At 36.2% G+C, this 57,671-nt stretch carries 59 protein-coding genes (1 of these 59 running past the window's edge); 19 read left to right on the top strand and 40 right to left on the bottom strand.

Annotated elements, in window-relative coordinates; all coding sequences use genetic code 11:
* The 3 genes from ACILP5_RS06765 to ACILP5_RS06755 form a co-directional block, all read right to left on the bottom strand.
* Nucleotides 1-710: the beginning of a DUF6259 domain-containing protein gene (locus ACILP5_RS06765; protein WP_395617898.1), read on the bottom strand. The gene continues 1,417 nt to the left of window position 1, outside the view; 710 of the gene's 2,127 nt are visible here — the first part of the coding sequence; the start codon lies at nt 708-710; its stop codon lies beyond the left edge, outside the window.
* A gap of 107 nt (nt 711-817) precedes the next feature.
* Nucleotides 818-2,290: a RagB/SusD family nutrient uptake outer membrane protein gene (locus ACILP5_RS06760; protein ID WP_395617897.1), complete on the bottom strand. Its 1,473-nt coding sequence runs from the start codon at nt 2,288-2,290 to the stop codon at nt 818-820.
* A 27-nt stretch (nt 2,291-2,317) separates the two neighbouring features.
* Nucleotides 2,318-5,392, bottom strand: coding sequence for a SusC/RagA family TonB-linked outer membrane protein (locus tag ACILP5_RS06755; RefSeq protein WP_395617896.1), 3,075 nt, complete (start codon nt 5,390-5,392; stop codon nt 2,318-2,320).
* Nucleotides 5,393-5,525: 133 nt separating this feature from the next.
* Here ACILP5_RS06755 and ACILP5_RS06750 point away from each other — a divergent pair, with 133 nt between their 5' ends.
* A complete protein-coding gene (locus ACILP5_RS06750; RefSeq protein WP_395617895.1) occupies nt 5,526-6,623 on the top strand; it encodes a LacI family DNA-binding transcriptional regulator in 1,098 nt (365 codons plus the stop codon).
* Between the two features lie 28 nt (nt 6,624-6,651).
* Here ACILP5_RS06750 and ACILP5_RS06745 read toward each other — a convergent pair whose 3' ends face one another.
* A complete protein-coding gene (locus tag ACILP5_RS06745; RefSeq protein ID WP_395617894.1) occupies nt 6,652-7,509 on the bottom strand; it encodes an AraC family transcriptional regulator in 858 nt (285 codons plus the stop codon).
* A gap of 132 nt (nt 7,510-7,641) precedes the next feature.
* Between ACILP5_RS06745 and ACILP5_RS06740 the strand changes: the two genes are divergently transcribed.
* The gene (locus ACILP5_RS06740) at nt 7,642-8,217 is read left to right on the top strand and encodes an RNA polymerase sigma factor (protein ID WP_395617893.1); all 576 of its coding nucleotides are present in this window, start codon (nt 7,642-7,644) and stop codon (nt 8,215-8,217) included.
* 55 nt (nt 8,218-8,272) lie between these two features.
* On the opposite strand, the gene ACILP5_RS06735 is transcribed toward ACILP5_RS06740, so the two are convergent.
* The 9 genes from ACILP5_RS06735 to ACILP5_RS06695 all read right to left on the bottom strand — a co-directional run bounded on the left by ACILP5_RS06735 (nt 8,273) and on the right by ACILP5_RS06695 (nt 17,125).
* Nucleotides 8,273-8,938 carry a hypothetical protein gene (locus ACILP5_RS06735; protein WP_395617892.1) on the bottom strand — a complete coding sequence of 222 codons (666 nt, stop codon included), beginning with the start codon at nt 8,936-8,938 and terminating at the stop codon, nt 8,273-8,275.
* A gap of 132 nt (nt 8,939-9,070) precedes the next feature.
* The gene (locus tag ACILP5_RS06730; RefSeq protein WP_395617891.1) at nt 9,071-10,480 is read right to left on the bottom strand and encodes a DUF3987 domain-containing protein; all 1,410 of its coding nucleotides are present in this window, start codon (nt 10,478-10,480) and stop codon (nt 9,071-9,073) included.
* 6 nt (nt 10,481-10,486) lie between these two features.
* Nucleotides 10,487-10,714 carry a helix-turn-helix domain-containing protein gene (locus tag ACILP5_RS06725; protein ID WP_395617890.1) on the bottom strand — a complete coding sequence of 76 codons (228 nt, stop codon included), beginning with the start codon at nt 10,712-10,714 and terminating at the stop codon, nt 10,487-10,489.
* A 303-nt stretch (nt 10,715-11,017) separates the two neighbouring features.
* A complete protein-coding gene (locus ACILP5_RS06720) occupies nt 11,018-12,232 on the bottom strand; it encodes a tyrosine-type recombinase/integrase (protein WP_395617889.1) in 1,215 nt (404 codons plus the stop codon).
* Between the two features lie 241 nt (nt 12,233-12,473).
* A complete protein-coding gene (locus tag ACILP5_RS06715; RefSeq protein ID WP_395617888.1) occupies nt 12,474-15,374 on the bottom strand; it encodes a DUF3427 domain-containing protein in 2,901 nt (966 codons plus the stop codon).
* The gene (locus ACILP5_RS06710) at nt 15,367-15,771 is read right to left on the bottom strand and encodes a (deoxy)nucleoside triphosphate pyrophosphohydrolase (protein WP_395617887.1); all 405 of its coding nucleotides are present in this window, start codon (nt 15,769-15,771) and stop codon (nt 15,367-15,369) included. The genes ACILP5_RS06715 and ACILP5_RS06710 overlap by 8 nt, the downstream gene beginning before the upstream one ends.
* A gap of 105 nt (nt 15,772-15,876) precedes the next feature.
* On the bottom strand, nt 15,877-16,047 hold the full coding sequence (locus ACILP5_RS06705; protein WP_395617886.1) for a hypothetical protein: 171 nt from the start codon (nt 16,045-16,047) through the stop codon (nt 15,877-15,879).
* A gap of 522 nt (nt 16,048-16,569) precedes the next feature.
* Entirely contained in the window at nt 16,570-16,905 is a 336-nt protein-coding gene (locus tag ACILP5_RS06700; RefSeq protein ID WP_395617885.1) for a type II toxin-antitoxin system PemK/MazF family toxin, read from the bottom strand.
* Nucleotides 16,895-17,125, bottom strand: coding sequence for a hypothetical protein (locus ACILP5_RS06695; RefSeq protein ID WP_395617884.1), 231 nt, complete (start codon nt 17,123-17,125; stop codon nt 16,895-16,897). The genes ACILP5_RS06700 and ACILP5_RS06695 overlap by 11 nt, the downstream gene beginning before the upstream one ends.
* 231 nt (nt 17,126-17,356) lie before the next feature.
* On the opposite strand from ACILP5_RS06695, the gene ACILP5_RS06690 reads away from it, so the two are divergent.
* Complete coding sequence (locus ACILP5_RS06690; RefSeq protein ID WP_395617883.1) at nt 17,357-18,703, top strand: Gfo/Idh/MocA family protein; 1,347 nt, start codon at nt 17,357-17,359, stop codon at nt 18,701-18,703.
* A 158-nt stretch (nt 18,704-18,861) separates the two neighbouring features.
* The gene (locus tag ACILP5_RS06685; protein ID WP_395617882.1) at nt 18,862-20,157 is read left to right on the top strand and encodes a carboxypeptidase-like regulatory domain-containing protein; all 1,296 of its coding nucleotides are present in this window, start codon (nt 18,862-18,864) and stop codon (nt 20,155-20,157) included.
* 1 nt (nt 20,158) lies between these two features.
* On the opposite strand, the gene ACILP5_RS06680 is transcribed toward ACILP5_RS06685, so the two are convergent.
* Nucleotides 20,159-20,755 carry an SOUL family heme-binding protein gene (locus ACILP5_RS06680; RefSeq protein WP_395617881.1) on the bottom strand — a complete coding sequence of 199 codons (597 nt, stop codon included), beginning with the start codon at nt 20,753-20,755 and terminating at the stop codon, nt 20,159-20,161.
* 132 nt (nt 20,756-20,887) lie between these two features.
* Between ACILP5_RS06680 and ACILP5_RS06675 the strand changes: the two genes are divergently transcribed.
* The 4 genes from ACILP5_RS06675 to ACILP5_RS06660 all read left to right on the top strand — a co-directional run bounded on the left by ACILP5_RS06675 (nt 20,888) and on the right by ACILP5_RS06660 (nt 24,893).
* Complete coding sequence (locus ACILP5_RS06675; protein WP_395617880.1) at nt 20,888-21,667, top strand: DUF1080 domain-containing protein; 780 nt, start codon at nt 20,888-20,890, stop codon at nt 21,665-21,667.
* Nucleotides 21,668-21,761: 94 nt separating this feature from the next.
* Nucleotides 21,762-22,682: an FAD:protein FMN transferase gene (locus ACILP5_RS06670; protein WP_395617879.1), complete on the top strand. Its 921-nt coding sequence runs from the start codon at nt 21,762-21,764 to the stop codon at nt 22,680-22,682.
* Nucleotides 22,660-23,538 (top strand): formylglycine-generating enzyme family protein, encoded by an 879-nt coding sequence (locus ACILP5_RS06665; protein WP_395617878.1) that lies wholly within the window; start codon nt 22,660-22,662, stop codon nt 23,536-23,538. Before ACILP5_RS06670 ends, ACILP5_RS06665 begins: the two co-directional genes overlap by 23 nt.
* 14 nt (nt 23,539-23,552) lie before the next feature.
* Nucleotides 23,553-24,893, top strand: coding sequence for a Gfo/Idh/MocA family protein (locus ACILP5_RS06660; protein WP_395617877.1), 1,341 nt, complete (start codon nt 23,553-23,555; stop codon nt 24,891-24,893).
* A gap of 47 nt (nt 24,894-24,940) precedes the next feature.
* On the opposite strand, the gene ACILP5_RS06655 is transcribed toward ACILP5_RS06660, so the two are convergent.
* The 5 genes from ACILP5_RS06655 to ACILP5_RS06635 form a co-directional block, all read right to left on the bottom strand.
* On the bottom strand, nt 24,941-25,423 hold the full coding sequence (locus ACILP5_RS06655; protein WP_395617876.1) for a hypothetical protein: 483 nt from the start codon (nt 25,421-25,423) through the stop codon (nt 24,941-24,943).
* Nucleotides 25,424-25,447: 24 nt separating this feature from the next.
* Nucleotides 25,448-26,728 (bottom strand): serine hydrolase domain-containing protein, encoded by a 1,281-nt coding sequence (locus ACILP5_RS06650; RefSeq protein WP_395617875.1) that lies wholly within the window; start codon nt 26,726-26,728, stop codon nt 25,448-25,450.
* Between the two features lie 126 nt (nt 26,729-26,854).
* Nucleotides 26,855-27,364 (bottom strand): fasciclin domain-containing protein, encoded by a 510-nt coding sequence (locus tag ACILP5_RS06645; RefSeq protein ID WP_395617874.1) that lies wholly within the window; start codon nt 27,362-27,364, stop codon nt 26,855-26,857.
* An 80-nt stretch (nt 27,365-27,444) separates the two neighbouring features.
* A complete protein-coding gene (locus ACILP5_RS06640; RefSeq protein ID WP_395617873.1) occupies nt 27,445-28,347 on the bottom strand; it encodes a histone deacetylase in 903 nt (300 codons plus the stop codon).
* A gap of 2 nt (nt 28,348-28,349) precedes the next feature.
* Complete coding sequence (locus tag ACILP5_RS06635) at nt 28,350-29,564, bottom strand: serine hydrolase domain-containing protein (RefSeq protein WP_395617872.1); 1,215 nt, start codon at nt 29,562-29,564, stop codon at nt 28,350-28,352.
* Between the two features lie 134 nt (nt 29,565-29,698).
* Here ACILP5_RS06635 and ACILP5_RS06630 point away from each other — a divergent pair, with 134 nt between their 5' ends.
* Nucleotides 29,699-30,079 (top strand): PH domain-containing protein, encoded by a 381-nt coding sequence (locus ACILP5_RS06630; RefSeq protein WP_395617871.1) that lies wholly within the window; start codon nt 29,699-29,701, stop codon nt 30,077-30,079.
* 43 nt (nt 30,080-30,122) lie between these two features.
* Here ACILP5_RS06630 and ACILP5_RS06625 read toward each other — a convergent pair whose 3' ends face one another.
* The 6 genes from ACILP5_RS06625 to ACILP5_RS06600 all read right to left on the bottom strand — a co-directional run bounded on the left by ACILP5_RS06625 (nt 30,123) and on the right by ACILP5_RS06600 (nt 32,194).
* Entirely contained in the window at nt 30,123-30,404 is a 282-nt protein-coding gene (locus tag ACILP5_RS06625) for an addiction module antidote protein (protein ID WP_395617870.1), read from the bottom strand.
* Between the two features lie 5 nt (nt 30,405-30,409).
* A complete protein-coding gene (locus tag ACILP5_RS06620) occupies nt 30,410-30,634 on the bottom strand; it encodes a type II toxin-antitoxin system RelE/ParE family toxin (protein WP_395617909.1) in 225 nt (74 codons plus the stop codon).
* A gap of 169 nt (nt 30,635-30,803) precedes the next feature.
* On the bottom strand, nt 30,804-31,241 hold the full coding sequence (locus tag ACILP5_RS06615) for a hypothetical protein (RefSeq protein WP_395617869.1): 438 nt from the start codon (nt 31,239-31,241) through the stop codon (nt 30,804-30,806).
* Entirely contained in the window at nt 31,238-31,480 is a 243-nt protein-coding gene (locus tag ACILP5_RS06610) for a 4a-hydroxytetrahydrobiopterin dehydratase (RefSeq protein ID WP_395617868.1), read from the bottom strand. The genes ACILP5_RS06615 and ACILP5_RS06610 overlap by 4 nt, the downstream gene beginning before the upstream one ends.
* 1 nt (nt 31,481) lies before the next feature.
* On the bottom strand, nt 31,482-31,649 hold the full coding sequence (locus ACILP5_RS06605) for a hypothetical protein (protein ID WP_395617867.1): 168 nt from the start codon (nt 31,647-31,649) through the stop codon (nt 31,482-31,484).
* The gene (locus ACILP5_RS06600) at nt 31,622-32,194 is read right to left on the bottom strand and encodes a zeta toxin family protein (RefSeq protein WP_395617866.1); all 573 of its coding nucleotides are present in this window, start codon (nt 32,192-32,194) and stop codon (nt 31,622-31,624) included. Before ACILP5_RS06600 ends, ACILP5_RS06605 begins: the two co-directional genes overlap by 28 nt.
* A 73-nt stretch (nt 32,195-32,267) precedes the next feature.
* On the opposite strand from ACILP5_RS06600, the gene ACILP5_RS06595 reads away from it, so the two are divergent.
* A complete protein-coding gene (locus tag ACILP5_RS06595; RefSeq protein ID WP_395617865.1) occupies nt 32,268-33,413 on the top strand; it encodes a dipeptidase in 1,146 nt (381 codons plus the stop codon).
* A 904-nt stretch (nt 33,414-34,317) separates the two neighbouring features.
* On the opposite strand, the gene ACILP5_RS06590 is transcribed toward ACILP5_RS06595, so the two are convergent.
* The 6 genes from ACILP5_RS06590 to ACILP5_RS06565 all read right to left on the bottom strand — a co-directional run bounded on the left by ACILP5_RS06590 (nt 34,318) and on the right by ACILP5_RS06565 (nt 37,889).
* Nucleotides 34,318-34,674, bottom strand: a complete 357-nt coding sequence (locus tag ACILP5_RS06590; RefSeq protein ID WP_395617864.1) for a hypothetical protein — start codon at nt 34,672-34,674, stop codon at nt 34,318-34,320.
* Complete coding sequence (locus ACILP5_RS06585) at nt 34,674-34,853, bottom strand: hypothetical protein (RefSeq protein WP_395617863.1); 180 nt, start codon at nt 34,851-34,853, stop codon at nt 34,674-34,676. Before ACILP5_RS06585 ends, ACILP5_RS06590 begins: the two co-directional genes overlap by 1 nt.
* A 119-nt stretch (nt 34,854-34,972) precedes the next feature.
* Nucleotides 34,973-35,707, bottom strand: coding sequence for a hypothetical protein (locus ACILP5_RS06580; protein ID WP_395617862.1), 735 nt, complete (start codon nt 35,705-35,707; stop codon nt 34,973-34,975).
* Entirely contained in the window at nt 35,707-36,330 is a 624-nt protein-coding gene (locus ACILP5_RS06575) for a glycosyltransferase family 2 protein (protein ID WP_395617861.1), read from the bottom strand. Before ACILP5_RS06575 ends, ACILP5_RS06580 begins: the two co-directional genes overlap by 1 nt.
* A 109-nt stretch (nt 36,331-36,439) precedes the next feature.
* Nucleotides 36,440-37,234: an FISUMP domain-containing protein gene (locus ACILP5_RS06570; RefSeq protein ID WP_395617860.1), complete on the bottom strand. Its 795-nt coding sequence runs from the start codon at nt 37,232-37,234 to the stop codon at nt 36,440-36,442.
* Nucleotides 37,235-37,268: 34 nt separating this feature from the next.
* Nucleotides 37,269-37,889: a hypothetical protein gene (locus ACILP5_RS06565; RefSeq protein WP_395617859.1), complete on the bottom strand. Its 621-nt coding sequence runs from the start codon at nt 37,887-37,889 to the stop codon at nt 37,269-37,271.
* Nucleotides 37,890-38,225: 336 nt separating this feature from the next.
* Here ACILP5_RS06565 and ACILP5_RS06560 point away from each other — a divergent pair, with 336 nt between their 5' ends.
* The 4 genes from ACILP5_RS06560 to ACILP5_RS06545 all read left to right on the top strand — a co-directional run bounded on the left by ACILP5_RS06560 (nt 38,226) and on the right by ACILP5_RS06545 (nt 42,710).
* The gene (locus ACILP5_RS06560) at nt 38,226-40,034 is read left to right on the top strand and encodes an ankyrin repeat domain-containing protein (RefSeq protein WP_395617858.1); all 1,809 of its coding nucleotides are present in this window, start codon (nt 38,226-38,228) and stop codon (nt 40,032-40,034) included.
* 76 nt (nt 40,035-40,110) lie between these two features.
* Nucleotides 40,111-41,139 carry a hypothetical protein gene (locus ACILP5_RS06555; protein ID WP_395617857.1) on the top strand — a complete coding sequence of 343 codons (1,029 nt, stop codon included), beginning with the start codon at nt 40,111-40,113 and terminating at the stop codon, nt 41,137-41,139.
* Entirely contained in the window at nt 41,139-42,161 is a 1,023-nt protein-coding gene (locus ACILP5_RS06550) for a heparan-alpha-glucosaminide N-acetyltransferase domain-containing protein (protein WP_395617856.1), read from the top strand. The genes ACILP5_RS06555 and ACILP5_RS06550 overlap by 1 nt, the downstream gene beginning before the upstream one ends.
* Before the next feature lie 30 nt (nt 42,162-42,191).
* Entirely contained in the window at nt 42,192-42,710 is a 519-nt protein-coding gene (locus ACILP5_RS06545; protein ID WP_395617855.1) for a hypothetical protein, read from the top strand.
* Nucleotides 42,711-43,171: 461 nt separating this feature from the next.
* Here the strand turns inward: ACILP5_RS06545 and ACILP5_RS06540 are convergent, their stop codons facing one another.
* Both ACILP5_RS06540 and ACILP5_RS06535 read right to left on the bottom strand, forming a co-directional pair.
* Nucleotides 43,172-43,609 (bottom strand): hypothetical protein, encoded by a 438-nt coding sequence (locus ACILP5_RS06540; protein WP_395617854.1) that lies wholly within the window; start codon nt 43,607-43,609, stop codon nt 43,172-43,174.
* 34 nt (nt 43,610-43,643) lie between these two features.
* Nucleotides 43,644-44,432 carry a hypothetical protein gene (locus ACILP5_RS06535; RefSeq protein WP_395617853.1) on the bottom strand — a complete coding sequence of 263 codons (789 nt, stop codon included), beginning with the start codon at nt 44,430-44,432 and terminating at the stop codon, nt 43,644-43,646.
* Nucleotides 44,433-44,538: 106 nt separating this feature from the next.
* On the opposite strand from ACILP5_RS06535, the gene ACILP5_RS06530 reads away from it, so the two are divergent.
* The gene (locus ACILP5_RS06530; RefSeq protein WP_395617852.1) at nt 44,539-45,312 is read left to right on the top strand and encodes a hypothetical protein; all 774 of its coding nucleotides are present in this window, start codon (nt 44,539-44,541) and stop codon (nt 45,310-45,312) included.
* On the opposite strand, the gene ACILP5_RS06525 is transcribed toward ACILP5_RS06530, so the two are convergent.
* From ACILP5_RS06525 to ACILP5_RS06495, 7 genes are read right to left on the bottom strand one after another with little or no spacing between them, the layout of a single operon-like run.
* Nucleotides 45,302-47,200 carry a hypothetical protein gene (locus tag ACILP5_RS06525; RefSeq protein WP_395617851.1) on the bottom strand — a complete coding sequence of 633 codons (1,899 nt, stop codon included), beginning with the start codon at nt 47,198-47,200 and terminating at the stop codon, nt 45,302-45,304. The genes ACILP5_RS06530 and ACILP5_RS06525 overlap by 11 nt on opposite strands.
* Nucleotides 47,201-47,207: 7 nt before the next feature.
* Entirely contained in the window at nt 47,208-47,729 is a 522-nt protein-coding gene (locus ACILP5_RS06520) for a DUF350 domain-containing protein (protein WP_395617850.1), read from the bottom strand.
* Nucleotides 47,730-47,739: 10 nt separating this feature from the next.
* Nucleotides 47,740-49,479, bottom strand: coding sequence for a hypothetical protein (locus ACILP5_RS06515; protein WP_395617849.1), 1,740 nt, complete (start codon nt 49,477-49,479; stop codon nt 47,740-47,742).
* Entirely contained in the window at nt 49,479-50,693 is a 1,215-nt protein-coding gene (locus tag ACILP5_RS06510; protein WP_395617848.1) for a hypothetical protein, read from the bottom strand. Before ACILP5_RS06510 ends, ACILP5_RS06515 begins: the two co-directional genes overlap by 1 nt.
* Entirely contained in the window at nt 50,690-51,850 is a 1,161-nt protein-coding gene (locus ACILP5_RS06505) for a hypothetical protein (RefSeq protein ID WP_395617847.1), read from the bottom strand. Before ACILP5_RS06505 ends, ACILP5_RS06510 begins: the two co-directional genes overlap by 4 nt.
* Before the next feature lie 5 nt (nt 51,851-51,855).
* On the bottom strand, nt 51,856-53,094 hold the full coding sequence (locus tag ACILP5_RS06500) for a DUF4407 domain-containing protein (RefSeq protein ID WP_395617846.1): 1,239 nt from the start codon (nt 53,092-53,094) through the stop codon (nt 51,856-51,858).
* 11 nt (nt 53,095-53,105) lie between these two features.
* On the bottom strand, nt 53,106-53,504 hold the full coding sequence (locus ACILP5_RS06495; RefSeq protein ID WP_395617845.1) for a hypothetical protein: 399 nt from the start codon (nt 53,502-53,504) through the stop codon (nt 53,106-53,108).
* Between the two features lie 166 nt (nt 53,505-53,670).
* Here ACILP5_RS06495 and ACILP5_RS06490 point away from each other — a divergent pair, with 166 nt between their 5' ends.
* The 4 genes from ACILP5_RS06490 to ACILP5_RS06475 all read left to right on the top strand — a co-directional run.
* Nucleotides 53,671-54,219, top strand: coding sequence for an acyl-CoA thioesterase (locus ACILP5_RS06490; RefSeq protein ID WP_395617844.1), 549 nt, complete (start codon nt 53,671-53,673; stop codon nt 54,217-54,219).
* An 80-nt stretch (nt 54,220-54,299) separates the two neighbouring features.
* Nucleotides 54,300-55,847 carry an FMN-binding glutamate synthase family protein gene (locus tag ACILP5_RS06485; RefSeq protein WP_395617843.1) on the top strand — a complete coding sequence of 516 codons (1,548 nt, stop codon included), beginning with the start codon at nt 54,300-54,302 and terminating at the stop codon, nt 55,845-55,847.
* Nucleotides 55,848-55,850: 3 nt separating this feature from the next.
* Nucleotides 55,851-57,131, top strand: coding sequence for a hypothetical protein (locus tag ACILP5_RS06480; protein ID WP_395617842.1), 1,281 nt, complete (start codon nt 55,851-55,853; stop codon nt 57,129-57,131).
* 18 nt (nt 57,132-57,149) lie between these two features.
* Nucleotides 57,150-57,671 (top strand): hypothetical protein (locus ACILP5_RS06475; RefSeq protein ID WP_395617841.1); only part of this gene is annotated, 522 nt, incomplete at its 3' end.

Raw genomic sequence — 57,671 nt, 5'->3', positions numbered from 1 at the left:
TAAAAACCCGCCTCTAATTCATCAAAAACAAATTTTTTGCTCGGATAAAGTCTTAATCCGTGCCCAGTATCTTCAAATGTGTTATCATGGCTACCAAAATAAACGCCTTCCGTTTTCCCAATAAATGCAAAGCAATTAGATGCTAACCCTTGAGGATATTTTTGGTCCATCTGCAAAAAATACTGTGAAGGAGGATAATATGGAGGGAAGCCTGAATTAGCGGCCTTTATTTGTTTCTTGGGGTCTTTATAAATTTGACCGCCCCAAAAAGTTGTTAAAAGCTGATGATCTGAAGGCAACTGAACATTTGCAACGAGCGGATATTGTAATTCGCGTACGATAGAATGAGGTTGATTATTTTTCAACTCAGATGCAAATCGAATTTGATTTTCCTCTAGGCTAACCTTTAATATAAGGCCAATTTTGACTCTTTCATTTTTGATAACTAAAGAATTATATTGGATGACAATTTGATTCCCATTCTGATATACTAAAGGTGAATTATCTTTAGCAAACACCTCATTATCTTTTCGTTTTTTACTGTCAAAATACAATCTCCACAAAGGTTTACCAGAGGCGTAGTTTCTTCCAGTTTGTACATTAATGAGTTTTACTAATTTTCCACTTTCATCAATAGAGACCTCTATTTTTTCATTTTTAAGTTGAAAACTTTGCTGCGCAGCAATAGAATGAATAAAAAATAAAAACAAAAAAATCGTATTACATCGAATTATGATCCTAATTATTCTCATGGTGATAATTTGAAAAATGAATATTTTATTGGGTACTAAGGTTGAGTACCCAATAAAATATAAAATTAATAGCCAGGGTTTTGATCCTTTTGAGATAGTGATGGATTTGTATCAATCTCTTGTTGAGGAATTGGCCACAAGTAATGTGATTCTTTAATAACTATATTTTTACTAGCTAAGATAGCTGAAGCCGCTTTTTTTGTACGCTTCAAGTCTAACCATCTCTTTCCCTCCATGAATTGCTCATATCCTCTTTCTTGAATAACCGCATCTCTAAAAGAATCAAGGTCCCAACCTGTTGAAGGATAATCTAAAGATGACTGAACTTTTGAAGGTAGACCGTAAGCTCTACGTTTGATCATGTTTAATCTCTCAATTGCTAAAGCAGTAGGTGTTTTATTTGCCATTGCGGCAGCCTCCGCATAAATCAATAATACTTCAGAATATCTTAAATAAGGATAATCGTTCGCAAAATTTGCATTAGTAGGAGCACCAGGATCACGATACTTTGAATATAATATTGGAGTAGATGCTGGTAATGTTTCTAGTTTACCAGTAACTCTATCAACATATGTTGAAAATATATCAAATTGTTTTCTAAAATCTTTGTTGTCCCAATTTCTAATAAATGGATTTGTTGGTATAGAATATAATACAAAAGCACCATATGGAGCATAAACAGTTCTATCCCAAAGGAGGAAAAATGGCCATCCGTTACCATTTTGATTATTATATTTCAAATGAAATATTTCCTCAGTGTTATTGGATGCTCCGGCACCAAATATTTTATCAAAATCATCTGCTTTAGATACCTCAACCAAAGCATATTTCCCTGATGATATAACTTGTTCGGATTTATCTCTAGCTAATTCCCACTTTTCTTGGGTCAAATATACATCAGCTAACATAGCCGTAGCAGCTAATTTATTGGGTCTACCTGCTTGAGGCGCAGCATCTGGTAATGCTGTTTCTCCAGCTTTCAAATCTTCAATGATTGCGTTATAAACAGACGCAACGGAAGCCCTTGGAGCGGCAATTTGCTTTTCTGAAGTTGTAGGTTCTAATCTTAATGGAACTGCCCCCCAATTTCGAACTAATTGATAATAACAAAACGCTCTCATGAATCTTGCTTCTGCAACTAAGGCATTTTGCTCCGTTGTATTCATCTGAATATTCGGTATTTGTTGAATAGCAATATTAGCATAGTTAATACTGGCATAAAATTGTATCCAAATTCCTGAAGTACGACCAATATTAGTGGCATCCAATCCTTGATAATTACCAACAGGTATATACGACCCTCTTCCCGTCGAATAGTCAGACATCACATCTTGTTGAGCATTATAAAATTGACCCATACATGCAGTTGTTCTGATGGGTTGATAAATTGCATTAACCGCAGCCAAAGCATCCGATTTTGTTTTGTAAAACAATTCAGAAGTTAGTCGATCACGAGGAATTTCTTCTAATACATCATTACAAGATGAAAGAAAAAAGATAGCAGTAAAAAACAATGAATAATATTTTAAAGATTTCATTTTCTATTCCTTTAAATTGTTAAAACATTAAAAACCAAGTCTCACACCAGCCGTAAACATCCTAGAAACAGGAAAGCCAAAAGTGTCAAATCCTTGAGATGTAGAATTACCCCCTCCTTGTGTGTTTACCTCAGGGTCATACCAAGAATAATTAGTAATTGTAAACAAATTTTGACCGGCTAAATAAATTTGAGCTGAGCCTAAACTTTTAATTCCAATTTTACTTGTAGGAAGGTTATAAGCTAGCTGCACATTGCGAAGCCTGATAAACGATCCGTCTTCGACATATCTGTCTGATAACCTGTATGTTGTAGTTTTACTAATTCGAGGATATCTGGCATTAGGATTTGGATTTTCTTTTGTCCAATAATTTCCTAATACGTCTCTTATCTGATTAATTCCAAAAGCAAAACCATCAGCTACATCCTTTTTGTTAAAATTTAATATCTGATTTCCTTGAACTCCACTTATAAAAGCTGTCAACTCAAAGTTTTTAAATGACATACGAGAATTAAATCCAAAGATATAATCAGGATTAGGATCACCAATAATTACTCTGTCTCGATCATTGATTGTGTTGTTTCCGTCTTGATCAACATATCTGATATTTCCATTACCGTCCAAACCATTTTCAACAAAACCAAAAAATGCATTCATTGGTTGGCCTACCCTGTTCAAACTCGCAGAAACTAAAAACGGGTTTGTACTTGGAGCGCTGAGAATATCAGTGCCTTTGTTTAACTCTAAAACTTCACTTCTATTAAATGATATATTTCCATCAACATCCCATTTGAAATTACCATCTAAAATTTTAGCCCCTGCTGCCAACTCAATACCTTTGTTTTGAATTTTACCAGCATTTAATGTTACTGTTGTATATCCTGTTGATGTTGGTAAATTCACATTAGCCAATAAATCAGAAGTTATCTTGTCATATAAATCTATGCTAAATTGAAAACGGTTATTTAAAAAGCTTGCATCTACTCCAACATTATATTGAGTAGTTGTTTCCCACTTTAAAGCAGAATTAGGCTGAATCGGGCTTGGAGCAAAACCTATGAATAATTTTCTATCAAACACTGTTTGAGTACTATTAAGCGTTTGGAGTGATTGATATGGATTAACTGCTGTACTTCCAGTAATTCCCCAGCCAGCCCTAAATTTTAAATCTGAAATAACTTTGCTGTTTTTCAAAAAGTCCTCTTCACTTACTCTCCAGGCAATGGCTCCAGAAGGGAAATAACCCCAGCGATTTTCACGTCCAAATCTAGATGAGCCATCCGTTCTTGCACTAAAAGTCACTAAATATTTATCATTATATGAATAATTTAATCTGCCTAAATAAGACAAGATTGAAAACTCAGTTAAAAATGAAGTAGGTATTCCTGGTCCACTACCAGACTGTAAATTATAATTTGATAAAACGTTGTTTAAAAAACCTGTTGAACTAGCAGTAACTCCACTATTCATCGTATTTTGATAAGTTAAACCAGTTAATGCCGTTAATTTATGTGATTCACCAAATATCTTATTATAAGTCAAAAAATTCTCATTAACGACACTTGTTAATTCGGAATTACTTGTTGAGGCTACCCCTGTTGCAGATAACTTTAAAATGGTTGGGGAATAAAAATCTGATCTATTTGTTATGTTTTCTATGCCAGCTGTACTTGTAAATACCAAATCTGGTAAGATTTTAGCAGTTAACCCTAAATTTGCCAAAACGCCATTATTTGTCCCTAACTGCTTTCTTTCCAAGCCCATTGCCAATGGATTTTCTGCAACGTCTGGACTAAATGCATAGGAGCTAATTGAGTTATATTCGCCGTTTGCATTTAAAGGTGAGAGGGTCGGTGGCGCAATTAATGCTCCTGACAGTACCCCTTGTCCGCGTACGGTATTGTCGCTATTTAAGGAATTGCGTTGGGTTCTGTTTAAGACGCTACTGAATGAAACAGAAAATATATTATTAATACGATGCTGTAAATTAGTTCTAACTTGACCTCTCCAAAAATTAGAACCCACTAAAATACCTTCTTGATTAAAGTAATTTCCAGAAAGCGAATATTGTGTTTTTTCATTTCCTCCAGAAATAGTGATTACATGATTTTGTACAATTGCTTTACGAAGAACTTCATTTTGCCAATTAGTACCTTCGCCAAATGAATTAATTTGTTCAGTGGTAAAAAAAGCTTTATCTCCATCATTTGCTGCTCTCAAATTTGCTAACTGGGCAAATTCCTTTGCATTTAACATATCAATTGTTTTGGCTGCTTCTTGAACTCCATAATAACTATCAAATTCAACTTTACTTTGTCCATTTTTTCCTTTTTTTGTTGTAATAAGTACTACACCGTTTGCTCCACGAGAACCATAAATAGCAGTCGCAGATGCATCTTTTAATACTTCGATTGATTCAACATCATTAGGTGATAATGATGAAGGCGAACCTGCTAATGGGAAACCATCTAATACATATAAAGGCTCGTTATTTCCCAAAATTGAATTGCCCCCTCTAATTCTAACGCTGATGTTTGAACCAGGCTCTCCAGAATTTTGAACGACTTGAACTCCGGCTGCCCTTCCAGACAAACTTTGAACTGGATTAATCGCCACTTGAGTAACAAGATCTCTACTCTTAATCGATGCAACTGATCCTGTTAAATCACTTTTCTTTTGAGAGCCGTAGCCAATTACAACCACTTCGTCTAGAGCTTTGTCATCTTCGGTCAAACTAATATTTAGTTGACTTCGGTTTCCAACAATAACTTCTTGCGTAGAGTAACCAACAAAAGAAAAGACCAAAATTGATTTAGCGTTTGCTACATTGATAGAGAACTCTCCATTAGCATTCGTTGCTGTACCTCTGGATGTTCCCTTCTCAGTTATACTAACACCCATCAATGGTAGTTTGCTTTGAGCGGATACAACCTTACCCGTTACTTGCAAATCTGCTACATATTCAATTTTATTTTTTGAATATGCATAAATCGTATTGCCTCCAACAAAACAAAACAATATTAGAAGCAAAAAACATTTGTACATTGTTTTCATAGTAATTAAAATATTGTGAAATGGTTTAACTTTTATTTTTCCAAACATAGAAGCAATTTTTACAATAAAAAATATTTTTTTTTATGCAATCGAAACCGCAATCGGTTGCATAAAATATTTTTTATATCTTGAAGAATAATTGAGAGAAAACGGGTGTAATTTTTAATTTAACATACACAGAATGAAGAAAAATAATACTACGATTTACGACATTGCAGAGGCGCTAAAAATATCAGCATCAACTGTGTCAAGGGCCCTTAGAAATCATTCAGACATTAGCGAAGCCGTAACTGAAAAAGTTATCAAAATGGCTAAAAAGATGAACTATAAAGCAAACATTACAGCACAAAATCTCAAAGAACGAAAAACAAAGGTTATAGGGGTGATAATTCCTGAAATTTTACATCACTTCAATATGTCCGTATTAAATGGAATAGAGGAAGTGGCCTTTAGAAAAGGTTTTCATCTTTTGATTGCTAAGACAAATGAAAGTTATCAAAGAGAAATTATGCATACTGATTCCTTAGTTGGCCAAGTAGATGGATTGCTTGTTTGCTTGTCACAAGAAACCAAAAAATTTGATCATTTTAAGGCATTTAAACAGCATGAAATTCCCTTAGTATTTTTTGAAAGAGTTGCGGAAAAAGTTGCGGGTCACAAAGTAATTATGAATGATGAAGCAACCGCATTTGCTCAAACTGAACATCTTATCAAATCTGGATATAAACGCATCGCAATAATTACTGGTGGTGATCATTTAGGTGTGTGCAGAAATCGAATTCTAGGATATTTGCAAGCACTTGATAAATACAATATCGACAAAGATGATGATTTGATCATAACATCCGGCATGAGTTATCAAGAAGGAAGAATAGGATTTCAAAAAGTAATGAGTTTAAAAGAAAAACCTGATGCCATTTTTGCAACAAGCGATCAAATAACCATGGCCATCTACTCAGAGGCAAAAAGAATGGGCCTTAATTTAGGAAGCAATTTTGGTTTAGCGGCATTCAGTTGCGACCCTTTGCTTGCTTTACTTGAACCATCCGTTACAGGTTTGGGACAAAAAGGATTTGAAATGGGTACTATGGCTGCACAAATGTGCATAAAGGAGATTGAGGATAATAATAAGTTTAAACCCAGAACAGAGACATTATCAAATGAATTGATTATAAGAAAATCAAGCCAAAGAATTGAATTAGGGAAAAACAATAAAGTTGACCCAAATCAATATTTAGGCCAAAAGGCTGTTGATGACAGCTTAATCTATATATATTAATTTCATCTCCTTATTAACATAATCTCAATTAATTAAGAAGATATCTCTTTCGATAATGAAGAGGAGTCATCTGTTTTATTAGCCTAAAAGCACGATTGAAATTTGAGATATTAATAAAACCTGACTCATAAGCAATTTGATGTACAGATAATTTGTCATCTATTAACATTTTACAGGACATCCCAATGCGCACCTCCGTCAAGTATTGCACATAGGTTTTCTTCATTCTCGCTTTAAAGTATTTGCAAAAATTGGAGACCGACATATTCGACATCGACGCAACATCCTCAAGTACAATCTTCGCTGCAAAATTGCTTATCGTGAAATCAATCACCTGATTTAAGCGATCCGTATGTTGCTTATCAGCCTTCACCGAAAACAAACTTTTAGACATGGGATTAAGCTCCGTCGAAGAGCCCAAAAGATCCAGCATCTTCACGAGCATCATCAACCGATCCAACGGACTACTAGCATTAAACAGTAAATCCAAGTATTCTAACGATTGAACTTTTGTGGCACCCTCAATTTTAAGGCCATAAGCAGACCTAGCTAACAGATTTTGTATGTTCCTAAATTCAACTTTGCGCAATAATTCATCCCCAATGAACGCTGGTAAAAACTGAATAACTTGCGCAACCGCAAGCTCTGATTCCTCATTCTGATTTTTCCAAACATGTGGCAAATTAGACCCCACCAGAATAAGATCTCCCTCCTGGAAAAACTCAATGTTATCTCCCACAAAACGTGTTCCTCTACCTTTAACAATATGCGTTAATTCTAACTCCGGGTGAAAATGCCACTTGTTGTAGAATTGGGAAAATTGATCAATTCTTGCTACAAAAGCTTCCTCCGAGTTTGATTCAACCTTTTTGAATATTGGTTTCATATTGAATGATTTTTACCAAATGTAAATTAATATCAATAATATATCATCATAAATTGCTAAGATTTGGCAAATTTCACTTTCTCATTACGTCTAATTTTGGTGTGTTATTTCATATTTACCTACCATCAAACTATGACTGCGGCACAAGAGTCTTTTTACATTCAGCAATTCAAATTGGGGGATACTAGTTCTTTCCAAATCTTATATCAACACTATCATAAGCGGATGATCGGTTATGGCAGATCCTTATTCCCGAATCAGGAGGATGATGTCAAAGACGCTTATCAAGATATCTTTATCGCGTTATGGAAGTCCAAAGAGCGACTTACAGTGGAAAACACATTGGACTATTACCTGAAGAGAAGTATCAAGAATCATATGATCCATGCCATAAAGAAAAAAATAAAATTTGATACTCTTTCTTATGAACATGAAGCAGAATGTTTGGAATTTATTGATCCATCAAACGCATTGTCATCAATTATCGAATCCGAAGTTGATTTTCATAGGAAGACGATCTATGAACACCAACTTAGCTTATTAACCAAGAGAGAACGATTCCTGTTTACTGAGCGATTTGTTCATGAAAAATCAGTTGAAGAAATTATGCAGGAGCACCAGCTTGCTCGTCAAACAGTATACAACATGATTTATAGGTGCATTAATAAGCTTAAGTCAACAAATAGCTTAGTACTTAACTGGGCATGAAATATTTAGCTAATGAATTAAAGGCAAACAATAATGGGGCCGAAGCCCCATATTGTCAATAATCATCAAAATATCTAACGCCGTCAACATAATAGTTCCGGTACTGCTTATTTAGTTCTTTAGCTAGCTGAACATATTTACACTTGAATTTTTGCCTTTGAATTAACATGTCTTCTGATAGTAAAATTTTCAGTTTGGTTATACTGTAGAGTTTTGTATCCCGATTATGATCAAATCGCTGATCATTTTCCTCTTGAATTACCTTTTCAAACAAGTCAAGATATTTAGCCAGCCAATTTTCTCTGCAATCATATTGTTTGATTTTTTCATCAAATAAATCAAGTGCAGCATGGCATTCAGCTTCCCTAGCAACAAAATCTTCCGCAATCGTTAATTGTTGAAATAACGTTGCGTAAATCGCGTTAAAGTGATATTTGTATAAATAATCAATCTGATTATCCTGATTTTCGTCGGCATAAAACAAACTATGCGTTATTTTCCTTAGTTGATCCTTTGATGATATCGGATCTTGGATATGCTTCATTGTTGACAAAACCATATCTTCTACATTCTTTTTTATTTCGAAGTATTTTATATTGGGTTCAAAGATGAAATTTAAATCACGCGCATTTAATGTGCGGTTGATTGCTTTTTCATCTATCATTAATTGCTCGAAGTATTGTGAGCCTAAAATTTTCGATAAAATTTTAAAATTGGTCATTACGGTAAATATTTATTGCTAATTGTGTTAGCGTTAATAAAATAGTAAATAATAATGGATTGTTCAATCACCCATGGTCTAATTGAGAGATCGTTAATCCGATTCGGCGACATACACGACACAGCGTCACAGTCATTTTTTGATTTTTTTGTATCTATTCTTCGATATCTCAATTAGGTATCCCATGTTTATCAATTCCCTTATATATCGCTGTATCATTCTGATTTGAACGTTCATTTCTAAAATGATATCTTGAATCTGATATGTTGTAAAAACTATATCTGGAAGCTTATAATAGAATTCCATAGCTCTTTTGGGTTGTTTTGTAACTTCGCCAGGAAGCACTTTAAACAATTCCAAAGCTTGGTAAAACGAATATTCACTTAAATCCAACGCGATATTGAAATCAGCCGTATTGCATTCTACTTCTATTTCAGAGCTTCTTGATTCGTAATGTCTTACAGCTGTTAAAATACTCGCAATTCTGGCCATCATATTCATGTGCCTTCTTGATATGCTAACTGCGTTTTCACCTCCTTCTTCGAGACAAATGGATTGCAAATAATCACCTTGATCATTTATCCTTTTCCATTGAGATTCAGAAAATATGATATTTAGTGATTTGTGAGAAGCATGATGTTGCCACATTAAATAGAAATTTGAGCTTAATCCTTTAAACTGCAGACTCAAGGGTAGTGTACCGACCGATGGCTTAACATCTTTCCACACGATAGGACTACTGCCGCTTACGATCATAAAACGCGAAAACAACCCATCGCTATTACTTGAAAATAATTTAGGTATTTGTGATGGTGTACCGCTAACTATAATAGCAAGCTTCGGTTTTGCCACCATTAAATGTTCATTGTTCGTTTTTCGCATTTGAGAGATAGATTCGTGATGAAATACCTTTCGAAGCATCATCGAATTGTCTATTCCATGTGTTGAACCTAGCATATTGGCTAAGGCATCTGTTTCAGTTTCAAATATTAAGCCAACTTGAGATTCCCCATTTTCAGCTAACTGTTGCATTAACTTAGATGAAGTTGTGTTTCCTGGGATTAGGTACAAAGGAAGATTGGGCTTAACTGGCTGCTCTTTTCTATCTCCTTTCTTTAAATTTGATTTGTAAAAATCATAATCCGATTTATACTTTCTAGCCTCTCGAAGTGATTGCTCATTGATTTCCAAATCAATTGAACTAATGAGCTCTAACATGTGATTTAGCTTACCTTTTCCACTAGCCGGTGGATATGATATTAACAACATCAATTGTGGGTAATTAACTGAACCGTCGTAATTTATTTCAACATTAGGCATAAGAGAGCCTGCTAGTGTTATTACAGCATATGTAGCAATTTTACGTTCCTCATATGTATCCAACAAATTAATACATTGCCTTAGCGTGGAAGGCAAGTCTTGAGTTATTTGATCCAAATTAAGGGATGTCGCTATGTCGCTATGTCGCGACTCAATATTTGTTTGTAGGTTTGAACCAAAAGGGGCCTTGCCCCCTTGATTCGAAATTATTGTATTTGACATAATTGATTAGTTTATTGAATTTGAGTTTAACATTCCCACAACATCTGTGTGGAAATAATAGAACTTTGAACCAACTGCGGAGAATTTGATTATTCCATAATCTCTCCATCGTTGTACCGTGCGCGTTGAAACCTTAAGTAGGTTTGCCAATTCATTTGTGTTGTAAATCTTTTCACAACACGAATTCGTAAGGACGTACTCGTCCCTAGCGATTTTTTCGCTATGTTTTTGCATAATAAGTTGCTATGTAGTTTAAAAAAAGTCCCAGATGAGGAACGTAAATTGAAGCTTTCGACAGCTGCGTCAGGTTTACTTACAGTCGACGCAGAATTCCTGCATTTTCAACCTCTGTCGCTAAAATTCTGATACAAATAAATAATGTATTTAATTGCCAATCAAGCAATTATTGGGTAATACACGAAATATTCTGCATAATATAGCATTAACCTTTAGCAGGTATTTTGTTAGCTAAGGGTAATAAAAGAAAATCTGGTGATTTTAGTGAAAAATGATAAAAAACAGTGTATCAAAATTCGTTTATTCACCGTCCATCTTGTCCATCTCTGACCACATCTGGGCGTCTACAATTTTAGAATAGCCTAGGGTAGTAGTTAGATTGGAATGTACCATGATTTTCGAAACCATTTGAATGCCTATCCCCTTTTTTACAGCAAGTGTTCCAAAGGTATGTCTACTCGAATGGAAACTTATTGGTTTTTCAATACCCGCTAGGTCTACAACCGTTTTTAGATTCTTGTTGGCATAAGCTGTCGCGGATGATATTTTAGTGAGCAATAAATCCGCAGACGCATTGAAAACAGATTCATCTAATAGGCCAAATATATACCCACTATTCTTTCCATGAGAAATATAACGCTCAAGTATTTCGACAGCTTTCTTAGGTAATTTAATTGTGTGGTTATTCTTAGTTTTGTGTACAAAGAAACTTATCACTTTGGTTGTTTGATCATATCGTTCAATTCGTAATTGAAGCAAATCTGAAATTCTAATACCGCCAGCATAACATGCAAATACAAACATGTCCTTGTGTGCTTCCATTTTAGAGCCAGCGGTTAGCTTTACTTGATCAATTGCATCTACCTCGGTTTGGGTGAGAAACGACTTTTCCACCTTCTCAGTTTTTAACTTATGTTTATTGAATGGATTATTTTGTATAGGAATAATTTCCAACTGGCAAGCTTTATTGAATAGCATTCGAAAAACCTTCAGATTCGCATGTATGGTATTTGTTGTATTGCCTAAACCCCTTAAGTAATTCTCATATTCTTTGAGGTATTCTAATGTAAAGATTGAAAACGGTACGTCGCTTTGCTTGTTGTAATCATTAAACTTTTTTAGCACCGATTCTACTTTCTTATGAGTACCAAACTTCTTATCGATTTTTTGTTGATCCACGTACTCTTTAAAAAATTTGCTAAAACTCAGTTTTTGATCTTTTGCTTTCTTGTTTGAAAGTGCTTTGACTTCTCTACCCAATCCACCTTTTCCGTCAAGCTGGATTCTTAAGTCTTCCAGTTCACTAATTTTTTTAGCAATCAAATGGTTCATCCTTACCGAGTTTGGATGCTTCGATCGAACCTTAGCATTCTTCTCATCCCACTCGTCAAGACGAACATCAATACCCGTTGATTTAAACGTATTTTTTTCTCCTTCAATTATCCTTAAATATATCGGAATTAATCCACTTGCTTTAATCTTATTTTTCTTGAGTACTGCTCGAATTGTTGCCATGAAATTAGAAAAGGTACAGGTATAGGTACAGGTTTTATGTCGAATAACTACTTTACAAGTCTTTTGGTTGCACAACAAATATATCTATATTTATCAATATAGAGTATTTAAAAAGAAATTCTAAGAAAACAAGTGAAATAATAATAGTACTAGTGGGACCACAGAAACCACCTCAAACGAGGTGGTTTTTTTTATTTTACGGCAGAGGTGTAACAATAGTGTAACAATCGAATTTAGTTTACTACTTGGTTAAGTAATCAAAGAGTGAATCCTCCACTGGATGATTCAATTTGAAAATTACTTTCACAACAGACACACTTTTGCCATGATCATCTAAAATTGTAGTTATCTCAAAAGATTCATCTATAGGCTTAACATCACCCATGTAATAAAAATCACTCCCTTCGCCGTTACTTTTCTTTATAAATAAGGATAATCTGAGGCTATTATTATGATTTTTAATCGCTGAAACATCCTTACTATCCATGTTTCTCCTAGGCTTTGAAAACCATTGAAAATGACTATTGTTGATGAATTTGTCCTCAAATTTTGTCGAAGCAGCGATATTCTCTTCCTTGTGATAATTTACAAAAATCGGACATGTATTGTATTTAATGCTATAGCCATACATAGTAGATTCTTCATTTTTATCCCAATTCAAAATTCGACAAATGTCTTTCCGTGAATACTTATGGTGTAATAAAAATCCATCCAAATATTTACTGAGCTCAAAAGTCTTGTCAAACCTCGAAATTCCATAATATACGCTATCCAATAAATAACGGTGAAAAGTGGTATTTTTTAATTGCTGATTAAAGAATCCGGAACTTGAGATCAAGTCTCCATTTTGTTCTACGAGATCTTTTGAACCTAATTCCTTAATCGAATTACGTTTATTTATGAAATAGAAATTCAAATTTGAAATGACAGAAACCATCGTTTCTATGGTAGGTACAAAGCCATATTTACCATAAATAAGCTTTACAAATTCCGAAATTTTAACCTCACCTTTTGTTAAAAGAATATAAAGTAATTCCGATTCCTCTACACGTTTGGCATTATTAACTTCGGTAGAATAAAGCTTCAAAATAGACAACTGATCAGCGGTTAACTTTCCGGCTAAATCGGGTTCAATAGAAGAAACAAATTGAAAATAGGAACCAGCATATTCAACATACAAAAAAGGATCCCTCGAACCATGTTGCAAGAAATCCATCATCATAGGATTATAACCAATTTTATATTTCAACAAATCGTAATCCTTAATTAAGTCCTTTTTCAGAGAAAAGTTCGATTGGTCGATTGCTGCATATATTTTCTCCTTCGATATTTTGTCAAAATTGATGGTAGAAGTACCTGGAATCTGATTACTACCTCCTGCAATTAGCTTACGAAGATTATCCTTATTGTAAGAGGTATCCCCAAAGAGTGCAATTGGTATCAAAAAATTATTCGTATAATTCCCAATAAAATCTATTACAGTTAAATACTCCTTTCCCTCAGCTTTTCTTAAACCTCTACCTAATTGCTGCACAAAAATGATAGCCGACTGTGTAGGACGAAGCATTATCACCTGGTTAACACGAGGTATATCAATTCCTTCATTGAAGATATCTCTTGTAAATATGTAGTCTATTTTATCAGATGAATCATCTGACTCCAACCTATCAATTGCCTCATTTCTTTGGTCTTCTGAACTGTCTCCTGACAAGGCAATGGATCTAAATCCTCGCTTAGTAAATTGAATAGATAATTCATTAGCTTCTTCAACTTTGGAACAAAAAACTAAACCTCTAATATTACCATCATCGCAACTGTAAAATTGAGATTGCTTGATTATTCGATTAACACGTTCATTAGATGTCAATAAATTAAAATCTGATTTCTCTTCAACTTCCTGTCCATTAATGGTCAAATCTGTTACTCCAAAATAATGGAATGGAGATAGAATTTCAATCTCTAAGGCTTTCTGCAAACGAATTTCATAGGCTATATTATGATCGTAAAGCGAGAAAACATCGAATCCGTCAGTTCTTTCTGGTGTAGCCGTCATTCCAAGCAAGAACCTTGGATTGAAATAGTTGACAATTTTTTGATATGAATCAGCACCTGCACGGTGCGATTCGTCAACAATGACATAATCAAAATGATCTCTCGGAAATACATTTAAATGTTCATCTCTCGAAATAGTTTGAATCGTAGAAAAGATAAAGTCTTTTTCTACTTCCTTTCTTGAACCAGAATAGAACCCCATTTCTTTTTGAATTCCAAAAACACGAATAAAGGTTTCCATGGCAGCTTGCGCAATATTGGCCCGATGCACTACGAAAAGCAATCGTTTGGGATTAAATTCTTTAGCGTCAAATGCAGACAAATAGGTCTTACCTGTTCCAGTCGCAGAGATTAATAAAGCTTTATTTTTACCTTCTTCTCTTAGCTTTTTGAGATTAGCTAAAGCCTCTACTTGCATCAAGTTGGGGGTAATAATCTTAGTCCCGCCAGGGTTAATTTCAATCTGTTTAAACAAATACTCTGATTGAAATCTCTTTCCATTTTCGTATTCTAATTGATATTGATTAATGTATTCAAGATCAACGATAGAGGAATTTTTGAAATCAGTTGAAAATTCAAGCAATGCTTTTTGAATTATATAGCTTTCATTTTTCGCAGACACCTTTAGATTTAGCTCTTTATTAGTACTTAAAGCACTAGCTGTTAGGTTACTAGATCCAACAATTAGATTGTAATATCCTCCCTTTTTAAATAAGTAGCCTTTCGAATGAAAGTTTTCATTTGTATTTATTCGGAGTTCAATGTTTTCGAATTTCAATAATCTTTTTAGAGCTTCGGGCTGAGTGAAATTAAGGTATTGAGAAACGAGAATTTTTCCCTTAATCTGATGATTTTGTAATTCCTTGAATGTATTTACCAAGGTCTGCAAACCTCCGTTAGTCAAAAATGCGACTGAAAACCAAAACTCTTCACACGTATTTAATTCGGCAATTATATTAGAAAGAACTTTAACCCCTTCTGACTTTTCATTCGTTAATAAGCGAGGAATAAATTCACCTGATGAATCGATAGATTTCTCTATAAATCCCGATTTGATATTATCATAAAATTCATCATTCAACTCAGCCATTTGATTCTGAAATAAGTTTTTCAACAAATGGAATATCTGCTGCTGCCCAGTCAAGATTTGACAATTCAGTATTAGCTAATTGTTTAAAGTTCAAATGTTCATTCAACTGAATTTCTTCGAAATTATTCGTAATGCATTTGAAAGCATGCATCGTTATTTTGAAATCGGGATATTGATGTTCAACAGTTTGGAAAAAATCTAGTCGGCTAATTTCTAGATTGAGTTCTTCTTTTATCTCACGAACTAACGCCTTTTCAGGGGACTCACCCTCCTCTATTTTACCTCCCGGAAATTCATATTTGTGGGATACGTAATCGAATTTACTGGGACCTCTTTGAAAGCAAAGAATTTCATCATTAACTAGAATGATAGCAGCTGATACGAAATAATGCTTCATGAGATAATTTGAAATAAAATCAATTTACAGATAAAATTTAGAAATGCCAGAGTTAAAGGCGGAGTAAGAGGTGTATTATTGATGTTGAATGTTGGGTATATAATCCTAGATTTGATCGGCCTTACTTCGTGAATTTTGTTTGATGGACTTAGAGGTTTCCTCCATTTTTTCTTTAAGCTGTCTAATAAAAAAACTTAGACCGACCTCTTCATCCTTTGTTAATGGAGTAGGGTCAACATACAATTCCAAGTCATTTAAAATTTCTTTCTTTTTCATAATTTGTATTTATTTAAAAGATTCAAAGCAGCGTCAGTATCAAGGATTAAAAGATAACCATCATTTTGATGATAATTAAAAGATAGGGGATTTCAATATCAAATATGTTATTAACCATTTCTGGAATATCATAACAAGCTAAAACTCAATTTAACAACTAACCGTGAAAAAGTGTGAAAAAAGACAACTTTTCACGCATAGTTAAAGAGCCTAATCGCCCTTTCTCAACTTCCTCCGGTTCTTATTCCGGTTATAATAACTCTTGGAATTAATTCGATTCTTAAATGCTCGTTTAGAAGTGCTCACGCCTTTTCTGGCGTGGGCTTTTCTTAATCTACCAGTCTGAGTTACGCTCGATCGCGTAAAGGAAGACCTCCTCGTTTTCTTCGAATAATCAATGGGTTGCAGATCGCAGGCTAAAAGGAGAAGAGCGATAAATAAGTAAAGTAAATTTTTCATATACTAGGTGTAATTCTGACTAAAACGAGTTCCAGCACTTCGAAATAAATATGGTTCATTCATTTACACATCCAGCACAATCCGTAAATTCTCTTTTAACTTCTCTCGTTGTTCTTTAGTCAACTCGCCCAGTTTGCTGATGAGTCTTTTGTTATCGATGGAACGGATTTGGTCCACTAAAACATCACTCAATTTATCCAGCTGATGCATCTTCAAATGCACTCGCAAGATGTCAGCATCTGGGATTACATTAGTCGAAATGGGACAAATAATAGTGGAGAGATGCGTGTCATTTAATAGGTCCGTCTGTATGACCACCACAGGGCGAGTCTTCCCCGGTTCTGTGCCACGGCTTGGATTTAGGTCAGCTAACCAAATGTCGTATTGATTAATTTTCATCGATCAGCTTTTCGAACTCATGAAGAATGTCCAGGGAATCTAGGCTAGTTAAAGCTGATTCTTTGGCTAGTTGTGTCTTAAGCAATCGTTTCTTATTCACTCGATTGTAAATACTAACCGCTTCATTGATATACCGATTTCTCGCCACCTTCAGCGCACTTGTGATTTCTTCAGCCTCGTCGAAGATTTCATCGTCCAGTTTTAAGGATAATATTTTCATGGGGCTAAGGTATATATTAAAAGTATATACTGCAAGGTAAAAGCATTCAAATAAGATAATTTAATCTAGCCGTCAAGAACGAAAAGCAACCGACCTAATTTGGCAAGATTATCAACCATAAAAATTAAATTCCTAGTTTCAATTCAAAAAATCCTACAATTAAATTTTTAACTGAATTTTTATAACTTTAGAAATATTACTTTTTTACGAAAACCTATTTAACATCATATAATGAAGAATAATCGCAGAAAATTCATCCAACAGGTTGCCTTAGGTGCCGCTGGTATTAGCTTAGGCAATATCCACAATGCCTTCAGTGCAAAAAGTTATTCCCGGATTCTAGGGGCAAATGACCGGTTAAATGTAGCCCTAATGGGTTGTGGTCGTCGGGTAGGCGCCTATTATGATGCTTTGAAAGATAAAAAGAATAATGTGGATGTGGCTTACATCTGCGATGTGATGAAAAAGCAACGCGAAAAGGTAGGCCGTGATTTACAAGGAAAGGTGAGCGGAAAAGCGACTTTGGTGAATGATATTCATGAGGTTTGGAATGATAAAAGTGTAGATGCGATCTTCAATGCGACCCCAGACCACTGGCATGCACCTGGAACCTGGATGGCAATGCAAGCTGGAAAGCACGTTTATATTGAAAAACCATGTAGTCAGAATCCGAGAGAGGGTGAGCTACTTGTCGCATTTCAAAAAAAATACGGTAAAGTAGTCCAAATGGGGAACCAGCAGCGCTCCTCTAAAGAATCACAAGAAATCATTTCGGAGATACACAAGGGTAGCATTGGGGAAGTATACAAAGCGCTTGCCTTCTATTCGAACCAACGTGGAGAAGTTCCACATCAAAAAAAGGCCCCTATTCCAGAAGGATTGGATTGGGAATTATGGCAAGGTCCTGCGCCCCATCAGGAATACACGTCTGAAACCTGGGACTATAACTGGCACTGGTATGGTTGGAATTGGGGAACTGCAGAGACCGGCAATAATGCGACCCATGAATTAGACGTAGCTCGTTGGGCGCTACAAGTAAAATATCCAGAGAAGGTAGAAGTAGAAGCAGCAAAACGTCATTTCAAAAATGACGGCTGGGAAATGTACGACACCATGGAGGCGACTTTCCGTTTCCCTGAAAACAAAATCATCCAATGGGATGGCAAAAGCCGTTCAGGTTATAAAACCTACGGAAGCGATCGTGGAACCATTATTTATGGAAGCGAAGGTTCTGTTTTTGTGAATAGAGAGGGCTACACGCTTTTTGATCGCAACGGCAAAAAAATCAAAGACAACAAATCGAGCGGCAGCGAAGCTGGCAATACCTTAGGTGGCGGTGGTGATATGACCGATACACATGTGGCGAATTTCTTCAATGTCATTCGCGGAACGGAGACTAAATTAAACTCCCCTATCGAAGAAGGCGCTATCAGCCAAATGATGTGTCACTATGCGAACATCTCGTACCGGATCGGGAAATCATTCTCAGTTAATCCGACGGATGGCCATATTTTAGATAAGGAGGGAATGAAGCTTTGGGGCCGTGAATACGAGAAGGGTTGGGAGCCTAAATTATAAAATACTCGCTCTTAATAAGTCAATACGAAAAACCACCTCGTCTAAGGTGGTTTTTTTATAAGCTGGCACGGCATTATTTAATTACTACTTTTAAACAAAATCTATCAATAAGCTGTTTTATTTGATATATTCACGAAAAATAATGGAGTCCTAGAGATATGAAAACTAACCTGCACGTCTATTTTCGAGCATTTTTGGGATTATTATTCCTCCTGCTTGCTCAAATGCAATCAGAAGCCCATTCCTCTAGCTACTCCATTCCGGATTCCAGTTCGTTCAATCAATTCAAAGGATCTATTCTAGATAGTAAAACAAAGAATGAACTCATCTATGCGACGATCACTGTTGCAGGAACAAGCATCTCTACCATCAGCAATAGTGAGGGGAAATTCTCCATTAAAATTCCTACTGAAAAGCAGAATGCAAGTCTCATTGTTTCCTTTTTAGGCTACAGAAACAAGACTGTTTCCATCAAAGAATTAAAGCCAGACAAAAACGTAGTGTATTTAGAATCGAGCAATACGATGCTCAATGAAGTGGTTGTAAACACCTCAGATGCGAATTCGCTATTTTTAGGGGTACTAAACAATCGCTTAAAAAATTATAGAGATGACCCACTCCAAATGACAGGGTTTTATCGAGAAACCATTCGCAAACGACGTACCTACGTTTCCCTTTCTGAATCTATACTTAATATTCAAAAGCAGCCCTTCATGAATGGTTTGCCAGACCAAATCAGTCTTTTCAAGGGTCGAAAAAACACGGATTACACTAAACTAGACACGGTAAATTTTAAATTACAGGGAGGCCCTTTTTCCGTCTTATATATCGATTTAATCAAATATCCCAGCTTCATTTTCTCAAATGATGCCTTAGAAATATACGATTTCAGTTTAGAGGAAAGCACCCAAATAAATGACAAACAAGTGTTGGTTTTAGCCTTCAAACAAAAATCAAGCTACGAAAACCCGCTCTACTACGGTAAATTATTCATCGATGCGAAAAGTCTTGCAGTCGTAAGCGCTACTTTCTCCCTCAATGTGGAGGATAAAATCAAGGCAGGGCTTCTATTTACGCGCAAAAAACCGAATAGTCTTGACATTTATCCAACAGAGGTCAGCTACCAAATTAATTACCGACAAGAAAATGACAAATGGATTTTCGCCTATTCGCGTGGGGATTTGACCTTTAAATTGAATTGGGCCAAACGCATATTCAACACCGTCTACACCACCTCCATCGAAATGGCTATGACCGATTGGAAAAAACAGGACCTCAAAGAGGTCCCAAAAACACAGGAATTGACCACTAACGTTATCATGTCTGATAAAGTGGCGAATTTAGCTGACCCTGATTTTTGGGGTATATACAACATCATCGAACCCGAAAAATCGATTGAGCAGGCTATCAGAAAAATTCAAAAGAAGGCCTTGAACGAGGGGGCAGTAGATTAATTTACTCCTTCCATTCGATAGGAATAACCACCTCATTTTTTCTACTCCAAAACTGATAAGGGGCATTATATCCTAGAAAAGTATATTCGCCCACTACTTTAATGCCTTTGTCTTGCAATGACTTCAACAACACATCCCGCTTTTCTCTTATCGTCTCATCATCTGCATAGCCACCGAAACTAATGGCAGCCACATATTGTGGGCTTGATTTCACGATATGAACACCCGCATCTTTAGGCTTAGGTAAATCTGATTCTTGGTATTTCTCAGGCATCACAAAACTCATCGTGGATCCTTGTGAACCCATTTCCATTCGTACAGGCGAAGTCATGGCAATACTTTGGCCTCGATCATTTCCTCCAAAAATATAGCCTGCTAACTTTCTAAATCCACTGCTCGCGACCGACTTATAATCAGTTCCCTTACTGTAAATCTTAGCAAAAGTAGCTGCTGGATAAAAGCGAATTTCAAATTGGGATTCCGTGTGTACGAGCCTGTATTTTTGGCTCTCCGTAGTAAGACTACTGCTCACTAATTTATAAGATTGCACCAGTAAGAAAAGAAGGGCGATGCCCCCAACGATGTAAAATGCTTTCATGATAGAATAAGTTTAGCACGTATTTCACCTTAACTAACAAGTCTGGGTAATAGTTCAGAAACTCAGCAACTTAATTTCATTTTTACCCGTATTTCGCTTACTTTAATGGGTGATAAAATCAAATACCTCTAGATGAAACTATTCCTAACTGTCGCGCTTTTTAGCCTAGCATTTCTATCAGATGCAAAACCAAAAAAAGAAAAATGGATTCAACTTTTCAACGGTAAAAATCTGAAAAATTGGACCGTTAAAATCCACCACCACGAGGTGGGCGATAATTACGGAAACACCTTTCGAGCTGAGGACGGCATCATCAAAGTGCGCTACGACCAATACGATCAGTTTAATGAACGCTACGGGCACTTATATTTTAACAAACCTTTCTCTAATTATATCCTTCGGTTGCAATATCGCTTTACAGGGCTTTGGCGAAAAGATGCGCCTATTTATACCGAGAGAAATTCAGGCGTGATGTTTCATTCCCAAGACCCACATACCATGCCGAAAGAGCAAGACTGGCCTATTTCAGTCGAAATGCAATTCTTAGGTGTTTTAGCAGATGGCAAACCAAGACCCACCGGAAATATGTGTTCACCTGGCACCGACGTGGTGTTTAATGGCAAAATCGATCCCCGCCATTGCATCAATTCAAGCTCGGAAACCTATGAAAATGAACGGTGGATTACGGCAGAATTAATCGTTCGCGGAGACTCCCTTGTTACCCATAAGATCAACGGAAAAACAGTGTTAGAATATACCCAACCGCAAATAGGCGGCGGCGTAGCTAATCGCTACAACCCCGCACTTAAAATCGATGGCAAATTACTGAAAAGTGGATTTATTGCCCTCCAAAGCGAAGGCCAAGAGATTGACTTCCGAAACATCGAACTTCTGGATTTATCGAAAGAATAGACTGATGTTTAAAAATAGCCTAGGCTTACTACTTCTTTTTTTTATTACCGATGTAAACGCTCAGTATAAAAAATACTCCTATGAAACCCAGCGAATGGGCTCCCCTTTTCGCATCACCATCTCCTGCGAGGATTCGACTGGAATTTCTAAAGCCGTAAAACAGGCATTCGCTTTAGCAACTTCACTAGAAAGTGAACTGAGTGATTATCAAACACAATCTGAACTCAGCCAAGTTAATCTTCTCGCAGGAACAGGCTCCTTCTACCCTATCCACGAAGCTCTAAGGGCTATATTAAAAGAGTCTTTAAGCGCACAAAAACTAAGCAATGGCGCCTTAAACATATTTGTAGGCAGGCAAGTAGCCTACTGGAGACAAGCCCGCAAACTTCATCAAATGCCGGATGTGATCGCTTTAGCAGAAATTGCCAAAAAGATTCAAGGGCAATGTTTAGCGTTTTCTAGTGATTCTACCCAGATTCGATTAACTGATTCGGCCTGCCAGCTCGACCTAGGCTCCATAGGCAAGGGTTTTGTCGCGCAGCGGGTTTTAGAGGATTTAAAGCTGATGGGCTTTCCTTATACCCTAGTCGATGCAGGTGGAAAACTAGCGATGACCAGTCAAGGGCCTACAGATTTACCTTGGCAAGTGGCTGTGGAGATGCCTGTTTCTGATGCACATTTATCTGAGGTTTTGGCATTAAAAAATGTATCCGTAGCGACGAGTGGAAAAACCTATCAATCAATTCGTTTAGGAGACGTCACTTATTCGCATGTAATTGATCCTAGAACAGGAATGGCCTTAACTCATTCGCGCTCAGCGACGGCCATTGCAAAAGAGGGGGCTTTAGCGGATTGGCTTGCCACCGCCGCAACGATCATGACCGTGCAAGAAATTGAAGAATTATTAGTAAAATTGAAGGATGTTCTCTTGCTCGTATTTGAAAACGAAGCGGGTAAACCTAAAATCCTATTTAACCATAAACTAATGCCACATGAGGCGTCTCGTCTTCAGTAGTCTTCTGTTTTCATACTCGCTTCTAGCGCAGGATTTAAAGTCTTACCAGCAAGTAATTCCTCAAACACGTGTTTCCTTCGACATGGTGGCCATTCCATCCGGAAGTTTTGTTTTTGGCCAAACAAAAAAAACACAGGTCTCCGCTTTTTGGATGGGTAAAACGGAGGTGACGTATGATGAATACCAATTGTTCTTCGAAGAATCACGCGATCCTGAACCGAGGCCTCCTAAAGAGGGCCCTGATGCTGTGACCAGGCCTAGTCCGCCCTACATCGATTTTACGCTAGGCATGGGGAAAGTGGGTGGATTCCCTGCAAATTCCATGCAACAATACGGGGCGATTATGTATTGCAAATGGTTGTATGCCAAAACCGGTGTTTTCTATCGCCTTCCCACAGAAATCGAATGGGAATATGCTTGCAAAGCCGGTGCTGAAATCCCTTCTAAGGATTTAGCCGATTATGCCTGGTTTCAAGGCAATTCAAACGAAAAATACCACCAAGTAGGTCAAAAAAAACCGAACGCTTGGGGCTTACATGATATGCTGGGTAATGTATCAGAATGGGTTTTAGATCACTTTGAGTCTGATCCCACCGCTCGAAAGGATAGCCCGGTGTTCATCGATAAATATGCGGACGCCGTTGTACGCGGCGGAAATTACCAAGATCCGGCAAATCTAGTTAGGTCTACGGCTCGGATGGCAGCGGACCCCATCTGGAATCGACGAGATCCACAAGTTCCTAAAAGCATCTGGTGGAATGCCGATGCTCCTTTTGTGGGATTTCGAATTATGCGACCGGCTAAACAGCCATCAGCAACAGAAATTAACTCCTTCTTTGAAAAATATTTAAACTAAACCTCATTTCTACTATGAAAAATACCAGACGAGATTTTGTGAAACAAACGGGCATAACAGCGAGTGGAATAATTTTAGCTCCCTGGGCTGCTAATGCATTTGCAGGCCAAAGTTTAGTGAACGACACCATCAAAGTCGCCTTGATCGGCTGTGGTGGGCGCGGAACGGGTGCCATTTCGCAAGCTTTGAGCACAAAAGAAAACATCGAATTAGTGGCCATGGCCGATGTATTCCGCGATCGATTAGATGATTGCTATGCTAATTTGATGAAGTCAAGAGATAAAGACGCCTCCGCTAAAGCAGTGCCTATCAGCAAAAAGGTAAATGTGCCGGAGGAAAGAAAATTCTCAGGATTTGACGCCTATAAAAAGGCCATGGAATTAGCCGATGTGGTGATTCTAACAACTCCTCCAGGGTTCCGCCCCATGCACTTCGAAGAGGCGGTTGCACAAGGCAAGCAGATTTTCATGGAGAAACCCGTTGCAACTGACCCAGCCGGAATACAACGCGTGTTAAACGCAGCAAAAATCGCGAAGCAAAAGAAGTTAAACGTCGTGGTGGGATTGCAACGTCATTACCAAAATTCCTACAGAGCGCTCATGAAGCGCATTCAAGATGGGCAGATCGGCGATGTGGTTTCAGCTTCCTGCTGGTGGAATAATGATGGGGTTTGGGTAAAACCACGAAAAGAGGGCCAAACCGAAATGGATTATCAATTGCGAAATTGGTATTACTTTAACTGGATCTGCGGAGATCACATCACAGAACAACACATTCACAACATTGATGTCATTAACTGGGTAAAAAATGGCTACCCAGTTCGCGCAAGGGGAACCGGTGGACGTGAAGTTCGAAAAGGAAAGGATTATGGTGAAATTTTTGACCACCATATCGTTGAATTCGAGTATGCGGACGGAACAATCTTAAACAGTCAGTGTCGCCACATTCCGGGTACCTGGGCGAAAGTGGATGAGCTCGTGATAGGGACAAAAGGGAAAGTGCATTTTGACGAGGCAAAGATTTTTGATTCCAAAGGAAATGTGCAATACGCTTTTGACAAAAAGACAAAGGAAAATAATCCCTATCAAACAGAACATGACGAATTATGGGCAACAGTAGCCGCAGGGGAATACAAATATGCGGATGCAGAAAATGGTGCTTATTCAACCATGACATCTATTCTAGGCCGAATGGCCACCTATTCAGGTCAAGTAATTGAATGGGATAAGGCAATCAACTCGGGCATCAATATCGCCCCATCTAGATTTGCTTGGGATGCCGACATGCCATCAAAACCAGATGCGAATGGCTTATATGCCGCAGCGATTCCAGGAAAAACGACTTATTTTAATTAAAGTAATCAACGAGGCCTCTAGCTATAGAGGCCTCGTTTTATCTAACTTTATTTTACCGTTAAAATAATTAAGGCTGATAAAAAGTAGATCAAATAAGAAGCCTGAACTCCTAATCCGGCATAATAATTTCGGAGCAATTTTTTACTTTTAATTTGTTTTGCTTTTTGCCTATAACCTAGTGCATATTGCTCATTTTCCATCAATTTCAAATCCGGATATCCTAAATTTTCATCAAGGGGCATCCTACCTTCAGCGAAAATTAAGGGAGCCGCTCCGAACAAAATTCCATAACCTGGTATAATTGTAGTAGCTAAAACAGCGGTTCCAGCTGTCTTATATCCTTTGTAATGGATTAATGCATCATTTTGACCCTGCTTAAACAAATCGTTATTTTTTGATTTTAAGTCAGTAGCGGGCATTTCAATTACCTGAACTGGTTTATTTTCTGTGGACTTTGATGACAAGGAATCTTGTGCACTCATACGGAATGACATACTCATCAATAGTGCAACTAGGAATAAATTTTTCATATATAGGTTGTTTAAATGTCAATACTAGTTAACCAAACTCTTCATCACCCATTTTCTAAAATCCGTTCGAAATTCTAGTGGATAAGTAGAAGGAGTCTGACACATCATAATCGCAACCACTTCATTTTTTAAATCAATAAAAAATACCGGCCCTGTGGCTCCTCCCCAGGAAATCGTCCCCGCCGGAACTGGATCATTCCCTACTTCTCTGCGCTTAATCATAAAGCCAAACGTCCACCCATGATTCTTCAAATCATCTTTTGGCTTAGTATACCCATCTAAAGTCAGAGGCAATTGATCCGTTTTCATCAAAGCAATGGTAGACGGTTTCGCGATGCGAACTCCGTTATATACTCCATCTTGCATCACCATTTGGCAAAATTTAAAATAATCAATGGCCGTAGCATTCAATCCTCCGCTACCCGAATAAAAGGTCTTAGGGCTGCTTATGCGTGTACTTTTTTCTGAACCTGGATCAAGTAAAGACAATTTACCTTTTCCGTCAGGCTGATAATAGGACGTATATCTAGGCACATCTTTTGGCTCTAAAAAGAAGTGCGTATCCTTCATTTCTAATGGATCCAAGATGCGTTTCTGCACAAAATCCTGGAAAGGCATGCCACTGATTACCTCGACTAATCGACCTGCGACGATCAAGCCAGGACCATAAATCCAACCTTCACCCGGCTCATGAGTTAACGGTAATTTGGCTAATTTCTTTACAAAATGATCAATATCGCTTTTGTAGGAGTCTTTATTTATGGCATTATAGGCTTCTGGCATATTGCCGCCATACGAACTAGGCTGGCCCGTAGTGTGCGTTAATGCATGACTAATTAACATGGGTTTAGTCGCCTCCCGCGTCTTATAAATCCACATGCCGTCGATGCTATCCTTCGAAATCAATATTTGTTGAGACGCAAACTCAGGCAAATACTTACTCAACGGGTCAGTAGGCAGACATTTGCCCTCCTCCATTAATAATAATAAGGCTAACGTGGCAATGGGCTTGGTCATGGAAGCTAAACGGAAAATAGCATCCTTTTTCATCGGGATATGCGTTTCTAGTTGCGACTCACCTTTTGCCTCGAAATGCACAATTTTACCCTTCCGGGCAATGAGGGTGACAGCACCAGCAATTTCCTTATTTTGAATGCTCTTTTCGACTTCCCCTTGATAAGCGTCAAAAACTTTTTGATCGAAGCCCAATGCCTTGACTTCAGCGGGTGTTGCGACTTTAATGTTTTGAGCTAATGCTACCTGGAGACAAAAAAGTACCGTAAGAATAGAGTAGACAACTTTCATTTTAATTTAGATATCCTTTATATACCAATGTTAGTAAATATTTTTTGACTTATAAAAAATAAGGCAAAAAAAGGGCCACCTAAATTTAGGGGGCCCTTTAGCAAAAAAAAACATTTATAGAAAGTATTACTTAGGCAATACAACTGAGTCAATTACGTGAATAACTCCATTACCCGCTTTCAAATCAGCAGCAACAACAGTAGCCTTAGCTCCTTTTTCGTCTGTTAATACCACTTTCCCATTCTCAATTGAAGCTACTAACGTTCCACCGCTAACGGTTTTTACACTTAGGGAACCCTTTGCTGCAGTGATTGCTTTGATAACAGTTGCTGCATCTAAATTACCTGCCACTACGTGGTAAGTTAAAATCTTAGCTAAAGTTGCTTTGTTCTCTGGCTTCAAAAGTGTTTCCACTGTTCCAGCGGGTAACTTAGCAAAAGCAGCATTTGTAGGAGCAAAAACCGTGAATGGTCCTGCACTTTGTAATACAGACACTAAATCAGCCGCTTTTACTGCTGCTACTAATGTCGTGTGGTCTTTAGAGCTAATAGCAATATCCACAACCGTTGTTTGAGCTGATACCGAGAAGGCAGAGATAAACAAGGTGATAATTCCGGCAATAAATTTCTTTTTCATTCTTCTATTATTTAAGTTCAAAGTCTAAACAATAGAAGCAATGTAATGTTTTGAAAATAAATAAGTTAGACCTTAATTCACTAGTCAAATAAGTCTAACGCCAGCCTAAATGTATTGCAATGTGCCTCCACAATATCTTTAATATCCGGAGAGTATCCGCCTCCCAGCGCAATAGTGACAGGTATTTGATGTTTATGTACTAAATCAAGCACGAATTTATCCCGCTGTTTACAGTCTTCAATACTTAACTTAAATTTTCCCAATTTATCTGTGGCCAGTACATCCACCCCTGCTAAATAGAAGACAAAATCTGGCTGTACTCGCTCAATTAAATCGGGTAAAATGGAGTATAACATGTCCAGGTATTCCGCACCATTGGCTCCATCGTCTAAACCAATATCTAAGTCTGATTTCTCTTTTCTAAAGGGATAATTATTTTTACCATGCACACTAAACGTAAAGACTTGATCGACATTTTCCATCAGTTTAGCCGTGCCATTCCCCTGATGCACATCGAGATCAATGATTAGTATTTTTTTTGCCAAATCCCGATGCAACAAATAATTAGCCGCTACGGCCATATCATTCAACAAACAAAATCCCTCTCCTCTATCCGCAAAAGCATGGTGTGTACCACCCGCAACATTCATTGCACAGCCATGTTCTAACGCAAAAAGGGCACAATCGATCGTCCCTTGGGTGATAATCAGTTCTCGATTCGTTAACTGCTCTGACTGCGGAAAACCAATGACGCGTTGTTCCGATGCAGATAATTTCTGCTCCAAAAGACGCTGAAAATACCCCTCTGCATGAGTAAGTAGGATATCAGTGGCGGCACATTTCTTTGGCACAAAAAGATGATTCTCCGTAATACTTCCCTCATACATCAACTGCTCCGGAATCAACTCATATTTCAACATGGGAAAACGATGTCCTTCCGGCAAAGGATGTGCATAGATGGCACTATGGGCTATTTTTAACATTTTTACTTGGCTGCAGGAAGGGCACTTAAGACTAATTTCAGAAAACCATCCATCGACTTATCATCAATCCACCTCACCACGGCCACTAAATCGTTCTCTTGATCCACATAAATTGCATTCGTCCCATTCCCGATGTGCGCATAAGCACTCGCAGGAGCCGATGGATACATTTTGCGATCCGTATTTAAAAAGTAGTTCATGAATCCATAACCCATGTTCGCTGTCGTGGGGGTAGTCGCTTTACGAATCCAATCCTCGGATAAAATTTGCTTCCCATTCCAGTTCCCTTTTCGCAAAGTCAATAATCCAAACCTACCCATATCCATAGCATTCATAAATAGCCCTCCCCCAAAATGCCCGCCACCACTCACGGACTGCACCATTTTCCCATCCACCACAATCCAGGCATTTTGATAACCCGTCCAAGCCCAGGTATTCGAAGCCCCAATAGGGTTCAACACATTTTCCCGTAATACTTCTGGCAATGGTTTTCTAAACACCAAAGTCGCCGCTAATGCCAGCGCATTCACCCGCGTATCATTGTACTTATACACCGTTCCTGGCTCGAATCTCTTCCGAGTAGTCCATTCCGCCGGCTTATCCGACGGTCGATCCGCCCAATCCGGCTTCCCCCAAAGCACCCCTTCCCAATCACTTGTCTGCCTCAACAAATGATCCCAAGAAATCTTGCGGTTATGTTCCGTTTCAAACGGATAGAAAAAAGACTTTTTCACAATTGGATTTTCATTTGTATTCGTCGCCTGCATCGCCATTTCTACCGGCGGCAAATAGCTGTAGACTTTGTCATCTAGCGAACTAATCAACCCTCGATCATAGGCTAAACCAACCACCGAGGAAACCATACTTTTCGTGACACTATTGGTCATCTCCACCGCAGTTGTATTTCCCCACGCAGCGATAATATACCCCTTGTAAATGATCATTCCCGAGGAAGGCCCCCGCTCTGCCATAGGTCCCACCGGATCCGAAAAAGGTTCTTTCCCAAATTGCATCGCCTGTGAAAGCCACAAATTTCTAGGCTGCGTAGTTTCATGCTCCACCGCGAAAGCAATAGCCTGCTTTATTTTATTGGTATCTATCGAGAAAAATGCGGGCGACCTATGTTCCCAATTTTTAACAGAGGGATAATAGCTGTTTTTTTGTGCTGTGGCACTGACTGCAGATAGCAAACATAGTATGGTCAATAGTTTTCTCATTACAAGAGGGGGAATTATCAGTTTGAGTAATAAAGCGATTAAGCTGCTAATTTGTTCAAAATATTACAGTATTTATGCATCGACTTATGTAACAAAAAAATTAAATTGTATAAAACTTTAAAATTTCAATCATTATGGGACTTTTTTCTGCCATCTTAGGCAACGCAGGTACAGTAAGTAAAGAGGATTTAGTCAAAGATTTTGGCAAACTACTTATCGAAGGTGAAGAAATCGAATTAGGTTTCAAGCTTATCAGAGATACTTTCATTTTTACCTCTAAGCGACTTATCTTAGTCGACAAACAAGGTATAACAGGTTCTAAAACAGAATATAAATCCATAAGCTATAAAAGCATCTCTCGCTTCAGCATTGAAACAGCTGGAACTTTCGACCTGGATGCGGAATTGAAAATTTGGATCTCAGGAGAAGCACTCCCTAGCGTTACGAAGCAATTCAACAAATCAGTGAATGTGTATGATGTGCAGAACGTGCTTGCGTTCCATGTGTTGAAATAGGTAGAGGGGCTTTTTTTTAGTTAGAACGAACTGCCGAGCTTTCCTAGGTAGTTGGCTTAATTTGTATTTGTCCACCTATCGCTCTGAGCACTTTCATAATTGTCTCAAATTGAGGTTTTGATCCATCCGATAAAGCTTTATACAAACTAGGACGACTCATTCCTGTTTCATTAGCGATTTTTGCCATTCCTATTGATCTAGCAATATTTCCTAAGGCAACAATTAGAGCCGAATCGTTACCTTCCGCTAACACTGTATTTAAATATTCCGAAATCATTTCAGGACTATCTAAATAATCTGCTACATCAAATTTTGAAGTTTCCATAATTCTCAATTGTTTAGACGATTTAAAATATCCTTTGCTTTTTGGACATCCTTTTGTTGCGTTGATTTGTCTCCACCTATGAGGAGCAAAACTAATTTACCACCGAATTCCTTGAAATATATTCTATAACCTTTAGCAAAGTCAATTTTACATTCCCTGATCCCATCACCCACAGATTGACAATCACCAAAGTGGCCATCATTTTCAATTTTCTGAAGTCTAATTAATATAATTGCTTTCGCTCATAGATCCTTAAGCTTTCTAAGCCATTTATCAAATTCCTTTGTTTTTTCAATTAGGTACATTTGACAATTGTCTTCATTTGGATACAAATGTAAGCAATCTTTTTCATCAATGAAACCAGCAAATTGATAATTAAAGAAGGATTTAATTTATCCTTTACTTCTGCATATTATACAGCAGGGTTTGGATTTTATATTCCTCTCCTACTTTGACCAAAATAAAGGCATCGACACCTTTATGGGTAAACTTCCCGTTCAGGTAAAATTCATAGGGTACCCAAGCTGTCGCGATTTCATGATCGATGAGAATAGGCCGCCAAGAAAGAACGCGCTCGTCCATATCTCCCGGCTTTCTAGTCAGGACATTTTTAACAAAACTAGCAATAGGCACTTCCCGTATAACATTCCCCTCAGGTCTTACCTGGCTGATATGCAATAGCGCTTTTTCAGTAAAACAAGACTTCAGCGCCACAGAATCCACCGATTTCATGGCCGAGAAGGTCTTTAATATGACGGCTTTGATTTGATCTTCGTCCTTGGTTGGGTTTTGGCCAAATAAAAACAAAGGAAATAATAACATTAATACACTTTTCATGATTGATAAAGTTTGTCTAAATAGTCTGCTAATTTCCTGTCCTTGTCCGTAATCTTGTTACCGGCATCATGGGTCGTCAGCTTCACCTCTACCCGATTATAGGTATTCGACCAAGTGGGATGATGATCCGTTTCGCTAATGAATGGAGCTGCTTTATGCATGAATTGCATGGCTTCTTCGAAGCTAGCAAAGGTAAACGTCTTGATTAAGACTTGATTTTCTTCTTTCCAAGTGGACATTTTACTCTGGGTTAAGGAACACAATTTTATCGTCTTGTAACACGACTAGTTTAGAGTTCTTTGCTTTTTTATAGGCCATTAAATCGGCTTTGACTAGTTTCATGCCTTCTTCTAATTTCTCAGAAGTGGTCCTGTTTTTTTTCAATTGAGTGGGTTTAGCTGTCGCCATTTTTTCAGATTTTTAATACGAGTGAAAGAAGCTTTATTATTCTCAGCAATCAACTCGATGACAGGCTCTGAACTATCATAAACGAACCACTCATCTACTAAAGGCAAATATATACGAAACAAATTAGTAATACCTGATTTGTAGCGCCTTTCTATTACATCGGGTGGGATGTTGTGCCCCCCTTCGAGGACACGCGTGGCTACGCGGACTTTGGCAAGATCAATAGTCCTAAGCCAGAAAAATAGAAGGGTAACGGTGAATCCCCGTTCTTTGGCCCTCTTAATCAACAAATGATACGATTTAGCTGCTAAGGTTGTTTCAAAAGAAAACGATTCCTCTCTTTCCATCAAAGCATCAATTTTATTCAACATGATTCGACCCGCCTCGAAAGCAACTGACTCCGGATGAAAGGGAGCTAACTCTTTTGCAATTTCATCCGCATTCACAAATTCACGGCAATCGAGAACATAGGGGAGAATTGTATGAGAGGCCGTCGTTTTGCCGGCTCCATTACAACCCGCGATGATATACAAGTTCTTCCCCATACCGGTGAAGGTAGCGGGATAAAAATTGCTTAATCGAAATAAAACTGATAATTTCAATAAATTCCTTCAACCTATGAAATACCTATTCTTCCTTCTCCTCTCTACAGCTACTTTCGCCCAAGACATACACTTCAAATCCATCTTAGTTGACACTCACAATGATTGCTTGACAGCATGCATTGAGAAAAAAGTGGCGTTGGATACCGATTTAACTGGAATTAATCATTCAGATTTGGCACGTTTCAAAAAGGGCGGAGTAGATTACCAGTTATTTTCAGTTTGGTGCGATGGAGAAAAAGCAAAGCCTTATGAGTGGGCGATGCGGGAGATGGATAGTTTGTATGCGGTGGCAGCTAGAAATCCAGATAAAATCGTGATCGCGAAGTCTTGGAAGGATGTTCAAAAAGCGTTGAAAGAGCAAAAATTAGTAGCACAATTCGGGGTTGAGGGCGGTCATATGATCGAAGGAGATTTACAAAAATTGGAGACCTTTTATAACCGTGGAGTGCGGTATATGACGCTTACTTGGAACAATTCTCCAGGCTGGGCAAGCTCTCATGCAGATGAGAAGAATCCCAATTATAAGGGACCTAAAGGATTGACGGATTTTGGGAAGCAAGTAGTTCAGCGAATGAATCAGCTGGGAATGATCGTGGATATTTCACACGTGGGTGAGGCGACTTTTTGGGACGTAATCAAAACGACGACTAAACCAATCATCGCTTCTCACAGCAACGCCTACAGCATTTGCCCCGTTTCTAGAAACTTAAAGGACGAGCAAATTTTAGCCATAGGTAAAAATGGAGGAGTGATTCACTTGAACTTTTTCTCTGGATTTGTGGATGTAGATTTCTTCCAAAAAGACGCCGCTTTTCGTAAGAACCATGCCGCAGAAATTGATTCATTAATTAAGTCAGGAATGCAAACAGAGTATGCCTTCACCGTCATTTCAGATAAATACCCTCGTGAGAGCGATGCTATTAAACCGGACTTAGAACAGCTAATGAAGCATTTTGATCACATTGTGAAACTAGTCGGTGTGGATCACGTGGGCTTAGGCTCAGATTTTGATGGAATTAATTCTGCGCCTAAACAGTTAAAAACAGTTTTGGATTATCCTCAATTTACGCAAGCATTAATTGCGCGAGGTTATTCAGATAAAGATATTAGCAAGGTTTTAGGAGGTAATTTCTTGCGCGTATACAAGGCAAATAAGTGATTTCAGCTTTGGACAAAAAATGACCTAAAGCTTCAAGGCTTTTCCTTTGGTAATTAAATAAAAGGAAAAAATAGAGAAAGCGAACCCGACTAAAACCAATAGATAATTAACAGGTCTTTCAGAAGTGAGAGACATTCTCAGTAAAATCGTCGTGATGATAAAACTGGCATTCCGAAAAACCGTAAAGAAGGAGAAATGATATAGGAATGATACAAGTAGCAGAAATACATCCACAAATATCATCACATTAAAAAATTCACTGTAAAAAACAGTGTTAGGATTGGGGTAGTTTTGGTTCGTCTGAAACGCCTGAAAAGTGTCAATAATCCAACTAGAAAAACTAAAGAAACTTAGACAAAGTAATATCCCAATCATTAGTAAGGATACGATTTTTTTTATCCCGATTAACCGCTTAATGTCATCTATAATCTCGGCTCTCTTAGAACTAGCATTTATTTTATAATAGACGATTGTACACAGCAACATAATTAATGAAGCTACTAAATCGTAAAAAAGGCTTAGTAAATGTGTATCGGAGAGAGAAAAGGATTTTAAAAAATCGATATCGGCAATATCATGAAAAAAACTCCTAAGTGTAATTAGCGTAATAACTTCGAATTGTTTTCCAATAAATTCGGAAATAGACTTAGGCAAAATAATTACTAATTGTAACACTTCGTAGAATAAAATAAAACTAAAAGGCGTGTAAATGGCCTTTAAGTAACTATGCTGAAAGTGTTTAAAGTAATCGACGTTATTTCCTAAAAATATGCAGAATAAGTGAATTAAAAACGCTAAAATAGCTAAACGCAGAATGAAAACCTCTGTTCGCCTGACATGAATAGGACTAACAAGTTGATCAAATAAATTACTAGCTCTTTGTAACATTATATCCATAATGAACCTAAAGGGGAGTGTCTGACTTCTTCTTCGTACGCTTCACTGGTTTTTCTACATCTAACTCTTCCATTTGCTCCGCCACAATTACTTTTAGTGTATCATCGAAATAGACTCCATCCGACTCCATATCAGCAATATTTCTGTGCATAGCTTGATAAATTACTTTTTTCTCCTCTGAGCTTAAGGATTTATTGGCAGCTAAATTCCCGACGAAATTCACCAAACCAGCTCTAGGACCGGTCTCTTTCTGAAAAGTATATTCGTTGTTTTCCATCACGGAAAACTCTCGATAAACAGCAATCATAAAGACAATAAATAAAGTAGCAATAATGCTACTCAATAAGATGATATCTAAATCCATTATTTCTTTAATTTAGAGTTGATGAAATTCAATAAACCAAGAATAGTAGGTGGCCAAAGTCCAATAAAAATAGCCTTCTCCTTATCTCCAACGACTAAGTAATTATATTCACTCACCGCAATAACAACAATAACAATTACTACAATCAGTATTTCTGACGCTTTGAAATTTTTAAACATGATTTTGGATTTTTATTTTAATGAGTGTAAATACAAGAAATTAAAGTCTGTTCACAACTTTAAAGGAAGAAAAAAATATAATATAATGAAAATCAGACAATTAAAGACTTAGAATCACTTTACTTATGTCTAAACCAGCAATCGGTACGATTGTTTTCGTAGGCCTTAAATTCCGTATTCACAGGAAATCCATGACGCAGATTCTCGTTAAATCGAGTTCTCGCTAGGTAATTAAAAGCGCCCATGTCACCCGTATAGGCAGTTTTATTACTGTGATTAAATGTTTCGTGCAGGTCGCATAATTGCTGCAAAAAATCCATAAAAAGCGGATAATGCCCGCCAAAAACTCCACAATTCAATAAGGTTTCCGAAGCAAAACGCTCCTCATACTCCGCATAATCGGGAATCTGCGAACGTAGATGTTCCCCATGTAAAATCATCCAGTCGTTGCGCAACAGCTTAGGTTCATCACCGCAGAAAAGGAAGGACGGATATTCGATATAAAGGGGATGTGCGAAAGGATTTTGGGCCAAAGTCACATCCGACACATCCGTCACAAATACACCTTCAATGGGCTCTGTGCATTTTGCTAGATAATCCCGGTAAACTAAATACCGAAATACATTGGGATTATAGATTGGATTATAATCAATGCGGACGAACGAAATGTACTCATTCGCGTAACGCGCACAGGTTTCTTCTGAAAAGTTATTGTGAAAGATTACCCCTTTCAGCTTCGCTCTTGCAACAGATTCCGCCCATGCCTGCACTAATTCATAGGAATCATCTGGCAAAGTCGTGCTTCGATTTACATCATAAATACCGGTGATGTGACAAGCTAGTACGAGCTCCATTAATTTTCGTTTAAAGCTAATTGCTTCTTCAGAACGGCGCAGGTACTTTTCGGATTATTTCTGTAATAGATATAGGATCTCTTAAAGACCTTTTTTGTCTTAAAAAGGGTTTCAGCTCTTTCAAAAAAGGCCGAATCAGCAGAGAAACCGCCTTTGAAATCGATACTCTTGAATACTTTTTGGTGTCCAAACAAAGTCCCAAAAAGAATCGCATCATCCAGATGTATCGGCTTGCTCAAATCATTTTTATCAGGAACATAATAATCTTCGACTGAATCAACGACCGTTTCTGCCGTAGAACAAATCAAATCCACATGTTCCATTTCCTGCAAACAAGAACTTAAATGATGAGTTTTGTATTCATCATCGCTATCTAAAATAGTGATGAATTCACCCGCACTGATCAACACACCCCGGTTAATGGATTCTGCTTGACCACGATTACTGTGGCGAATGTAGACGATTTTATCCTCGTATTTTTCGACGTAAGCTAATAACTCTTTGCGGTCATTCCCCTTACTGCCATCATCAATAATGATGAGCTCAAAATCTTGAAAATCTTGCTGTAGAACAGAATCAATGGCCCTTTTTGTCAAAGAAAATTCCGTATTATAGACCGCCATTAACACGGAAATTTTTACATTTTTAGGCATGATATGCTACTAAATACTCACCAATATAGGCTTCACGGATGCAAATCTAGTCAATTAATGATTAGAAATCGTGTATATCCTACCTGATTAGTCGAATGTAAAAGCCTGAAATATTTTTACTATCTACTAAATAGACTTCTTCGTGCTCATCAATTAACATTACAGTATTATCAGCTCCCCACCATCCACTGTAAAAAGACTCCTTTAAAAAAGAAGTGCCATTACTATCTGCGAATAAATATCCACCTGGAAGAGCACCAAAACCAGTCTCATTTGTTCCTTTATCAATTGGAAAATATCGCTCTAACGAGTAGATTCTTTCACAATCATAAACCCACGCTTGTTTCTCACTTCGCATATATTCAGCGTCGTTTTCTCCATCAAAATATTCGGGTATCTTAAGCTTTTGTGTCCTTGATATTCCTTCAATTTTAGCAAATTTCACCAATTGAAAATAATCCTTGATTGAAGGCAAATGCCAACCTGCTGGAGCAATCCCCACTTTATCTAAAACTACATAATAATTATAAAGCTTTCCATACTTAGCATCCATTTTGGAATCAAAATTATAATTTGCCCAAGCAGGAATTTTGAATTTATTGGCACTATCCCATTCTGCCATATTAGTAGCATGGAAAATTTCACGTCCATCTTTAAATTTAGATGATCGAATATTTTCTGCTGCCCATTCAACTCCATTAATGGTTACTGTTTTATACTTATTGCCTTCCATATCAGCAAATACCCCCTCCTTCGTAAATAATTTATCACCCGAGGAACTTAAAGAATGAAATGGAATCGATACAACATAAAAAATATTTACAACCAGAACACTTAATAATAAATAGGAGAAAATCTTAACTATATATTCCATAATACAGACGAATTCTAAATTGATATTGAAATGTTTACTTTAACAACAGGTTTAATTTATCCCAAACTTGGCGAGTACCTTTGAAGGTGAAATTCATTTTATAGGTAGGGACAAATTTAAGTCCTCCATCAGTAAGAGATAGTTGCAGTTGAGACTTCACAAATACCACTAAATAACGCTCTGACAAAACATCTACTGATTTAATATTTCCTAATGGTATAGATACTTCTTGGTTATTATCCTGCCAAGTCAAAGTCTTAGCATTAAGTATAATTTTATCGTTTCTATTATTAATTAAAATAACCAAAATGACTAAAGAAGGGATTACGAAGTACATCAGTATAAACAGCAAAGTGAACAGATGGCTTGAGGCTAGCAATTCATTATGATCAACGTTTTTATACAATGCATAACCTGAAAATTGCGTTATAAATAGGGCTAAATACCATGGAAACTCTGAAGGATTGTAGATAAAATTCTCATTATCAACTACCTCCTTAATCTTTAATTGATTTACTATGGTAAAGGACAATAGACTTGTCAAACCAGCCAAAATTAATTTCACATAGCCCACTTCATTTGCCGCTAAAATAAATACGACGACATAACAACAAAGTATTATAAGTGTAAAAATTGAAAATTTAGATTTTCCCATAAAGTTAATTGCTTAATTCACTGACAATTATAACAATATTAAATAAAATAAAATGGTACTTCTTGAATATTTTTATTGGCAAAAAATTAAAAAACCGTTTAATAAATTTCATTTTCTTAAATAAATATTATAACTAATATTTGATTCAACGTAGATACAAATGGTTTTTTTAAAAAAAGCTAATTGAAAATAAAATACTAGTTAATTAGAATCAAATTAAAGCCTGGATAAATAAGAAATTTAGTTTGGTATAATTGGGGCTCCGGTGACTAGGCTACCGATAAATGGTGGGATTTTTTTCGATATTTCAATAGTAAAACATAATATTAACACTCAATGAGCACAATTCAAGATCAGTTAGTCAGTGGTATCAGCTCAAAATATTCTGATGCAATCGTAAAAAAGGTGAACAAGGACAATTACCTTGACATCCATATTCCAGCATTAAATCCAGCTAAGGGAACTCATTTATTCTTTAATACCTCAAAAAACACGATCAAAGTAGGATTTTACTGTAGAGACGAAGAGTTTTTGGCCCCTATATTAGCTGCAAATCCCGTACTAGAAGCCTATTCTCAAGGCATCAGATTAGCTGGAAATACGCCATTTGAAACAGTTGAAGAAGCCCTAAGCGGCGCATCTACGCTAATAAATGCTTTCACTAATGAAAGTTCTCAAACCAGTCCAGTTCAAGAAGAAGTAAGTAATGAAGATGAGGAAGAAATCGTACCTATTGACGAAGCATTACTAGAGAATTTATTAGCTGCTCTCGAAGGAAATACTGAAAATGTTGAAATGATTTTTGATCGACCAGAACTCATTTCGGCCGCCGAAAATGGTGATATGGACACCGTAAATCGAATCATTCAAGAAGGGGGTGATTTAGATATTTTAGATTCTGGCCAAGATAAATATACCGCCATACACTTCGCAGCTTGGGATGGACAAAATGAGGTATTGAAAGCCTTAATTGATGCAGGTGCAAATCCAGATATACTAGGCACAGATTCGCGTACTCCCATTCATTTAGCCGCAGCAAATGGTAGAACCGAGGCAGTGAAATTATTAATAGAGGCAGGTGTGGATATCAATAGACGTGTACTTCAACCAAATGAATACCACTCTGAAGAGGGCGGAACACCTTTAAGAGAAGCTGTTTTAAATCAAGTTTGGCCTGTAATTGAATTACTGATTCAACACAAGGCTGATCTAACCTGTTTGATGGAACCTTGTGCTAATGGAAGTTATTTCTTCGATGCAATTCGAACATTAGCTGTTGAAGGAAAACTAGCAGGGTTTAATGAGGCAAAATTGAGTGTGATAGAGAACGTTTTATATGGAGATTCAACAGAGGAAGAAACTGAAGTCGAATCAGAAGAGGAAGTAGTTGAAGAGGAGGAGACTGAAGAGTTTATTGAAACAACCGAAGAAGCGGAGGAGGCAGATTTTCCACTAATCAATCATACAAATAGTACTCCAGAGGCAAAAGAATACCTACGTAAATGGCAAGAGAAATCGATTCAGTATGCGTTTTCCTTAGGTATTACAGCAAATATACCTTCTTGGGTAAGCACGTTAATCGATGATATTAATTTCCCAAAATTCAAGCAAAAACAACTCTCACAAATTAAAAATGCAATCACATCAGAGAAGGTAATCCCCATTCTTTCCTATGCCCCGGTTGAACTTCAAAATGAGATGAAGAACGCCTGGTGGGTAATACCTTTTGTTATTTGGAAGGAAGATGTAGTCTCTTGGGTGGCCGTAAATAAAAATGGTTTCTACGGAGCACACGAAGGAGACGATAATGTCAATATGTTGTTTTCATGGGATAGCCTTTCTGAGATTACATTTGAAACGCTAGAGGATGGTGCAGTAAGGGTAGAAAGAATGAATCTTCACATAGATAACGGGGGGTATTTAAGCTTTGATGAATTTGTTGCCAAAGGAAATGGATCCTATATATCAATTGTCGAAGCAATTTATGAAGTCAGAAAAGAGACTATTGATGCCAGTAAGGGACAATCTGTATGGAAAGAGGGAACAGGTGGCGAAGGCTTCCAAACTTTCGACAATGCAAATCAATTACTAGAGGATTCTAAATGGACTACCGATATCAGCAGACCTGATCCATCGATGTTTTAAAGAAAAAGGCTCACAAAATTGAGCCTTTTTTTTATATTAAATAAGTACATTGCAGTTAAATTAAATCCCAGTTAATATGCTTAAGAAAATTACCCTTACGCTGAGTTGCCTTCTTATTTTACCATTTTTCACACACACAATTTTCGCAAAAGAGGAGAAAGTAAAAGTGCGATTTGGAATCTATATAAAGAAGTTAGTCCCAGATTATAAAGAGGGCAAATTTAATACTGAGTTTTATTGGTGGATGATTTTCGATAACGATTCTACTAAAACGGGAATTTCTAACGATGTGATTACCAATATGGAATATGTTAATGCTGTCGATTTCCCGATTGAGGGATTTAAACAAGAAATTCAAGAAACTCGTGAAATCGAAAAGAATAAATTCTACTATACTGGTTTTCACCAAGGCGCATTCTACTTCAATCCCGATTTTAGAATGTATCCACTTGATGTTCAAACACTAAAAATCAGCATTGAGAACTCTCTTTTGCCAGGCAATCAATTTGAAATATCGGCAGACACCTCCTCTTATATTAACTCTAAACAAAGCAGACATCTGTGGGGATTTTCGAACGATTTAATTACAAACAAAAATGAAAGTTACTTCTTCTCTAAATCTGACATTGAAATAGGGAAAGGAGTCTACAATTCGAATTTTGGCGACCCTGAATTTGACCCAATATCAGTTTATAGTAGAATCGATACAACAATTAAATTAAACCGATCTTTTGTACCCTACATTAGCAAATTGCTGATCCCCTTGATGATCATCCTTTTACTAGTCTATTTTGTATTTTACTTGCCTGCTGAAAAAATTGATATCGCAGCTGGCTTAACTGTAACATCCCTATTAAGTGCTATTGCGTTTCAATTAGCAGTATCAGGAGAACTACCTGAAATAGGATATATCATTTACATCGACAAAATCTTTTATACTTGCTATTTTTTAATTGCTTTGACAATGGCTCAATCATTAGTCACCTTCTATTTAGATGATTCAGGCATTGAAAGTCAAAAACTCAAAGCAAAAAAAATTGATTTAGTATTCAGATTTTTATTCCCGTTATTGTTCTTTACAGCTACTATTTTATTCGCAATTTAATGAAGACAAGATTACCAGGAATAGACTTACTTAGGACAGTTGCCATTTTCATTATGATTGTTGCTAATGCTAGTCCCTATTTAGTTAAAGGGTCTATATCATATGAGTTTCGTCTTTTTTGTTCTTTGGCTGCACCTATTTTCATATTCTTATCAGGATTCGTTTTAAGTATAACCATAAAGCCAGGTGAAAAGAATTGGGCCAAATGGCGAAATGCAGGTTATTTAATAGCGACGGGAGCATTTATTGATACAGTTATTTGGGGAATTAAACCATTCAATACTTTCGACATATTGTACCTAATCGGATTTTCTTTGCTAATTAATTTGGCAATTATAAATAGCTCCCTCGCATTTAAGGGAATAATCTGGCTAGCAGTTATACTCATTCACTTTGCCCTACATACCGCCATCAATTACCGTTTTACAAACAGCGATATTTTGGTGGGCAATTCTCTTCATGCAGAGCACCTATTTGAGTACAAAAGATTATTCTTTGACGGCTGGTTCCCCCTTTTTCCTTGGCTCTCCTTCAGCATGTTAGGTAGTATAGTAGGTGAAATTTATAAAAAGAAATGGATAAACAATTATGCCATTTTCCTTAGTATTTTAGCTTGTGCACTAAGTTTCATTTATCTAGTTTATAACCCTATTTTGCAAGACATCCGAAATGGATACGTCGAATTATTTTATCCGGTAGAACTGCCTTATTTTCTATTTACTACCACATTAACTTTAGCCGTCAGTTTAGCAGCCATTCAATTATTACACCTTCCTAGCTTCTTTTTACACATAGCCAAGTTAGGCGAGCATAGCCTCTTTGTATACGTCTTACACACTGTGATTATATCATTTGTCTTACAACCGTTAGCTAATGTAGACTTTAGCATTAAACCCGTTTACTCTTACTCCATTTTTATCCTACTAGTTTATGTATTAGTAAAGGGATTGCAGTTCGTATTAAAAAAGAATTACCTCGAATTTATACCAAATCCAATTAGACAAATACTAGGTCTTAGGTAACGAATATCATATAAACCAAATTTTAAAACAATGAATTTACTTCAACACTATTTCTTTGAATTATTGAACACCATTCTACTATATAAAATAGAATTTGGGGCATTTTTAATCATTAGCTATATTTTCGGAAAAGTTTATTCTTCTAAAACCACTTGCAAAATAATTTGCGGCTGGGGTGACTTCGTTTTGCTTCTAACCTCTTCCCTATTAATTACTTACGTTGCTTTTCAATTAGTTTATAACAATCAATACGATCAAATCAGTGACTACCTTTTGATTGGATCCATCGTTATTTTCCTGATTAGCATCTGCTTATCAGCTTCTAAAAACAAGGATATAATGCATGTAATCATTTCTATTTTAACCAAAATTGCACTCCTTTTACTCATCCCTGTACTTACCGCTTTGATCCTACTGGCAATGGGTTCAGGAAAAAAAGACGGTCGCTACAGAGATGGGACACAAAATAACACGAGAACAGCCGCAGTAGCTGGCGCAGGTATCTTGATGGTTGTATTAATAGGTAGCTTGGTAAAGACTGAAGAATAATGTTTAAACTTTATCAGAAAAATATGATTCTTCCAGAAAATTAAGCGTGCTGATTTATGTTTAGTTTAATAAATAGGCCGCTGCGGCTAGTGCACTCCTACGACCAGGACATTCTAATTTTGCAATTCTTCGATAGTTAGAATATTGAATCAAATATTCCCCATCCCATTTTGCTATTCTCTTATAGTCTGAAATTCTAACAATATATTGTCCTTCAAACCTCAAAAGTCGCTTATATCCCGAATAAGTCACCAAGTAATCATTCTCGAATTTATAAATTCGACGATTAGACGAATAATCAATTACATAATCCCCATCAACCTTTAAGATTCGTCTATTAGATGAATATTCTGAAACATAGCATTGTCCAAAGGTGGTTAGTGAATTGAGAATTAATAATGAAAGAAGTACAAAACGTTTTAGAATCATTTTTTTATTTAACAACGGGTAGCCTATTTATATTATTTTTCAAACTCATCTAATATTGAAATCATCTCAGGAGAATACCAGCTTTTATACTCCATCATAAATTCTTTAAGAACAATACTGATTTCTAATTGCCCCACGATAAAGTTTTTCCATCTCTGCCAGATATGTTTAGGAATATTTTCACGTTGCAATGTCACATTGTCACAATAGTTGGCAATCATTTCACAACAGATCAATACTTGAACCTTGTGTTCAGAATTATCTTCAAGCTTTTTATTGTTGTAGAAATAGTCATATAGAAATGTATTATCATGTATAAGTATTAATATTTCATAGGACAGTCCACACAGACTTGTATAAGTTTCCCCTCGAGTTGCCAAAGCTTGTTGTGTTATCTGTCGAATAACGAAATAAAAACCTATTATATTTACTATAATAGATGCAATTGATAACATTGTTTCTAAACTCATAATCAAAATTTGTTTTTTAAAAGTACTAATTCACTTACAACACAATCTGAATCCCCGTCGAAACACTATAATAATAATTTGATATGGGAACCACTCGATTCATATCTAACATATGATCGTAATGAATCTGGAAATTAAGGTTTTTAGACATATTAAAATTTAAATTGCAATCCCAAAACCAACGAGGTTTTGCGAAATCAGCATTCAAAGGAAATTGTAGAAAAGTAATAGCTGAGAAGTCTACATTCTTTGCAATTTGAACACCTGATTTCAGGTACGTATTAAGACGAAAGAGATCCTTTTCGATAACACCTGCACCGACAGGTACAAGACTCTCTTTGACCCCATTCCAATTCCATTTTTCTACCTCTCTAAACACTCCTGTAGCAGTGATTAAATCGAAACCACTTTTCTCAATCCAACGCTCTCTAAGATTAATACCTTGTAATAAACGATTTTCCATCCCCCAAGCACCATTCCATTGGTATTGCAAAAATAATTCTGGGCTAAATTTACGAGTGTCATTATCTCGATAACGCAGTTGAATTAAGCCTTCGTTTTGAATTAAATCACCTCCATTACTAGTTAGGTCATTTTTAATAGAACTTATGAAAGCGTACTGATTACCGAATATTCGATCATACTCAAAGTTCGAACTAAACTCAGTTACATTGTTTTTTTGCTTATCTGAATTATAACTAAATGTGCCTGAAAGAATGTAATTCTTGTTTAAGGAATCACTCGAAAATTCTCGGTCAATTACTAAAACTTGTGCAACCGTTACAAAAGGAAAAAAAAGGAATAAAAACAGTATTTTTCTCATAATAAAAGAAATTTCAAACGATCATTTAGACTATCTATTAAATTAATGTTACCATATTATTAATAAAAGAAAAAGAAGCATTAATTTTATAAATCAAATAAGAATTATGAAAAAACAACTTTATATCAAGTGGAAGATTCTACTACAAGTAATTCCCATTATCGCAGTTATATTACTAATTAAAACTATATTCCACCATTATGGGCTAGAGATGATGGAATTAAATGCCTTGTTCACGAGTTTAGTTGGAGCTACCATATTCTTAATTGGATTTTTAATTTCTGGGGTCTTATCAGACTACAAAGAGAGTGAGAAAATACCTGGAGAAATTACCACTTCATTAAAAAATATTTTAGATGATAGTTTGACATTAAAACATCATTATTCAGAAGATACTTTCAAACAATTTATAGCGTTTCAAAAAAAATTAGCAAACAATATTAAGTCTTGGCTCTATAAAGAAATCGAAACTTCTGAACTATTAACTCAATTCGATGTACTTAATTCCATCATTATTCAATTAGATAAAGAAGGAGTGCAAGCAAACTTCTTAATTAGAATAAAAAATGAAATTAGTACCGTTAGAAAGAACTTATTACGCATTGAAGCAATCAGAGAAACCAACTTTATCAGTTCAGCTTATGCAATCGTAGAATCAATGGCCTTTGTCATTTCTGCAGGACTTATTTTCATTAAAATCGAACCGTTCTTTGCAGCCTTATTTTTCACCGTTTTAGTTACCTTTTTAATCATTTATATGATCATCCTAATTAAGGATTTAGATGATCCTTTTGATTACCAAGCAAATGGAGAAAGTGGCACTGAAATATCATTAGATATTTTCAACAAACACTTAGAATATATAAATGCTAATTATTAGCAATCACTATTATTCGATCGTACTCTCTTAATTGAAAGCTAGACTTTTTCGATGGAGAAAGAATAGAATCTATTTTATGATTACGAGCACTTGTTTTCAATTGCAATCCTACCACAATTTCATTTCTAGTTAGGCCTATATTCACTAGTTCGGCAAAAGTAATAGACCTATCTTTTGACACGTAAGACAGAGCCGGTCTTAAAAATAATTCTGACCCCGACTCATCAAGTAAGTCTGTATATACAGCTTTCAAGTACTTGTTCTCAGATAATTGAATTAAATACTTAGCTACTAATTCATCGCTAGCAACAAATTCGTCATCTCGCGTTCCTTCAATTAACTCTCCATTTTTAGGATCTAAAATTTCACAACAAATATTAATATCCCGCTTTTGAGAATCCCTTAAGAACTTAATATGTGTAAATGTCAACAAAGTATAGGCATCCGCTTGTTGCAAATTTAATTTATCCCGATATCCTAAAAGTAAAATACTATCGGTAGTGACCCAATTTATGGCATTAAATGCATCACGTTTCAGACTATTTTGAATTTGTACATTTATCTTCAAATTAGTTAAACTGTCTATAAGCGATTGATCTGGGCCATCTGACAATTCTGAATTGTAAATTAATTCAATTTGACTTCCCGCAGGTAACTGCATTTGTAATTCTGTTAACAAAATATCACCCCAATTATGCCAACCTATTATGGTTATGTGTTTAGCAACATACGAATAGGTTAAATCTAAATTATCTTTGGTTTCCCAATTATTTAAAGTAGACTTTCCTAAAGAACCACCAATCGTAGAATCATCTTCGGATATTAATATCAATCGATCACTAGATTGAATTACATAATCCAAATCAGGTAATAATTTTACTGCAGTAGTTTGTGCATTACCATCTAATGATAAATAATCATGTACAACCCCAATTAAACTTGAATTTTCGAATTCAAATACTACCTCACTAAAAGGCCGACCTACGACAAATTGATTGAAAAGATTTAATTGATTTTCTTGAGGCCAAAAATAGATCTCTTTCCCTTCAAAAGTTAATAATTCAGAATACACTTTACTTAAACCCGGCTCTTTTAATGATTGAGCTAAAAGACGCATAATGAAATTACGAGGTTGAATGACAGTTAGCTTTGACAACAATTTTAAAGCCTCAGCGTTCTCAGCTGAGTTAACTTCAGCAATCACGGGACAATTAACCAATTCGTTTTTCTGTAAGGCTAGGGCTCTTTTCAAAACCATTGAATCACTAAATTCATCATCTGTAGCTAACAAGACAATCGATCTTGCTTCATTAGGACTTATGATTTCAAGATCTTTAGAATCACTAGGGTCACCTGTTCTGCAAATCACTTTAGTAGTAGAATTTTCGGGTATTTCACGAAGTAAATACTCCTCCATAAAGACTTTATCGCGAATAGATAAAACTACTACACTGGCATCTCTAAGACTTTTATTAGCTTCAGAAAGTTCTTTAATAGCTGTAAATAATTTATTTGACCAACCTAAGAAAACGGAGTGATTCTTTTCTAAAACTTTGGATCTACCTCTTCGCAATTCAATTATTCTAGACTCAATAATACTTGTCAAAATACCAATTAAAACACTAATCAATAAAAGTCCTAAAGCAGCGACAAAAACATAAAGTATTGTTAAGAAAAGACTTGAATGAACTTTTAATGCAGGAGACAAAGTAATATTTATCACTTCTTCATAATTAGCCCAAAAGCTACCTGAATCAGAATCGAACAATGTAATTAACCCAGATATAAAGGCTAAAATCAATAAAGAGCCTATTGTTAATAGTATCAATAATCCTCTTGGATTTTGACTAATCAATAGATCAAAACGGTATTTGAATTTCTGTAACATAACAAAATTAGAATAATCTAGGCGTCTGTGGATATGGAATAAATGCTTCAAAAATCATCTCCATTCCTCCAGCCACAAATTGTGTAATAACCAAGATAATAGTACCTGAAATTAAGGCGACCGCTACGTTTTTATTTTTGATCTCATCAAACTCATTTAAACCCTGAGTCAACCAGTTAAATAAGACGAACGAAATAGCAACAATGATACCTGCCACAATCGTGCTTACCAGAAAAAATCCAGTGATAGTATAACTCGCACGACCTAATACCTCTTCAATTTGAAGACCCATATTCATTAAACGATTCGTAAAATCAACGGCAGGTTGTAACGCAGAACTGACCATTTTACCTACTGAAAAAAGCACAAAAGCCATCAATACGCCAAAAGCTAAATTGTCATACCTAACTTCCATTTTGTCTAAAAAGAGTTTCTTCATTAGCCAAAAAACAAAGAAACTCAGTAAAATGCCGTAGACTAAGCCTAAAACGACCTCCAATAATCCTAAATAAAGTGCGATGCTATTCATTGTTATAAATTTAATTTGTGATGGCAATATGCCACTTATCCATATCAGAAATTTCAGGTGATAACTCACCAGGTTTAAATCCGGGAGCTGTAGTCTCCCATACTAAATAATTATGTTGGTAATTTCCTACAGATTTGCCCTTTAAAGGTAAGTCTATTCCTAAGATACAATGTCCATATTCTTCGCTAATCAACATAGCCACGGGAAACTTAAATCTACTCAAAATTTCAAAACATAAGAGTGATCTGGTATCGCAATCCCCCTTAAGATTATGTAAAAATTCATACCCTCCCTGCACTCCGTACTTAATATCTGGCAAGCATTCCTTCCCATCCTTATGGTACTGAATTAAAAAGGAACTACCACTCTCTTTTATCGCTTGTTGACAGGATTGATCATGAACTAAGACATATGGTATCGTTTGAATAGATGTTACTACAGCCTCCGCTAATTGTTGCCTATTCCATTTATTCGCAGTGTTTAAGCTGTCAAATAGTTTCGCATAAACTTCAACTATTTTAGCATCTTTGTCCACTAGACTTTGATAAACTGCAGAAAAATCATTGGATTCATAGTCGTTTCTAAACTTAGCAGCTTTGTCAAATTCAGGATAAAATGTAAAGTACTTGCCGGATAATTGCTGCACATTATAATCTTTCCAATTCCTAAAGTGTAATAATGAATCCCCTGTTTTTAGAATTTTATTATTCTTAATGAAGTCTTCTTTTTGACTATCGTCAGCTACAGAAGTATTGTTCCCTCCTAAAATGAACCAGAGTGCCATAAGTCCCAATAGACCTAAAATCAATCCTCCAATCAGATTAAACACCTTTTTAAGTAGCCCAAACCCAGAAGTGAAATAATTAAGTAAGAACCAAATAAAGGCAACAATACCTAAGAACTTAAGTAATCCATAATTCTTCGCTCCTAAGGCAAAAAGTATCAAGAGTACTAATATGAACAAAATAAATTTACTGAATGGACTCCAGGATTGATCTTTTACTGTACTCTTAGGTTTATAGATATCAACAGGAGAACCACCATCATCCCCTTGATTAGGCGTTAGATTTGAATAACCAACAGATAGCTTTTTAAAGGACCAAACTAGATAAACAATACCCGCAATAAAAATGAGGGGGAAAAATGAAGTGTTATAGAACAGAAACAGAAGCAAGGCAATTACAAAAAGTGAGCCTAAGAAATTCTTCTTCTCCGTTGCAAAAAACGACTGCAATCTTTTATTTACAGGTCTAAATCTAACCTCATTAACTACTGGTTTGATAACCTCTTCTCTGACAATAGGTCTACCACCAAATTGATTATTTAGAATAACTTGAGTCCTTGAAACTTTCAGATTAGGAGGATCAGGGACGGTAATTTTAATTCGTCGCTTAAAAAAAACAGTTCCATTAATAACGTGGTTGTCTACATCATTCAAATGGATTTTTTGGAAAAAAACAATATCATTTAATAACATCCAATCCAAATCCTCAGAGAAAGCTACTTCATCATGGCTAGCCCCTTTAAATCGAATTTTAACATCAGAAATAATAGATGAGTATTCTATATATGGATCTTTACGTTCTAATTGGGGATCAAATTGATCCAAGATCACAGCATTAGAAATTTCAATATGGGACAAAGAAATATCATTTACTTGTCTGGAACCTGTAGACAAATAAGTTTCATCAAAAGTCGATAACGCTTTTAAATCTCCCTTAACCCAAACATCTTTTATTTTAATTGCCATTAATGTTGTTCAATAAATATCCGTTTTTTAAACCCTTGAACATTGTAAAACTTATACATTTGCGTGGCTCCATCATCCATGTTGACTAAGTAAACTTCGGCAGTACAAATCCCATATTTACCATTACTTAAGGCCTCGAAATCAATAATATTTTTTCCAAAACGCATATTCTTAAGCACAACTTCTTGTTTTGAATTAAAAATTTCTAGAGAATGAGCTAGTTCACGACCATTTAAACTCAGGCGAATCTTATCATTATCTTGTCTATTTGAATCAAAAAACACCAATTTATAATTGCCAGGAGGAACCACAAAGGTGGTGTCTGATAACTTATTCTTTTTCATTTTAGCCGCTTCTGACGGTAATATTTTCGCTAATTGACTACTTTGATCTAGTTTTTCTTGTCCGGTAGGGATATCTAATTTGGCATCATTTTTAATAGCATCACTATTTGATTTTTCCCAAACAGTAGACGAATAATTCATACAGCCTTTAAGCAAAAATAACATCAAGAATAAAAGACCTAAAATTCTTAGCAATGGCCAAAGGCATCCTGCTTTTTGAAGTGCCGGGGCATCTTGTCTAGTATAGCCGCCTGGAACTAGCGGAACAGCCCATGAAAAGTTAAACCAACTCATTATAAGACCCAAACAACCAATTCCTGGTTGTACGGGTGCTGTAGGTGTTACAGGAACTATTGGTGTAGCTTGAACCGTAATTGGAGTGACAACAGGCTTTTTTACTGCAGCCACAGGCTTAGGATCGCCTACTTTAAAATAAAGTTCTCCCTCAATTTCACCAAAAGTATATCCCTCCTTAAGTAAAGAATAATTAATAACTGGATCCTTGATAAAACACTCAGGACGATAAACGGGTGTTCTCAGAAAATCAACATTGGAAAAATAGGGCTTACTAAAATTTACCGCAATTTGATCTTCTAATGTAGAGTGAAAATAACTACCTTTTTTAACTTCAGCAATGGTAGAATCCCAAAGTTCATTAGGGATAACATTCGCATTTGTAATGTTAATATCCTTGTAAAGGATAATGTCGAAAACGCGGATTGATTTTGCATTCGTCTTATTGGAAATACTTGATACAACCTCATTTTCAAGATGCTCAGGGCCTTTAAAAAGTGCCTTTACATGGCCAAAGGCAAAAAATGAATCATCTACCTTTTTACCGTAATTTTCAGGAGTTATATGTATACTCATGTCAATTCATTAGTTAAAAAAGTATCCAACTGATTTTTTAAAGCCACCTTCTCTGATTTTAACCTAACCGTAGGCATAAATGGTTCAGCACTATCTACTTTATAATCCGAATAATTATATTCATCCATCAATTTCTTGATTTCATTACTCGCATTCACATATTCTTTCTTAATAAAATCTACCGTATTAATTTCAAGCTTTATATCTAAATCAGATTCAGACAAAACCATTTTATATCGTAAGTAAAAAGGGTATATGAACAGAAAAATGAGCCCACAAATTAAAAGAATAGCAATTATCATGAGTTTTTTCAAGAAATGCTGTATTCTGTAAATCCCGTATTTATTATATTGAATTGTCAGTCGAAGTTTATCCAAACCTGCATTATATTCGTCATCTAACGCTTTAATTTTAGCAGGTAAGTTGATTAATTCTTGGTGGTGCAATAAATCCCAATCAAGTAATTTTTTATTTAAAATAGTTAAATCGACTTGTAAAAAACTCTTGTGAAACGCATCCTGTGCTTGCTCTACTTCCAAGGTCACATCTTGTTGTTTTTTCACGATGGCACTTCGATCAGATTGAAGTTTGCTTAATTGATTAGACAAGGACTTAATTTGATTTCCATACAATGCCGGATATGACTTCTCATAGTTGCGAACAATTTCTTGGCCATGCATTTCTTCCAAATCAGGATAGAATAACATGCTTAATCCTAAAGTCAATCCACAAAAAACAGTGAAAGCAAAAACGACAATATAGATGAAACGAAGAATAAGGCTTGGGATCAATTGAGACTTTTCAGGAACTGATTCATATGAAACATCCTCCACTTCTAGTTTAGTAGTTCCTAAAACTAATTGAGCATTTGCTAAGACCTTTTTTTCTTTTTTCAAATAACTCGATTTTCTAAATCCAGAAAGCAAAATCAGCGTAATTGAGATATAGACAAAGGTAAATAATGCCCCTGTGATGATACCTGCAATCCAACTAAACGAAATAAAATAGAATAAAATAACTGACCCCAGCGCAAATACAGCAAACTGGATTTTAAGCCATAATAGAATTTTCTCTACTACAGCTAAATCACTAACACTTGGCAGGATTTTCCCGCCAAATGTTAATGAATCAACCACCAAATATCTAAGTAACTTCAATTTGATTATAGAAATTTCGCTGGATTATCTTTAATCTCAGAGTTGACTTGATTTGTCCAACTTTCATTGGCTCCTTTGGCAACATCAGCCATCGCATCCACTTGTAAGTATTTGTATTCAACCACAGCTTTATCTCCTTCAACATGAGGAGGAAGCTCGATGATACCCGACTTTGCTAAGATTAGCTTCTTCTTATTCTCTTCCAAATAATCATATGGGCCTTTGATCATCATTAATTTGAAGAAGATCGGACCTGTTTCAATCATCAATAAAAGAGCCATAATTACCCAAGGAACTAAGCCTCCAATCTCGTGAGAAATATGAATACGCTCTAATAAACCATCTAATTGATTTTTACGCTTCACATTTTCTTTCTTCAACTCCTCGCGCTCAGATTCTATATTTTGCATTTTTTCACGGTATATATCCGCATTTTTCTGTAAACGAGCTATTTCTGGAGCTGCTGCTTCTTCCGCCTTAATACGCTCAGCCTCTAATTTATCCAAATTGGCTTTTTTACTACGATATGCTGGCCCCATTCCTACTGAACCATTTGCTGTTTTACCAGCTGCCTCATCATCCAAAGCTTTCATTTGATCCTTCAATTCAAGACGTCTTGTTTCAAAATAGGTCTTATTTTTCTCAATCTCTTTCTCCACTTTGTCCAGTTGAACTTTCCATGAAGCTGTCTTTTTATTAATAATAGTATCCGATTCTGCATTCAGTTTCTCTAAGTAAGCATTTTGCTTACTTTGTAATTCTGCATCAATCTCAGACTGCATAATTCTAATCTCCAATGGAGCAGACATCGTCACACCGATGATTACTGCCATTATTATACGAGGAATTGCGTTCACTAATTCTTTGAGTGAAATACTATCTTTACCATCCCCTTTACCAGTAGAGGAAATGATAAAACGGTCAAGGTTAAATATCATCAATCCCCAAACGATACCACCCACAATCGAGCCTATAACCGTACCAACAAATAAGGTACTATCGATAGCATCCCCTTTAGGTGAGAATATTGTGTAAAAGGCATAACCTGCAGAAAAGGCAGCTAAAATACCTGTGGCTAACACAATTCCTCCAAGACCGGCGTATTTTGAGTGATCGGAAGGAGGACAGTGCTTATCTAATAATTCGACATCTGCACCTGCACAATTCCAAAGAAATCTAAGAAATCGACGACTTGCTGTAGTTTCTTGCATTGTACTTGAATCTGTTTTTTGTTCAGTTACCATATCTATTGAAATTATTGGGGATTAAGTTGTGACAAATCAAATGGGTTAGTTTTTTTTAATTCGCAACTAGTTAAATCAAGTTTACTTGGTTTTCTTTCTACATCTAGACCTTTAAATACAAGCTTGCTTATAGCTACATTTACTAAGCCTGTAGGTTTAAGTGGTAATTTATCTTGAAATTGAATAGCAAATTCAGGCCTAGGAATTTCATTTTCTAAAAGTCTTACCTGTTTTATGCGAAACGGAGAAAATTGAATGTTCCAAACCCAATTTTCCATTAACTTCTCCTGCGGAACAAGTAGCTCATAATGAGATGATTGTTCATTAAATACCGAGAATCGAACGGATATAAATGGGAAAGCAAAAAGGAGAAATTTATACTTGTTTGAAACAAAAACTACTTTCATCATATAAAAGGTATTTGCTAAAAATAGCGACAATATTTTTATTCTTCATAATCGAGAATAAAAAACTTATTTAACGGTAAAAAGACAATAATATATTGGTAAATTATTATTTTTTAGGGATAAATTTTTCTGGATTTACTATTTTCGAAAAAAATCTACCATCTTACATATGACTACTTTCAAAAAAATAAGTGATTCCGAAACGACAATTACGGAGTTAATGATACCCTCCTATTCAAACTTTAGCGGTAAAATTCATGGAGGAATACTACTCTCATTGATGGATAAAGTCGCTTATGTGTGTGCAGCTAAACACAGTGGAGAATATTGCGTAACAGTGGCCGTAGAAGGAGTTGAGTTTCACAATCCAGTCGAGGTAGGAGATCTCGTTTCCATCAAATCATCCGTCAATTATGTAGGGAATACAACAATGATTATTGGGATGCGGGTGGAGACGCTCAAGCCAAAATCTGGAATCATTACCCATACCAATTCTTGCTATTTCACTATGGCCGCAAAAAATGAGAAGGGAGAACTCACCCAGGTTCCTGGCCTAATCATCGAAGATGAAACCCAAATGCGTCGATTTTGCGAAGGAAAACTATTAAGACGCTTTTCTTCTGAAAAGAGAAATATGCTTAAGTCTGATTTAAACAACTTGAGCCAAGCAGAAGTGAGACAACTTTGCGAAGGCGAAAAATGCGAATTATACCATTAAATAAATACTTGATTAATTAATCGCGTTTAATTCTGACAAAAACTAACTTTAGAACTATAACCTCCTAAATTTTATTATCTATGATTTACATTGTTCTAGCGATTATTGCTTTTATCATTTTGATAATCGCCATAATGGACCTTTCACAAAAAAAACACACCTTAAAAAGAAATTTCCCTGTTTTAGGTAGATTACGGTACTTTGCTGAAACATTAGGTCCTCCAATCAGACAATATTTTATTTCAAATAATAGAGAGGAGTTACCTTTTAATAGATCTCAACGTTCCTGGATTTATGCTTCTTCTAAAGGAGAGAATAATTACGAAGGATTTGGTACAGATAAAGATATTTATGCCGCAAATTATATTTTCATAAATCCTAAAATGTTTCCCTATAAGGTGGACAAAGAACACATTAATCATAGTTCTAAGGACCCTTATTTTATCCCTTGTGCTAAAGTGATGGGGATTTCTCACAAAAGAGCAAAACCATTTAGACCAGCATCTATCGTCAATATTTCGGCGATGAGTTACGGTTCCTTATCTGCACAAGCGCAATCTTCCCTAAACCAAGGGGCCGCTATGGTAGGAGCTTATCACAACACAGGTGAGGGTGGACTTTCTCCTTACCACCAACAAGGTGCCGATGTTATTTTCCATATAGGAACGGGATATTTTGGATGTGGTATTACAGGAGAAGATGGTTTGAGATACTTTAGTTTTGAGAAATTAGAAGAATTAGTTTTAAACAAATATGCTAAAGTAAAGGCGATTGAGGTTAAACTATCTCAAGGTGCAAAACCAGGAAAAGGTGGTGTTCTTCCAGCTAAAAAGAATACCCCAGAGATTGCTGCCATTCGAGGTGTAGAGCCGTACACAGATGTACTTTCACCATCTTATCACACCGCATTTAGTAATGTCAGAGAGCTCGTTGATTTCATAGAAGAAATTGCCGCTAGAACGGGATTGCCGGTAGGGATAAAATCTGCTGTAGGTGATCTAGAGCAATGGAAAGAACTTGCTGAGATTATGAAAAAAGAAAATAAAGGTCCTGATTTTATTACCATTGATGGAGGAGAAGGTGGTACAGGGGCGGCACCTCCATCTTTTGCAGACCACGTTGCTCTTCCTTGGATCTATGGATTCAGTGAAGTTTACCAAGTATTCAAAGAGAAAGGCATCACAAATGACATCGTATTTATAGGTTCTGGTAAATTGGGATTCCCTAGTGAAATCATGAAGGCAATGGCGCTAGGTGCTGATTTAATTAATGTGGCGAGGGAGGCGATGATTTCTATAGGGTGTATACAAGCGCAAGAATGCCATACGGATAAATGCCCTACTGGAATAGCCACACAAAACAAGTGGCTAAGCGGCGGTATAGACCCTACCTTAAAATCGGTTCGATTCTCTAAGTACATTAAAACTCTTAGAAAAGAAACGTTAGAAATGGCTCACGCATGTGGCTACGAACATCCTTGTCAAATTAAAATGAAAGACATTGATATCAGTTGTGGGGATAACAATCGCACAATCACACTTGAGCAAGCTTTTAAATATGAAAAAAATGAAGTTCAGTTTGGTTCAATGCAAGAATTAGCAGACTGTTCTTATTTAGGAGGAAGGTAAAAATTGAAAAATACACAAATAAAAATTTTCTTGCCTGTCATCATCGTAATCTTAGGCATTCTATGTTTTAAGAATGGGGTGGTTGTATCTGATAAACCTGAATTAACACATGAGTCAGTTGGAATTCTTTTTTTCCATATAATCTCTTTGTTTTCGTTTGGTGCAAAAGATTATGGGGCCCCGATTTCAGGCCCCATTTTTTATCAGATAATTCTATATATAATTTATTTTGCAGCACCATTAATCTCTATCTCGGCACTGACAGAAATTGTTTATTTAATCTCTAAGCCAATTATCCCTACCTACATTTTCAATAAGGACTACCATATTATTTTAGGATATGGTAGAACTGGGAAGTCAGCTGAAAATGCCATTAAGGAAAGCTTGGGTTCAGATGCAAAAATTCTTATTATTGACCATAACTTGAAGAGTTCCTCCTTAGGAATTAGACTTTTATTGGGATGGAAAAAGATCTTTATGCAGGCAGATTTAGCTGAGCATTTTGAGTTAGATTTCATCAATCTAACAAAATGTAAAAGTATTTTTATTATCACAGACAACGAATGGCTAAACCTAAAACTGTATCAGTTAATAAAAAATGATGTGCATTTTCAAAATGAAACGAAAGTGTATACACGTATTAATAATTTAGATATAATTGAATTTTTAGAGTCTGACAATTCTGAAATTTCAGTAGTAAATCACCATTTTTTCAATATCCACAGTGCAGCTGCTCAGCTCTTTTTTGAAAAGAAGGAAATTGACAAGGCCATTTCATCAGAGCATCATTTATTTGAAGATTGGTTAAAAGAAAAAATTGATACTTTTGTCATTTTAGGCTTTGGAAATTTTGGGAAAGCCTTCTTGCACCAATTAACTGAGTGCCTAGAATTCCAATTCTGCAAAACGTTAATTATTGTGGATAATAATGCCGAAAACCTTTGGCAAGGTTACTTACATGATTATGGTTTTCAAACAAATACACAAATCATTTGTTGTAATTCAAACCTCAGCAATGCGGCTAATTATGACCACATTTTCAATGAAGCAAACCCACACAACGCATGTGCCATATTTTGCTCTAATGATGAAACATTAAATTTGAAAGCTGCGACTAGTTTTCACAAAATGCACAAAAAAGACAAAGATTTTAAATACATCATACGTACAACCGTTTCAAAAACCTTCTCAGCAGAATTAACGAAAAAATGCCTAGGAGACAAATACATCAAAATCCCAACGTATGATTGGACTAAATTCTATTTTAAAGAAAAGCTTGTCTAATCCTTAATTAACATAAGTATGATCACAAACACATCCCTACCTAAAATCATTAAAGCCTACCAAAGTTGGCTGAAAGAAAATGACAATAATACCTTTTATCATCCGGAGGTGGTGGAAGCCCTAGTGAAAAATGGCAAGACGATAAATGATTTTGAAAAACTAGTCAATACTACCCCTAAAATCACAAATTACCGCGCCTTTTTCAATAGTTGGCTAAAAGGTGAGATCGACGATTTAAACCTAAAGGTTTTAAATAGGAGGTTTGAGTTAGGACAAGAAATTGACTTTATAAAGGCGGTACTTCTCAATACGAAAGAAACTAAATCTGTTTTAAAATCAGGTGAAAGAATTGAACTTACCGCCTATGGAGATAGTAAATTACAAAATAGAGAAGTAGTTGCTTTTACCTTTAAATTCACGGACAATCTGCTTACCTCATATGATGATAATACAGATAAGGCGGAAAACTATTTTAAAAGTAAAGATAATCCAGTACAACTTACTCTTGAGGGAAAAGAACTTTTTGAATACTTAAATTCT

Origin of the sequence: Aquirufa sp. (assembly GCF_044239315.1) — a bacterium.
In the GTDB taxonomy this organism is placed as follows: Bacteria; Bacteroidota; Bacteroidia; order Cytophagales; family Spirosomataceae; genus Aquirufa.
This window is presented reverse-complemented; position numbering and strand designations above follow the sequence as displayed.

Bases quoted from the DNA above. Each gene is read 5' to 3' on its own strand.
- ACILP5_RS06760 (WP_395617897.1), bottom strand. From the start codon at position 2,290: ATGAAATCTTTAAAATATTATTCATTGTTTTTTACTGCTATCTTTTTT.
- ACILP5_RS06755 (WP_395617896.1), bottom strand. From the start codon at position 5,392: ATGTTTGGAAAAATAAAAGTTAAACCATTTCACAATATTTTAATTACT.
- ACILP5_RS06750 (WP_395617895.1), top strand. From the start codon at position 5,526: ATGAAGAAAAATAATACTACGATTTACGACATTGCAGAGGCGCTAAAA.
- ACILP5_RS06745 (WP_395617894.1), bottom strand. From the start codon at position 7,509: ATGAAACCAATATTCAAAAAGGTTGAATCAAACTCGGAGGAAGCTTTT.
- ACILP5_RS06740 (WP_395617893.1), top strand. From the start codon at position 7,642: ATGACTGCGGCACAAGAGTCTTTTTACATTCAGCAATTCAAATTGGGG.
- ACILP5_RS06735 (WP_395617892.1), bottom strand. From the start codon at position 8,938: ATGACCAATTTTAAAATTTTATCGAAAATTTTAGGCTCACAATACTTC.
- ACILP5_RS06730 (WP_395617891.1), bottom strand. From the start codon at position 10,480: ATGTCAAATACAATAATTTCGAATCAAGGGGGCAAGGCCCCTTTTGGT.
- ACILP5_RS06725 (WP_395617890.1), bottom strand. From the start codon at position 10,714: ATGCAAAAACATAGCGAAAAAATCGCTAGGGACGAGTACGTCCTTACG.
- ACILP5_RS06720 (WP_395617889.1), bottom strand. From the start codon at position 12,232: ATGGCAACAATTCGAGCAGTACTCAAGAAAAATAAGATTAAAGCAAGT.
- ACILP5_RS06715 (WP_395617888.1), bottom strand. From the start codon at position 15,374: ATGGCTGAGTTGAATGATGAATTTTATGATAATATCAAATCGGGATTT.
- ACILP5_RS06710 (WP_395617887.1), bottom strand. From the start codon at position 15,771: ATGAAGCATTATTTCGTATCAGCTGCTATCATTCTAGTTAATGATGAA.
- ACILP5_RS06705 (WP_395617886.1), bottom strand. From the start codon at position 16,047: ATGAAAAAGAAAGAAATTTTAAATGACTTGGAATTGTATGTTGACCCT.
- ACILP5_RS06700 (WP_395617885.1), bottom strand. From the start codon at position 16,905: ATGAAAATTAATCAATACGACATTTGGTTAGCTGACCTAAATCCAAGC.
- ACILP5_RS06695 (WP_395617884.1), bottom strand. From the start codon at position 17,125: ATGAAAATATTATCCTTAAAACTGGACGATGAAATCTTCGACGAGGCT.
- ACILP5_RS06690 (WP_395617883.1), top strand. From the start codon at position 17,357: ATGAAGAATAATCGCAGAAAATTCATCCAACAGGTTGCCTTAGGTGCC.
- ACILP5_RS06685 (WP_395617882.1), top strand. From the start codon at position 18,862: ATGAAAACTAACCTGCACGTCTATTTTCGAGCATTTTTGGGATTATTA.
- ACILP5_RS06680 (WP_395617881.1), bottom strand. From the start codon at position 20,755: ATGAAAGCATTTTACATCGTTGGGGGCATCGCCCTTCTTTTCTTACTG.
- ACILP5_RS06675 (WP_395617880.1), top strand. From the start codon at position 20,888: ATGAAACTATTCCTAACTGTCGCGCTTTTTAGCCTAGCATTTCTATCA.
- ACILP5_RS06670 (WP_395617879.1), top strand. From the start codon at position 21,762: ATGGGCTCCCCTTTTCGCATCACCATCTCCTGCGAGGATTCGACTGGA.
- ACILP5_RS06665 (WP_395617878.1), top strand. From the start codon at position 22,660: ATGAGGCGTCTCGTCTTCAGTAGTCTTCTGTTTTCATACTCGCTTCTA.
- ACILP5_RS06660 (WP_395617877.1), top strand. From the start codon at position 23,553: ATGAAAAATACCAGACGAGATTTTGTGAAACAAACGGGCATAACAGCG.
- ACILP5_RS06655 (WP_395617876.1), bottom strand. From the start codon at position 25,423: ATGAAAAATTTATTCCTAGTTGCACTATTGATGAGTATGTCATTCCGT.
- ACILP5_RS06650 (WP_395617875.1), bottom strand. From the start codon at position 26,728: ATGAAAGTTGTCTACTCTATTCTTACGGTACTTTTTTGTCTCCAGGTA.
- ACILP5_RS06645 (WP_395617874.1), bottom strand. From the start codon at position 27,364: ATGAAAAAGAAATTTATTGCCGGAATTATCACCTTGTTTATCTCTGCC.
- ACILP5_RS06640 (WP_395617873.1), bottom strand. From the start codon at position 28,347: ATGTTAAAAATAGCCCATAGTGCCATCTATGCACATCCTTTGCCGGAA.
- ACILP5_RS06635 (WP_395617872.1), bottom strand. From the start codon at position 29,564: ATGAGAAAACTATTGACCATACTATGTTTGCTATCTGCAGTCAGTGCC.
- ACILP5_RS06630 (WP_395617871.1), top strand. From the start codon at position 29,699: ATGGGACTTTTTTCTGCCATCTTAGGCAACGCAGGTACAGTAAGTAAA.
- ACILP5_RS06625 (WP_395617870.1), bottom strand. From the start codon at position 30,404: ATGGAAACTTCAAAATTTGATGTAGCAGATTATTTAGATAGTCCTGAA.
- ACILP5_RS06615 (WP_395617869.1), bottom strand. From the start codon at position 31,241: ATGAAAAGTGTATTAATGTTATTATTTCCTTTGTTTTTATTTGGCCAA.
- ACILP5_RS06610 (WP_395617868.1), bottom strand. From the start codon at position 31,480: ATGTCCACTTGGAAAGAAGAAAATCAAGTCTTAATCAAGACGTTTACC.
- ACILP5_RS06605 (WP_395617867.1), bottom strand. From the start codon at position 31,649: ATGGCGACAGCTAAACCCACTCAATTGAAAAAAAACAGGACCACTTCT.
- ACILP5_RS06600 (WP_395617866.1), bottom strand. From the start codon at position 32,194: ATGGGGAAGAACTTGTATATCATCGCGGGTTGTAATGGAGCCGGCAAA.
- ACILP5_RS06595 (WP_395617865.1), top strand. From the start codon at position 32,268: ATGAAATACCTATTCTTCCTTCTCCTCTCTACAGCTACTTTCGCCCAA.
- ACILP5_RS06590 (WP_395617864.1), bottom strand. From the start codon at position 34,674: ATGGATTTAGATATCATCTTATTGAGTAGCATTATTGCTACTTTATTT.
- ACILP5_RS06585 (WP_395617863.1), bottom strand. From the start codon at position 34,853: ATGTTTAAAAATTTCAAAGCGTCAGAAATACTGATTGTAGTAATTGTT.
- ACILP5_RS06580 (WP_395617862.1), bottom strand. From the start codon at position 35,707: ATGGAGCTCGTACTAGCTTGTCACATCACCGGTATTTATGATGTAAAT.
- ACILP5_RS06575 (WP_395617861.1), bottom strand. From the start codon at position 36,330: ATGGCGGTCTATAATACGGAATTTTCTTTGACAAAAAGGGCCATTGAT.
- ACILP5_RS06570 (WP_395617860.1), bottom strand. From the start codon at position 37,234: ATGGAATATATAGTTAAGATTTTCTCCTATTTATTATTAAGTGTTCTG.
- ACILP5_RS06565 (WP_395617859.1), bottom strand. From the start codon at position 37,889: ATGGGAAAATCTAAATTTTCAATTTTTACACTTATAATACTTTGTTGT.
- ACILP5_RS06560 (WP_395617858.1), top strand. From the start codon at position 38,226: ATGAGCACAATTCAAGATCAGTTAGTCAGTGGTATCAGCTCAAAATAT.
- ACILP5_RS06555 (WP_395617857.1), top strand. From the start codon at position 40,111: ATGCTTAAGAAAATTACCCTTACGCTGAGTTGCCTTCTTATTTTACCA.
- ACILP5_RS06550 (WP_395617856.1), top strand. From the start codon at position 41,139: ATGAAGACAAGATTACCAGGAATAGACTTACTTAGGACAGTTGCCATT.
- ACILP5_RS06545 (WP_395617855.1), top strand. From the start codon at position 42,192: ATGAATTTACTTCAACACTATTTCTTTGAATTATTGAACACCATTCTA.
- ACILP5_RS06540 (WP_395617854.1), bottom strand. From the start codon at position 43,609: ATGAGTTTAGAAACAATGTTATCAATTGCATCTATTATAGTAAATATA.
- ACILP5_RS06535 (WP_395617853.1), bottom strand. From the start codon at position 44,432: ATGAGAAAAATACTGTTTTTATTCCTTTTTTTTCCTTTTGTAACGGTT.
- ACILP5_RS06530 (WP_395617852.1), top strand. From the start codon at position 44,539: ATGAAAAAACAACTTTATATCAAGTGGAAGATTCTACTACAAGTAATT.
- ACILP5_RS06525 (WP_395617851.1), bottom strand. From the start codon at position 47,200: ATGTTACAGAAATTCAAATACCGTTTTGATCTATTGATTAGTCAAAAT.
- ACILP5_RS06520 (WP_395617850.1), bottom strand. From the start codon at position 47,729: ATGAATAGCATCGCACTTTATTTAGGATTATTGGAGGTCGTTTTAGGC.
- ACILP5_RS06515 (WP_395617849.1), bottom strand. From the start codon at position 49,479: ATGGCAATTAAAATAAAAGATGTTTGGGTTAAGGGAGATTTAAAAGCG.
- ACILP5_RS06510 (WP_395617848.1), bottom strand. From the start codon at position 50,693: ATGAGTATACATATAACTCCTGAAAATTACGGTAAAAAGGTAGATGAT.
- ACILP5_RS06500 (WP_395617846.1), bottom strand. From the start codon at position 53,094: ATGGTAACTGAACAAAAAACAGATTCAAGTACAATGCAAGAAACTACA.
- ACILP5_RS06495 (WP_395617845.1), bottom strand. From the start codon at position 53,504: ATGATGAAAGTAGTTTTTGTTTCAAACAAGTATAAATTTCTCCTTTTT.
- ACILP5_RS06490 (WP_395617844.1), top strand. From the start codon at position 53,671: ATGACTACTTTCAAAAAAATAAGTGATTCCGAAACGACAATTACGGAG.
- ACILP5_RS06485 (WP_395617843.1), top strand. From the start codon at position 54,300: ATGATTTACATTGTTCTAGCGATTATTGCTTTTATCATTTTGATAATC.